General features: G+C 72.1%; 50 protein-coding genes and 2 pseudogenes (2 of these 52 cut by a window edge). 25 read left to right on the top strand and 27 right to left on the bottom strand.

The window, feature by feature from the left end; genetic code table 11:
* The 5 genes and pseudogenes from ACGFZN_RS17585 to ACGFZN_RS17565 all read right to left on the bottom strand — a co-directional run.
* A pseudogene (locus ACGFZN_RS17585) lies at positions 1-658 on the bottom strand (globin domain-containing protein); it reaches 547 nt to the left of the window's first position.
* A gap of 267 nt (positions 659-925) precedes the next feature.
* Entirely contained in the window at positions 926-1,798 is an 873-nt protein-coding gene (locus tag ACGFZN_RS17580) for a universal stress protein (protein WP_393859350.1), read from the bottom strand.
* Positions 1,799-1,803: 5 nt separating this feature from the next.
* Complete coding sequence (adhP, locus tag ACGFZN_RS17575) at positions 1,804-2,826, bottom strand: alcohol dehydrogenase AdhP (protein ID WP_393859349.1); 1,023 nt, start codon at positions 2,824-2,826, stop codon at positions 1,804-1,806.
* Positions 2,827-2,852: 26 nt separating this feature from the next.
* Positions 2,853-3,758, bottom strand: coding sequence for a universal stress protein (locus tag ACGFZN_RS17570; protein ID WP_393859348.1), 906 nt, complete (start codon positions 3,756-3,758; stop codon positions 2,853-2,855).
* A 167-nt stretch (positions 3,759-3,925) separates the two neighbouring features.
* Positions 3,926-4,552, bottom strand: a complete 627-nt coding sequence (locus tag ACGFZN_RS17565) for a hypothetical protein (RefSeq protein WP_393859347.1) — start codon at positions 4,550-4,552, stop codon at positions 3,926-3,928.
* A gap of 859 nt (positions 4,553-5,411) precedes the next feature.
* Here ACGFZN_RS17565 and ACGFZN_RS17560 point away from each other — a divergent pair.
* Together ACGFZN_RS17560 and ACGFZN_RS17555 are read left to right on the top strand one after the other, a co-directional pair.
* On the top strand, positions 5,412-5,867 hold the full coding sequence (locus tag ACGFZN_RS17560; protein WP_393859346.1) for a cyclic nucleotide-binding domain-containing protein: 456 nt from the start codon (positions 5,412-5,414) through the stop codon (positions 5,865-5,867).
* A 30-nt stretch (positions 5,868-5,897) separates the two neighbouring features.
* Entirely contained in the window at positions 5,898-6,602 is a 705-nt protein-coding gene (locus ACGFZN_RS17555) for a CBS domain-containing protein (protein WP_393859345.1), read from the top strand.
* A gap of 62 nt (positions 6,603-6,664) precedes the next feature.
* Here the strand turns inward: ACGFZN_RS17555 and ACGFZN_RS17550 are convergent, their stop codons facing one another.
* On the bottom strand, positions 6,665-7,357 hold the full coding sequence (locus ACGFZN_RS17550; RefSeq protein WP_393859344.1) for a response regulator: 693 nt from the start codon (positions 7,355-7,357) through the stop codon (positions 6,665-6,667).
* A gap of 584 nt (positions 7,358-7,941) precedes the next feature.
* Between ACGFZN_RS17550 and ACGFZN_RS17545 the strand changes: the two genes are divergently transcribed.
* Positions 7,942-8,406, top strand: coding sequence for a pyridoxamine 5'-phosphate oxidase family protein (locus tag ACGFZN_RS17545; RefSeq protein ID WP_393859343.1), 465 nt, complete (start codon positions 7,942-7,944; stop codon positions 8,404-8,406).
* Between the two features lie 405 nt (positions 8,407-8,811).
* On the opposite strand, the gene ACGFZN_RS17540 is transcribed toward ACGFZN_RS17545, so the two are convergent.
* On the bottom strand, positions 8,812-9,252 hold the full coding sequence (locus tag ACGFZN_RS17540; RefSeq protein ID WP_393859342.1) for a pyridoxamine 5'-phosphate oxidase family protein: 441 nt from the start codon (positions 9,250-9,252) through the stop codon (positions 8,812-8,814).
* Positions 9,253-9,428: 176 nt separating this feature from the next.
* Here ACGFZN_RS17540 and ACGFZN_RS17535 point away from each other — a divergent pair, with 176 nt between their 5' ends.
* Positions 9,429-9,818, top strand: coding sequence for an STAS domain-containing protein (locus tag ACGFZN_RS17535; protein ID WP_393859341.1), 390 nt, complete (start codon positions 9,429-9,431; stop codon positions 9,816-9,818).
* 248 nt (positions 9,819-10,066) lie between these two features.
* Positions 10,067-10,666: a hypothetical protein gene (locus tag ACGFZN_RS17530; RefSeq protein WP_393859340.1), complete on the top strand. Its 600-nt coding sequence runs from the start codon at positions 10,067-10,069 to the stop codon at positions 10,664-10,666.
* Positions 10,667-10,715: 49 nt separating this feature from the next.
* Here ACGFZN_RS17530 and ACGFZN_RS17525 read toward each other — a convergent pair whose 3' ends face one another.
* Positions 10,716-10,976, bottom strand: a complete 261-nt coding sequence (locus ACGFZN_RS17525; protein ID WP_393859339.1) for a hypothetical protein — start codon at positions 10,974-10,976, stop codon at positions 10,716-10,718.
* A 404-nt stretch (positions 10,977-11,380) separates the two neighbouring features.
* On the bottom strand, positions 11,381-11,812 hold the full coding sequence (locus ACGFZN_RS17520) for a MarR family winged helix-turn-helix transcriptional regulator (RefSeq protein ID WP_393859338.1): 432 nt from the start codon (positions 11,810-11,812) through the stop codon (positions 11,381-11,383).
* 116 nt (positions 11,813-11,928) lie between these two features.
* Here ACGFZN_RS17520 and ACGFZN_RS17515 point away from each other — a divergent pair, with 116 nt between their 5' ends.
* Positions 11,929-13,410, top strand: a complete 1,482-nt coding sequence (locus tag ACGFZN_RS17515; RefSeq protein ID WP_393859337.1) for a DHA2 family efflux MFS transporter permease subunit — start codon at positions 11,929-11,931, stop codon at positions 13,408-13,410.
* Positions 13,411-13,516: 106 nt separating this feature from the next.
* On the opposite strand, the gene ACGFZN_RS17510 is transcribed toward ACGFZN_RS17515, so the two are convergent.
* Positions 13,517-14,578, bottom strand: a complete 1,062-nt coding sequence (locus ACGFZN_RS17510) for a LacI family DNA-binding transcriptional regulator (RefSeq protein ID WP_393859336.1) — start codon at positions 14,576-14,578, stop codon at positions 13,517-13,519.
* Between the two features lie 275 nt (positions 14,579-14,853).
* Between ACGFZN_RS17510 and ACGFZN_RS17505 the strand changes: the two genes are divergently transcribed.
* The 6 genes from ACGFZN_RS17505 to ACGFZN_RS17480 all read left to right on the top strand — a co-directional run bounded on the left by ACGFZN_RS17505 (position 14,854) and on the right by ACGFZN_RS17480 (position 22,048).
* The gene (locus ACGFZN_RS17505; RefSeq protein ID WP_393859335.1) at positions 14,854-16,149 is read left to right on the top strand and encodes an ABC transporter substrate-binding protein; all 1,296 of its coding nucleotides are present in this window, start codon (positions 14,854-14,856) and stop codon (positions 16,147-16,149) included.
* A gap of 11 nt (positions 16,150-16,160) precedes the next feature.
* Complete coding sequence (locus tag ACGFZN_RS17500; RefSeq protein WP_393859334.1) at positions 16,161-17,195, top strand: carbohydrate ABC transporter permease; 1,035 nt, start codon at positions 16,161-16,163, stop codon at positions 17,193-17,195.
* Positions 17,192-18,025 (top strand): carbohydrate ABC transporter permease, encoded by an 834-nt coding sequence (locus ACGFZN_RS17495; protein WP_393859333.1) that lies wholly within the window; start codon positions 17,192-17,194, stop codon positions 18,023-18,025. The genes ACGFZN_RS17500 and ACGFZN_RS17495 overlap by 4 nt, the downstream gene beginning before the upstream one ends.
* A 28-nt stretch (positions 18,026-18,053) precedes the next feature.
* Complete coding sequence (locus tag ACGFZN_RS17490) at positions 18,054-19,691, top strand: glycoside hydrolase family 13 protein (protein WP_393859332.1); 1,638 nt, start codon at positions 18,054-18,056, stop codon at positions 19,689-19,691.
* A gap of 411 nt (positions 19,692-20,102) precedes the next feature.
* Positions 20,103-20,867, top strand: a complete 765-nt coding sequence (locus tag ACGFZN_RS17485; protein ID WP_393859331.1) for a hypothetical protein — start codon at positions 20,103-20,105, stop codon at positions 20,865-20,867.
* The gene (locus tag ACGFZN_RS17480) at positions 20,864-22,048 is read left to right on the top strand and encodes a hypothetical protein (protein ID WP_393859330.1); all 1,185 of its coding nucleotides are present in this window, start codon (positions 20,864-20,866) and stop codon (positions 22,046-22,048) included. The genes ACGFZN_RS17485 and ACGFZN_RS17480 overlap by 4 nt, the downstream gene beginning before the upstream one ends.
* A 55-nt stretch (positions 22,049-22,103) precedes the next feature.
* Here ACGFZN_RS17480 and ACGFZN_RS17475 read toward each other — a convergent pair whose 3' ends face one another.
* From ACGFZN_RS17475 to ACGFZN_RS17465, 3 genes are all read right to left on the bottom strand, one after another.
* Positions 22,104-23,138 carry a DNA topoisomerase IB gene (locus tag ACGFZN_RS17475; RefSeq protein WP_393859329.1) on the bottom strand — a complete coding sequence of 345 codons (1,035 nt, stop codon included), beginning with the start codon at positions 23,136-23,138 and terminating at the stop codon, positions 22,104-22,106.
* 155 nt (positions 23,139-23,293) lie between these two features.
* Complete coding sequence (locus tag ACGFZN_RS17470) at positions 23,294-23,869, bottom strand: hemerythrin domain-containing protein (protein ID WP_393859328.1); 576 nt, start codon at positions 23,867-23,869, stop codon at positions 23,294-23,296.
* Positions 23,870-23,871: 2 nt separating this feature from the next.
* The gene (locus ACGFZN_RS17465; RefSeq protein WP_393859327.1) at positions 23,872-24,537 is read right to left on the bottom strand and encodes a hemerythrin domain-containing protein; all 666 of its coding nucleotides are present in this window, start codon (positions 24,535-24,537) and stop codon (positions 23,872-23,874) included.
* 257 nt (positions 24,538-24,794) lie between these two features.
* On the opposite strand from ACGFZN_RS17465, the gene ACGFZN_RS17460 reads away from it, so the two are divergent.
* Both ACGFZN_RS17460 and ACGFZN_RS17455 read left to right on the top strand, forming a co-directional pair.
* Positions 24,795-25,184, top strand: a complete 390-nt coding sequence (locus ACGFZN_RS17460) for a hypothetical protein (RefSeq protein ID WP_393859447.1) — start codon at positions 24,795-24,797, stop codon at positions 25,182-25,184.
* On the top strand, positions 25,181-26,203 hold the full coding sequence (locus tag ACGFZN_RS17455) for a YihY/virulence factor BrkB family protein (protein ID WP_393859326.1): 1,023 nt from the start codon (positions 25,181-25,183) through the stop codon (positions 26,201-26,203). Before ACGFZN_RS17460 ends, ACGFZN_RS17455 begins: the two co-directional genes overlap by 4 nt.
* 27 nt (positions 26,204-26,230) lie before the next feature.
* On the opposite strand, the gene ACGFZN_RS17450 is transcribed toward ACGFZN_RS17455, so the two are convergent.
* On the bottom strand, positions 26,231-26,536 hold the full coding sequence (locus ACGFZN_RS17450) for a hypothetical protein (RefSeq protein WP_393859325.1): 306 nt from the start codon (positions 26,534-26,536) through the stop codon (positions 26,231-26,233).
* A gap of 162 nt (positions 26,537-26,698) precedes the next feature.
* Here ACGFZN_RS17450 and ACGFZN_RS17445 point away from each other — a divergent pair, with 162 nt between their 5' ends.
* On the top strand, positions 26,699-27,538 hold the full coding sequence (locus tag ACGFZN_RS17445) for an MBL fold metallo-hydrolase (protein ID WP_393859324.1): 840 nt from the start codon (positions 26,699-26,701) through the stop codon (positions 27,536-27,538).
* Between the two features lie 66 nt (positions 27,539-27,604).
* Here ACGFZN_RS17445 and ACGFZN_RS17440 read toward each other — a convergent pair whose 3' ends face one another.
* Positions 27,605-29,206 carry a purine-cytosine permease family protein gene (locus ACGFZN_RS17440; protein ID WP_393859323.1) on the bottom strand — a complete coding sequence of 534 codons (1,602 nt, stop codon included), beginning with the start codon at positions 29,204-29,206 and terminating at the stop codon, positions 27,605-27,607.
* A gap of 204 nt (positions 29,207-29,410) precedes the next feature.
* Positions 29,411-30,346 (bottom strand): LysR family transcriptional regulator, encoded by a 936-nt coding sequence (locus tag ACGFZN_RS17435; protein ID WP_393859322.1) that lies wholly within the window; start codon positions 30,344-30,346, stop codon positions 29,411-29,413.
* Between the two features lie 94 nt (positions 30,347-30,440).
* On the opposite strand from ACGFZN_RS17435, the gene mdlC reads away from it, so the two are divergent.
* The 3 genes from mdlC to ACGFZN_RS17420 are packed head-to-tail and all read left to right on the top strand — an operon-like array spanning position 30,441 to position 34,857.
* Positions 30,441-32,021, top strand: coding sequence for a benzoylformate decarboxylase (mdlC, locus tag ACGFZN_RS17430; RefSeq protein WP_393859321.1), 1,581 nt, complete (start codon positions 30,441-30,443; stop codon positions 32,019-32,021).
* Between the two features lie 55 nt (positions 32,022-32,076).
* Complete coding sequence (locus ACGFZN_RS17425) at positions 32,077-33,531, top strand: benzaldehyde dehydrogenase (RefSeq protein ID WP_393859320.1); 1,455 nt, start codon at positions 32,077-32,079, stop codon at positions 33,529-33,531.
* A 57-nt stretch (positions 33,532-33,588) separates the two neighbouring features.
* Entirely contained in the window at positions 33,589-34,857 is a 1,269-nt protein-coding gene (locus tag ACGFZN_RS17420) for an MFS transporter (protein ID WP_393859319.1), read from the top strand.
* A gap of 58 nt (positions 34,858-34,915) precedes the next feature.
* On the opposite strand, the gene folE is transcribed toward ACGFZN_RS17420, so the two are convergent.
* From folE to ACGFZN_RS17405, 3 genes are all read right to left on the bottom strand, one after another.
* Entirely contained in the window at positions 34,916-35,539 is a 624-nt protein-coding gene (gene folE / locus ACGFZN_RS17415) for a GTP cyclohydrolase I FolE (protein ID WP_393859446.1), read from the bottom strand.
* Between the two features lie 34 nt (positions 35,540-35,573).
* Complete coding sequence (locus tag ACGFZN_RS17410) at positions 35,574-36,029, bottom strand: hypothetical protein (protein ID WP_393859318.1); 456 nt, start codon at positions 36,027-36,029, stop codon at positions 35,574-35,576.
* A gap of 67 nt (positions 36,030-36,096) precedes the next feature.
* The gene (locus ACGFZN_RS17405; RefSeq protein ID WP_393859317.1) at positions 36,097-36,645 is read right to left on the bottom strand and encodes a DUF2231 domain-containing protein; all 549 of its coding nucleotides are present in this window, start codon (positions 36,643-36,645) and stop codon (positions 36,097-36,099) included.
* Positions 36,646-36,785: 140 nt separating this feature from the next.
* On the opposite strand from ACGFZN_RS17405, the gene ACGFZN_RS17400 reads away from it, so the two are divergent.
* The gene (locus tag ACGFZN_RS17400) at positions 36,786-37,565 is read left to right on the top strand and encodes a helix-turn-helix transcriptional regulator (protein ID WP_393859316.1); all 780 of its coding nucleotides are present in this window, start codon (positions 36,786-36,788) and stop codon (positions 37,563-37,565) included.
* Positions 37,566-37,683: 118 nt separating this feature from the next.
* On the opposite strand, the gene ACGFZN_RS17395 is transcribed toward ACGFZN_RS17400, so the two are convergent.
* A complete protein-coding gene (locus ACGFZN_RS17395) occupies positions 37,684-38,160 on the bottom strand; it encodes a hypothetical protein (RefSeq protein ID WP_393859315.1) in 477 nt (158 codons plus the stop codon).
* 373 nt (positions 38,161-38,533) lie between these two features.
* Between ACGFZN_RS17395 and ACGFZN_RS17390 the strand changes: the two genes are divergently transcribed.
* Entirely contained in the window at positions 38,534-42,286 is a 3,753-nt protein-coding gene (locus ACGFZN_RS17390) for a family 78 glycoside hydrolase catalytic domain (protein ID WP_393859314.1), read from the top strand.
* A 334-nt stretch (positions 42,287-42,620) separates the two neighbouring features.
* Here ACGFZN_RS17390 and ACGFZN_RS17385 read toward each other — a convergent pair whose 3' ends face one another.
* Positions 42,621-44,078 carry an MFS transporter gene (locus tag ACGFZN_RS17385; protein WP_393859313.1) on the bottom strand — a complete coding sequence of 486 codons (1,458 nt, stop codon included), beginning with the start codon at positions 44,076-44,078 and terminating at the stop codon, positions 42,621-42,623.
* A gap of 248 nt (positions 44,079-44,326) precedes the next feature.
* Between ACGFZN_RS17385 and ACGFZN_RS17380 the strand changes: the two genes are divergently transcribed.
* Complete coding sequence (locus tag ACGFZN_RS17380) at positions 44,327-45,226, top strand: helix-turn-helix transcriptional regulator (protein ID WP_393859312.1); 900 nt, start codon at positions 44,327-44,329, stop codon at positions 45,224-45,226.
* A 143-nt stretch (positions 45,227-45,369) separates the two neighbouring features.
* Here the strand turns inward: ACGFZN_RS17380 and ACGFZN_RS17375 are convergent, their stop codons facing one another.
* Positions 45,370-45,921: a GNAT family N-acetyltransferase gene (locus ACGFZN_RS17375; protein ID WP_393859311.1), complete on the bottom strand. Its 552-nt coding sequence runs from the start codon at positions 45,919-45,921 to the stop codon at positions 45,370-45,372.
* A gap of 48 nt (positions 45,922-45,969) precedes the next feature.
* Here ACGFZN_RS17375 and ACGFZN_RS17370 point away from each other — a divergent pair, with 48 nt between their 5' ends.
* The 3 genes from ACGFZN_RS17370 to ACGFZN_RS17360 all read left to right on the top strand — a co-directional run bounded on the left by ACGFZN_RS17370 (position 45,970) and on the right by ACGFZN_RS17360 (position 50,020).
* Positions 45,970-46,629, top strand: a complete 660-nt coding sequence (locus tag ACGFZN_RS17370) for a TetR/AcrR family transcriptional regulator (protein WP_393859310.1) — start codon at positions 45,970-45,972, stop codon at positions 46,627-46,629.
* A 392-nt stretch (positions 46,630-47,021) separates the two neighbouring features.
* Positions 47,022-48,638, top strand: coding sequence for an SDR family oxidoreductase (locus tag ACGFZN_RS17365; protein ID WP_393859309.1), 1,617 nt, complete (start codon positions 47,022-47,024; stop codon positions 48,636-48,638).
* Between the two features lie 5 nt (positions 48,639-48,643).
* Entirely contained in the window at positions 48,644-50,020 is a 1,377-nt protein-coding gene (locus ACGFZN_RS17360; protein ID WP_393859308.1) for a cryptochrome/photolyase family protein, read from the top strand.
* 835 nt (positions 50,021-50,855) lie between these two features.
* On the opposite strand, the gene ACGFZN_RS17355 is transcribed toward ACGFZN_RS17360, so the two are convergent.
* The 4 genes from ACGFZN_RS17355 to ACGFZN_RS17340 form a co-directional block, all read right to left on the bottom strand.
* A complete protein-coding gene (locus ACGFZN_RS17355) occupies positions 50,856-51,011 on the bottom strand; it encodes a DUF6131 family protein (protein ID WP_330342097.1) in 156 nt (51 codons plus the stop codon).
* A gap of 113 nt (positions 51,012-51,124) precedes the next feature.
* Entirely contained in the window at positions 51,125-53,050 is a 1,926-nt protein-coding gene (locus ACGFZN_RS17350; RefSeq protein WP_393859307.1) for a lamin tail domain-containing protein, read from the bottom strand.
* A gap of 167 nt (positions 53,051-53,217) precedes the next feature.
* Entirely contained in the window at positions 53,218-53,592 is a 375-nt protein-coding gene (locus tag ACGFZN_RS17345) for a VOC family protein (RefSeq protein ID WP_393859306.1), read from the bottom strand.
* Between the two features lie 52 nt (positions 53,593-53,644).
* Entirely contained in the window at positions 53,645-54,619 is a 975-nt protein-coding gene (locus ACGFZN_RS17340; RefSeq protein ID WP_393859305.1) for a GlxA family transcriptional regulator, read from the bottom strand.
* 138 nt (positions 54,620-54,757) lie between these two features.
* Between ACGFZN_RS17340 and ACGFZN_RS17335 the strand changes: the two genes are divergently transcribed.
* Entirely contained in the window at positions 54,758-55,396 is a 639-nt protein-coding gene (locus tag ACGFZN_RS17335; protein WP_393859304.1) for an HD domain-containing protein, read from the top strand.
* 4 nt (positions 55,397-55,400) lie between these two features.
* Here ACGFZN_RS17335 and ACGFZN_RS17330 read toward each other — a convergent pair.
* A pseudogene (locus ACGFZN_RS17330) lies at positions 55,401-55,646 on the bottom strand (alpha/beta fold hydrolase) (it continues 520 nt past the right edge of the window).

Genomic DNA, 55,646 nt, shown 5'->3' with positions numbered 1-55,646 from the left:
GCCGCAGCCGGTCACCGGGAGCGCTGGACAGGCTGTACTGGCGGGTCTGGTGGATACCGTCGGGCATGAGCGCCCGCACGCTGACGTACTGGCCGGCGCGCGCCTTCGGCATGGGGCCGTCGTCGGCCGGGCGCAGCAGGAAGGACACCCCGTCCGGGGTCTCCTCACGCCGCTCCGCCACGGTCCACTGCCGCCACGGCTCGCGCGGGTCGACCCCGGCTTCCTGGTAGAGGCGGTCCTCCTGGGCTATGAGGGCGCCTGCCATCAGCCAGTACACCTCGTCCGAGGCGGCGGCCGCCTCCGGGGTGACCGCGTCACCGAGTACGTCGCCGATGGCGCGGAAGAGGTACTTGTGGACGATCGTGTACTGGTCCTCCGTGACGCCCAGCGCGGCGTGCCTGTGGGCGATCCGGGCGAGGAGGGCGTCCGGCCGGGCGTCGGGGCCGGCCAGCAGGGCCTCGGCGAAGCCCGCGATGGACCCGGCCAGCGCCCGGCGCTGCTCGCCGCTGGCCTGGTTGCCGCGGTTGAACAGGCCGTCCGGCAGTTCCGGCTGGTCGGCGAACATGGTGCCGTAGAAACGGGCGGTGATGTCGTCCAGGGCGCCGCCGACGGCGGGCAGGGTGGCGCGAACGACAGCGGCCGACTCGGGCGAAAGCATGGAACTCCCCTGAGATGCAATTGGGTTGAGGGACGCCGTTCACCGCACAGCCGGGATCCGTCGTGCGGGTCCGAACGGCACGTCGATCATCGGGTGCAGCCGTCACCCGGAACAGGGCCGAACCGCCCTGGAGGGCCGAGCTGCCGGGGTCCATCGCGGGCTTCGCCCAGGCCCTGTTGGCCGGTGGCCTGGGTGGCGGGCGGCGCGACGTCGTTGATCGCGACGACATGGACGTCCCGGGTGCCCGAGTCCGCGCGGTCGAGGGCGTCACGCCCGGTGCGGTACTACGGCGACGGGGCAGACGGCGTGGTGCAGCACCGCGTGGGCGACGCGACCCAGCTGCAGGCCGTAGTGGCCCTCGCGACGCCGGGCCCCGACGACGAGCAGGCCGGCGTCGGCCGAGGCGCCGAGCAGGACCTGGCGGGCGTGCCCCTCGGCGGTACGGCCGTGCACCTCGACGTCGGCCGGGATGTCCCGCAGGGCCGCTTGCAGCACCTCCGCGGCCTGCTCCGCGTACAGCCGGGCCGGTTCGCCCGCCGGCGCACGGTGGCCGGTCGTCCCGTGCGCCGGGCAGCGCCAGGCCCGTACGGCCTCCAGCGGCACGCCTCGGCGCCGTGCCTCCTCTAGGGCGAAGCGCACCGCCGCCGCGTCCGCCGGCTCCTCGCCGACGCCCACGACGATGCGGCCGTGCCTGCCGGGTTCGGCCGCATCGTCGTGGCTGCCGCGCAGCACGATCACCGGGCAGTGCGCGTGGCCGGCCACCGTGACGCTGACGGAGCCGAGCAGCGCCTCGGCCAGGCTGCCGCGGCCGCGTGAGCCGAGGACCACGGCAGCGGCTGTGCGGCTTTCCCGTTCCAGTGCGTACTCGGGTTCCTCGGGCAGCACGTCGGTGGTGAGCTTCACGTCGGGTCGTCGGGTGCGGACCCGGCGTGCGGCGGTCTCGACGATGTCCTCGGCCATGACCTGGTCCGAGGGCTTGCCGAGATCGTCCGCGAGTGCGGCGCCTTCGTACCGTTCCCACAGCGAGGCGTACACCAGCCGCAGCGGCAGCCCGCGCAGGGCGGCCTCGTCGGCCGCCCAGTCGACGGCGCGCAGGCTCGGCTCGGAACCGTCGGCGCCGACGACCAGCGGCATGTCCATGGTGTTCACCTCTCCGCGTCCAGGTCGAAGACGATGCGGGCCTTGATGTCGCCGCGCAGCACGGCGTCGATCGACTCGTTGACGGAGGCGAGCGGGCGGGTCTCGTAGATGACCTCGGTGCGGCCGGCGGCGTGGAGTTGGAAGACCTCGGCGAGGTCCTGCCGCGTGCCAACGATCGAGCCGATCACCGAGGTGCCGCCCAGGACGGTGTCGAAGATCGGCACCTGGATCGTGCCGTGCGCGGGCAGGGCCACCATGACGAGCTTGCCGCTGCGTCGGAGGCCGGAGCCCGCGGCCTCGAACGCGGCGGGGCTGACCGCGAGGGCGATCGCGGCGTGGGCGCCGCCGTGCTTCTTCAGTTCCTTGCCGACGTCCTGCTTGCGGGCGTCGATGACGAGGTCGGCGCCGAGTTCCGCGGCGAGTTCCAGCTTGTCGTCAGTGACGTCGATGGCCGCGACGGAGGCCCCGGCGATCTTGGCGTACTGCAGGGCGAGGTGGCCGAGGCCGCCGACGCCGGAGATCGCGACGAGCTGGGCGGGCCGGACGCCGGCGATCTTGACGGCCTTGTACGTGGTGACGCCGGCGCAGGTCAGGGGGGCCGCGTCGAACGGGGTGACGCCGTCGGGGACTGGCTGGGCGAAGTCGGCCCAGGCCAGCATCTTCTCGGCGTACCCGCCGTCGCAGCCGTAACCGGTATTGACCTGCTGCTCGCACAGCGTCTCCCAGCCGGACATGCAGTGCTCGCAGCGCCCGCAGGCCTTTCCGAGCCAGGGCACGGCGACCCGTTGGCCGACGGACAGGTGGGTGACGCCGTCGCCGAGCTTCTCGACCAGGCCTACGCCCTCGTGGCCGGGTACGAAGGGCGGGGTGGGCTTGACGGGCCAGTCGCCGTGGGCGGCGTGGATGTCGGTGTGGCACAGCCCGCAGGCCTCGACGCGGACGCGGACCTGGCCGGGGCCGGGTTCGGGGTCGGGGCGCTCCTCGATGACCAGGGGCTCGCCGAAGGCTCGGACGACCGCTGCCTTCATGATCTGTTCTCTCCTGTTCGGTGAGGTCAGTCGTGGGCGACCACGGCGACGGGGGCGGTGGAGTGGTGCAGCACGGCGTGGGTGACGGTGCCGATGTGCGCGCCGGCGGCGGAGCGGCGGATGCGGCGGCCGACGACGACCAGGGAGGCCTCGCGGGAGGCGTCGACCAGGAGGAGGGAGGGGCTGCCGTAGCGCGACTGCTCGACGACCTCCACGTCGGGGTACTTCTGCCGCCAGGGGCGCAGCACCTCGCTCAGGACCACGGCGTCGCCCCTCGCCATCTCCCGCTCGACCGCGGGCTCCAGAGCCATGCCGTAGGCGTAGTAGGGCGGCGGGTTCCAGGCGTGCACGACCCGCAGCGGCACCGCGCGGCGCGCCGCGGCCTCGAAGGCGAAGCCGATCAGCGTGTCGTCGGGGCCGGCGGCGTCGAGCCCGAGGACGACGGGACGAAAGGCTGCGGCGGTGGAAGGGATTCCTGCCGGATCCATCTCGTGCTCGTCCGCGGCCTGCTCGCCGGCGCGGACCAGGACGACGGGCCGCCGGGTGTGCGCCAGGACCGCGTGGCCGACCGAGCCGACCAGGAAGCCGCCGATCCCGCCCAGACCCCGTGAGCCGAGGACGAGCAGTTCGGCGTCCTCGGCCGCGTCGACCAGGGCTTCGGCGGGTCGTCCGGTGAGCTGCTCGGTGGTCACCTCGACTCCGGGGTGGCGCAGTCGCAGGCCTTCGGCGGACTCGCGGGGGATCCTCTCGGTCCAGTGCTGGTGCGTCTCGGCACCGAGGAGCGGGGCCTGGGCCGTGGGCTCCGGGAGGGGCTCCCAGACCTGGACGAGCTTCACCGGCAGTCCGCGCAGTTCGGCCTCGCGGGCCGCCCATTCCGCGGCGGCGCGGCTCTCGGATGAGCCGTCGAGGCCGACGGTGATGGTGCGGGGCATGTTCTCCACCTCCTGATCGGGGCCCTGAGGGGGCCCGATTCCAGCGTCGTGTTCGGGGGTCCTTCGGGGCAGGGGCCGCTGGTCCTCACCGCGGGGACGATGGGCCCCGGCACGGCCCGGTGGGACGGCTGCCGGCCACGAGGTCCGCCGTCCCCCGGCCTGCGGGGTCAGCGCAGCCAGGTGTGGTCCCGGACGATGGGCAGCCGCGCCCACTGCCGCCCCAGGCCCCAGGTGGCGCCCGCGCCCGCTGCCGCCACGGCGATCAGGGCGACGGCGTAGATCACGTGGTAGTCGGCGAACGGGTTCGTCGACATGCTCGGCGCACCGTCCGACAGGCGCTTGGCCGGCGGCCACTCGGCGAACCACATCAGCGCCATCATCGCCGTGCCCGCCACCGCGGCCGGCCGCAGCGCCGCACCGGTCGTCACGGCCAGACCGATGCCGAGCAATCCCAGCATGAACAGCCAGTCCGCCCAGGCGTCACCCGCCCACGAGTGGAACGCCGACTCCATCGGCCCGGCGGCGACGGAGCTGAGGAATCCCTTCGTCGGGGACCCTCCGTCGATCCAGCCCTTGCCGGAGGCGGTCGCGTAGCCCAGGCCGAAGGTCTTGTCCAGGAACGCCCAGAGGAAGACGAATCCGGTCAGGATGCGCAGGGAAGCCAGGGCATAGGCCTGCGCGGTGCGGGTGTCGAGACGTTCCGCCACTGCGGAGCCGGAGCCGCTCCGGTGCCGACGGAACGCGGCCGGCAGGTGGAAACCCGGGTCGCGGTGAGAGTGCTCGTGCACGGCCATGATGGTGATCCTTTCGGGGATGCGCGAATCGTCGTCTCGTTGACGTGCCTCACTCTGGTCCGATGCCTGACGCCACGCCGGATGCCGAAGGTCTGCATCCGCCGGGCCGAACGTCCCTGCGTGCGTGGCCTGTTGGGCTGGACGCGGCGAACCGGGCAGATGGCCGAGCCATCAACTCGGCTGTGGGGGCGTGACGTTGGTCCTCGCCGCGGGCCAAGCCGGGCCTCCTGCACGCACCGGAGGCGTAAACCTGGACTCTCGACGCGGAACGGGACGGGCCCGGCAGGGGCGGGGTCCCCGTCTGGTCGACGGAGGAAGGGGCCTGTACGCCGTCGTGTGTGCCGTCCCCTCTCCGCCTCTTCAGCCGCGCACGGTCAGCGGCCGCCCGGTCCAGGCGCGACCCCCATGGTCCCGCTGTCCCGGGCCTGGACAGCCCGACTCGTCCGTTTTCCGGTGCCTCTGGCCATGGGACATGGGCCGTTCGGTCCACGAGATGGCCCGCCCAGCCCCATCACCAGCACCGTGCCGAGCCCGACAATCGAGGGCAGGAGCTACGGCCGGGCTCGCGACACGGTCTCGACCGGCCGACGGTGCCATGTCTCGCGGCTCGTTCGAGATGGGGCGGTTCTCCCGCAGACCCCATGAACCGCGAGGGCCTCCGCGCGGGTCCCGTGTTGGGGAGGCACGGTGCTCGCGCCCCGGCCGCCGCCCCCGCCGACGCGGGGGCGGCGGCCGTCTGCGCTGCCATCTGTTCGGGGCCGGACGGCCCTGCTCCGGCCCCACATGGCCCCTCGCCACCTCCGAGTCGGCGCCACACGCTGGAGGTGTCAGCCCGTACACCCCGACCTGGAGGCCGGCCATGAACACCCCGAGCATGCTGCGCGCTCTGCCCATCCAGCACCGGCAACGGCTCATGCCCCTCGCCCGGGAGGTGTCCTTCCCGCAGGGCACGCGCATCTTCAACCAAGGGGCGCGTGCGGATCGGTTCTGGATCATCCGTACCGGCTCCATCGACCTCGACACACACGTCCCCGGCCGGCGCCGCGCCGTCATCGAGACGCTCGGCCACAACGAACTCGTCGGACTCTCCTGGCTGTTCGCGCCGCACGTGTGGCATCTGGGCGCCACGGCGGCGACACCGGTACGCGCCTACGAGTTCGACGCCACGGCCGTCCGATCCCTGTGCCAGGACGACCCGGCACTCGGCCATGCCGTCACCCGGTGGGCCGGCGACGTACTGGCCCACCGCCTCCGCACCACCAGGACCCGGCTACTGGACCTCTACGCCCCCTACGGCGCCGGAAGCGCCGTGTGAGCGAACCGCCCGACACCTTACGGAGTCACCGTGTACAGCTCCCCGCACATCGTCAGCGATGTCATGTCCCACACCGTCGCGGCCGTCGGCCGGCGGGCCGCCTTCAAGGAGATCGTGCAGCTCATGCAGGACTGGAAGGTCAGCGCCCTGCCCGTCCTGGAGGGCGACGGCCGTGTGGCCGGCGTCGTCTCCGAGGCCGATCTGCTGCCGAAGGAGGAGTTCCGCGACAGCGACCCCGACCGGGCCACCCAGCTGCGCCGTCTCGACGATCTGGCCAAGGCCGGCGGCCTCACCGCCGAGGATGTCATGACCTCTCCGGCCCTCACCGTCCACGCGAACGCGACACTCGCCCAGGCCGCACGGACCATGGCGCACGCCAAGGTCAAGCGCCTTCCCGTCGTCGACGACGTGGGCATGCTGCAGGGCATCGTCAGCCGCGCGGACCTGCTCAAGGTGTTCCTGCGGGGCGATGCGGAGATCGCCGAAGAGGTCCGGCAGGAGGTCGTGGCGTATCTCTTCCCCGCACCGGTGTCAGCCGTGCGGGTGGAGGTGCGGAACGGCGTCGTGAGACTCGTCGGCCACACCCGGGACACATCCCTGGTCCCGGTGGCCGCGCGCCTGGTCCGGGCCGTCGAGGGCGTGGTCGACGTGGAGTTCGAGCTGACCCGCTCCAAAGGCGCCGCAGAGGCGACCGCCGCGCCCGCGGACGGAGGCGAAAACGTGCCCCCGGCCTGACCGGCGCCTCACCATGCGGGCTCCGGCACGTGCTGGTACCCCGTCGGCCCCTGATGAGGTTCTCAGTGCCCGTCCTGCCGCTGCCGGTCCTGGACCTGGGTGGCGATGACGGCGGCCTGGATACGGCGTTCGACGCCGAGCTTGGCCAGCAGGCGGGAGATGTGGTTCTTCACCGTCTTCTCGGCCAGGTAGAGCCGCTGGCCGATCTGGCGGTTGGTCAGGCCCTCGCCGATCAGCGCCAGGATCTCCCGCTCCCGCTCGGTCAGGCCCTGCAGTCCGTCGGGCTGCTGCTCCTCCTGCGGGCCGCCGCGCAGCCGGGCCATCAGCTTGGTGGTGGCACTGGCGTCGAGCAGGGACTGGCCTCCGGCCACGGTGCGCACGGCGGACACCAGGTCCGAGCCCTGGATCTGCTTCAGGACATATCCGGAGGCGCCCGCCATGATCGAGTCGAGCAGCGCCTCCTCGTCGTCGAAGGAGGTCAGCATCAGGCAGGCCAGCTCCGGCATGCGCGAGCGCAGCTCCCGGCACACGGTCACGCCGTCGCCGTCCGGCAGACGGACGTCCAGCACGGCCACCTGCGGGCGCAACGCGGGGACACGCACCAGTGCCTGCTCCACGGTGCCGGCCTCGCCGATCACCTCGATGTCCGGTTCGTCGTTCAGCAGGTCGCGCACCCCCCGCCGCACCACCTCGTGGTCGTCCAGCAGAAAGACCCGGATCGGGTTGCCGGTGCCGGGCTGTTCGCCGTCCGCCATGAAACTGCTCCCTGGTTGCACGTTCCGCGCCGATGTCCGCTCGTTCGCGATCGGCCCTCCGTGCAGAATCCTTTCCCACACCCGGGTCGAAGGGCCAGGGCCGGTCGGCCCTGTTGTCCACTCATGGTGTCGCGTGGCCAGGAGACAGGGACCAGGAGGACCGCCAGGTCGGCCACGCCGCCACCGTGGCGCGGCGGCCGTGCCGGGGGCGGCCGGGAGTAGAGCCTTCCTGCCTCGGCGAGGGAACTGCCCGGCCGGGCTGGAACAGTGCCGGTCGGCGACGGCATGCAGGAGATCTTGCGTCCGGCCTCCTGCGGGCGTGCCCAGGGCCGGCCGAACGCCGACAAGGGCCGAACGGCCCTGGCGTGCGGCGCTTCGGTGCCGTTCCAATGACCTGATCAGCCTGACCACGGCTCCGAGCCGGATGCCGCGGGCAGGTAGCCGGCCACGCTTGAAGGGACGACGCACATGCCGTACCGGCGCACCGGCCGCGACCACGGCGCAAGGCCGTGCAGCCGCCTGGCCGCCCCCGTCGAAGAAACTGAAACGCAGCAGTGAACAACGACACCGTACGGAAGCCCTCCATGACCACCGACACCGCTCAGGATCTCCCTGCCGGGCCGCGCCGGAGCATCGAGCTGGACAGCGACGAAGCCCTGCGTCTGTTGGGCAGCGTGTCCTTCGGACGGATCGTCTTCACCCGCCAGGCGCTGCCGACCGTCCGCCCGGTCAACCACGTCCTGGACAACGGAGACATCGTCATCCGCACCCACGAGGGCGCGGCCCTGACCGCGCACGCCGGACAGGCCGGCGGTCAGGGCGTCGTGGTGGCCTACGAGGCCGACGCCATCGACCCCGACACATACCTCGGCTGGAGCGTGGTGGTCACCGGCTACGCGCACCTGGTGACGGACCCCGAGGAGCGTGCCCACTACCAGGCACTGCTCACCCCCTGGGTACAGCGGACCATGGACTATGCGGTGCGCATCCGCCCGCACCTGGTGACCGGCGTCCGGCTCGTGGCCGACGACGACTCCGACGGCACCTGACCGCGATCCGGCATCGCGGTCGTCCGGGACCCACCGCGACCGGGGCGGTGACGTAGTACGGCACCGCGTGGGCGACGGGGCGGATGGCCACGGGTCGCCGTACCGCGCCGGCCGGCGATTCTGATCGTCCGGGAGCAGGGACGGCAGGGGTTGTGGGCGCCGAGTTTGTGGAAGGGCAGGACGTCCACCTGGTTGACGTTGCCCAGCCAGCGCCCCGTGCGAAGCTGCGGCTGATCACGTCGAGCTGCTGCTCACGCGTGAGGCGGACGAAGTCGAGGGCAGCCCCGGACATCCGGATCATCAACTCCGAATAGTCATCGGGGTGTTGCAACCCGTCGCCGCGCCGTCCGGCCCGCGCCGTTGGGCCCTGCGGTCCGGGTCGCGGGCGCGGCTGATGCCGAGCGGTCAGGCGGAGGGGTGCAGGCCGTACAGCGTGCGGCCTGCGGCGAGTTCACGCCCGGTGACCAGTTCGGGCTCGATGCGCACGAACACCTCCTGGGGCGAGGGAGCCCACGAGCGCGGGCCGATCCGCTCCAGGCGTGCCGCCTCGGCCCGATCCGTGACGATCTCGGCCCGGCCGGTGACGACGACACTCCAGCCGGAGTGCGTCTCCACATCGGCCGCGTCCGCCTCGAAGGCGACGACCGCGCCGTCGACTGCGCGGGCCGTCCCGGAGGTGGCCGAGGTGCGCACCAGCACCCCTCCGTCGACGTCCAGGCTGAAAGCGACCGGCACGACGGCGGGCAGCGCCTGGCGCGTGAAGACGATGCGGCCGATGGGTGCCGTCGCCAGCAGGCGCAGGCACTCGTCACGACCGAGTTCGCGGAAACCATCGTTCGGGTACATGAGTCCGTCCGTCTTTCACCCGGTGGGAGGATCACACTCCATGCTGAGCCCGCCCGCGGCCGCGGCAGAGGGCCACGGGTCCCGCCCCGACCGGAGAGCGGTCCGGGGAAACGCGGCGGCGAAGGGGGGCCGGACGGCCCTTCCGGCACGCCCGTCGGCCCCGATTTCCTCAGCCCATGGCCGAAACCCTCATCACGTCCGCCTCGCGCCACACCGAGCATGCCGTCGGCGGGACGACCGTCGTGGAGCTGCGCGGTGAGATCGACATCCTCACGGCAGCGCCCGTCGGGGTGCGCCTGGACGATCTGACGGCGGCCGTCGTCCCCGACCTCGTGGTGGACCTGCGCGCCGTGACCTTCATCGACTGCGCCGGACTGGGGATGCTGGCCCGGGTGCGGAACAGGGCCGTGGAACGGCACGGCCGGCTGCGCCTCGTCACCGACAGCAGTCGGTTGCGGCGCATACTGAGCGGCGCGGGGCTGGGTGGTGTGTTCGAGATCTACGGCCCCATGCCCGAAGCTCTGGCCGCTGTGCCCAGCGGGGTCCGCACCACCACGTCGGGCTGACGGGACCGTGGGCGAGCAGTCCGCGAACCGCACACGCCGCCGCGGGGCCGCGGACCAGGACCACAGGCACTCGAGCGCTCGTGCACTCCGGCATCGGTCCCTCGGGCACTCGGGTGCAGGCACGGCTCGGCGCCGGATCCGGCTCCGGCTGGGCCCGGTCGGCCCTCCGCTTCCGTCTGATCGGCCCAAGCGACGGAAGCGCTGCGACTGTCACCTTCGTGTGTGTGACGACGAGGAGGTGCGGAGAGATGCGCGAGGACAGGCCCGCGAACACGAAGCGCGGGCGAACGAGGGTGCCGCTGTGGCGATGGCGGAGCAACCCGGTCCGGCGACGCGACGACGTCCTCGAGGCATGGCTCGTGCTGGTCATGTGGGTGCTCGTCGCGGCGGGCGGCACGGCGGCCGGTGTGGTGACGGCCCATGCGGCCGACCAGGTCTTCGCCCGGCAGCGGGCCGACCGGGTCCCCGTCCGCGCCGTCCTCCTCGACGACGTACCGCGTCCCGCGACCTCCGGCCTGGGCGGCGACCTCGGCTCGGCAAGGGTCCGCTGGACGAACTCCGACGGCTCCACGCACAGCGGCACGACGCTGGTGCCCACCGGGACGAAGGCCGGCTCCGCGGTCAGGATCTGGATCGACGGCCGGGGAAGGCCCAGCACCCAGCCGACGCCCCCCGCCGAGGCAGCCGTCGAAGCGGCGCTCTTCGGAGGCTCGGCCGCCCTCGCGCTGAGCGGCGTGGTGTTCGGTGCCGGCAGCGCCGGGCGGTGGTGGCTCGACCGGCGGCGCATCGCCCGATGGGACAGGGAGTGGACCCTGGTCGGTCCGGAATGGAGCCACAAGACCGGTTGATCCGCTCCCCGGCCCCGGCCCCGGGCGCGGTCCCCGGCCCGGGTGCGGGTCACCTGCCGGAGCTGAGCCAGTGGTGCAGGGCTTCGTGCACGCTGTCGGGCAGCGCGCTGAGCATCTCGATCGCTTCGCGGTCTCCCGGCCAGGGAGCGATGCCGGCCGAGGTCAGCAGTGCGTAAAGGTTCAGGCGCCGCAGGTCGCGGGGGTCGACGCGGCAGGCGATGCGGTCGCCGGGGTTCGGCGGCGCCAGCAGGAAATCGTCCGCCGGGGCATGGTCCCACGGTCGATCGGTGGATGCGGTGGTGGTCTGCATGACATGGCTCCGTTCTGCGTGTGCTCCGTTCGCACGCCTCACGCCCGAGGGCCGGGGCCGCCGTGTGCCCGGTGCGGTGCCGGCGCCCGGCAGCTCAGCCCGCGGCCGCAGGCGTGAGCAGGGCTGACGGAAGGTGGTGCACGACCGGATGGCCGCGCACCACACCCTCCCCCACGCCGCGCCGCGTGCCCGTCCTACACGGGCGGTGTTACACATCGCCCATGAATCTGCGACTCTCGCCTGCATGCTTCATCCATGTGCGGAATGCACCGTTTGACGGCTGATCAGCCGCGCCACCATCACGAACGCGGTCCGCGTCCCCGTCCCGCCATCCGGCCGGCACCCGGAAGTGAGTAACAGTCACTGGCGCCGACGGCGGTGGTGCAGCAGCACCGGTGTCGCGGTCAGACGGTGTGGGCGCGAATGCGTGCCAGCAGGGTGCGCAGGTGTTCGCGGTCGGCCTCGTCCAGGGCCGCGGTCGCCTCGGCGAGGGCGAGGCGGTCGATCTCCTCGGCCTCGCGGTGGCAGCGCAGTCCCTCGTCGGTGAGCCTGACCAGCAGCGCCCGCCGGTCCTGCGGGTGGGGTATCCGCTCCACCAGGCCGTCGCGTTCCAGGCTGTCCACGATCGTGGTGGCGGTACGGGCCGCGATGCCCGCCATCTCACTCAGTTCCCGCATCCGCAGCGGCTGCCCGGCCCGGGCCAGCATGCGCAGGGCGCGCAGCCGGGCCACCGAGGCGCCCTTCTCCCGCAGCCGGGCCTCCACGAACTGCCGTAGCCGGTGCGTCGTCTCGTACAGCTCGTCGACCAGGACGTCGCTGCTGCCTTGCACTGCCATGGTGCCCAGTCTCCCGTGTCCCGCGCCGCCCTCGCACCCGGCCCGTGTCGCCGGGCCGCTGCCACACCGTGGAAAAGCGATGTCCTGAGCAAGCACATAGTGAGTATGCTCAGCATATGCGACGCCGTCCTTCCGTGCCCTCCGCCGCCTGGTCGTTCCGGATCAGCCAGCGTCTGGTCGTCCCCGTCGTGTGCGTCAGCGTGACCTTCGTCGCGATCGTCGACGGCGCGATCACCACCGTGGCACTGCCCTCGATCGCCCGTCAGTTCCGGCTGACCACCGCCGCCCTGGACGGCGTGGTCGTCGTCTACCCGGTCTGTCTGGCCATGGCCATCCCGGCGTCGGCGTGGCTGGCCGAGCGGTTCGGCGGCAAACGCGTCCTGCTCACCGCCCTGGCCGGTTTCCTCGGCTCGTCGCTGCTGTGCGGGGCGGCGCTCGGGGTCGGTCAGCTCGTCGCCTACCGGGCGGTGCAGGGGCTGTCGGCCGGCGTGCTCTTCCCGGCCTCCGCCGCGCTGCTGTTCGGCGCCTTCACCTCGGCCGAGCAGATACGCCTCTCCCGGTACATGATCATTCCGCAGCAGATCGCCCCGGCCGCCGCCCCTGTCCTGGGCGGGCTGCTCGTGGACGATCTGTCCTGGCGGTGGGTCTTCTACGTCAATCTGCCGGTGGGCCTGCCCGCGCTGCTGTTCGGCGCGCTGTTCCTGACCGGCGGCCGCGGCAGCCGGCCGGGCCGCTTCGATCTGCCCGGTCTGCTGCTGAGCGCGGGCGGTCTGGGCACCGTGATGTTCGGCCTGTGCGAGGGGCCCAACCGCGGCTGGTCCTCCCCCGCCGTCCTCGCCTCCATCGCGTCCGGCGCGGCCCTTCTGGCCTGCGCCGTCGCGGTCGAACTGCGCACGGCCGAGCCCCTGCTGCGGCTGCGCCTGTTCGCCGACCGGCTGTTCCGGGACACCAACCTGATCAACCTGGTCGGCCTGATCCCCATCATGGGCGCGCTGTACCTGGGTCCGCTCTTCCTCCAGCAGGCCCAGGGCCGCAGCGCGCTGGAGTCGGGCCTGACCACCTTCCCCGAGGCGTTCGGCGTGCTGCTGACCGTCCAGCTCACCGGCGCCCTGTACGCCAGGATCGGTCCGCGCGTGATCGTCGGCTGCGGCCTGGTCGGCACCGGCACGGTGCTGCTGCTCTTCGCCGCCTGCGACACCGGCACCGGGCTGTGGACCTTCCGCGGCCTGATGTTCCTCTTCGGCGCCACGATCGGCTGCTTCTTCATCCCCACCACGGTCGCCTCGCTGGCCACCGTAGACCGGGCCGATCTGCCCCAGGCCACGATGCTGAACACCGTCGTACGCCAGACCGGCGGCGCACTCGCGCCCGCGGCGGTGACCACGGCACTCGTGCTCGGCACACCGCCGGACGCCGCCGCCCAACCGCTGCCCGCCTACCAGCACGCCTACCTCACCCTGGCCGCGATCGCGGCGGCGACCGCGGTCTTCGCCTTCACCGTCCCCGACGGTCCCGCCCGCGCCGCCGCCCGCGGCCCCGCCGGCGTAACCGGCCGGTCCGCCCTCCTGCGCCACCGCCGGGACCGGGTCGGTTCCTGAATCCCCCGCCGCCGCTGCCCCAGTGAAGCTTCGCGCAGGGCTCCCTGGCGTGCCACGGCCAGCCGGCGTCCCGCTCCACCGAGGGCAGGCCCTCGGCCAAGTGGGCTCAGCCGCGCGGGAGTTCCCCGTCGTCGGCGCGCTCCGCCGGAAGGAGGGGCGCGGTGGTGGCGCGTGGGATCAGGTGGGTGGGCAGGACGATGTGCCGCTGGTGGTCGGCGTCGGGATCGTCGATGAGCTGCAGGGCCAGCCGGCCGGCCTCGCGGCCGATGTCCGAGGGTGACTGCGCGATGGTGGACAGGTCGAACCAGTCCGCCACCGGCTGGTCGTCGAAGCCGAGGACGGAGATGTGCGCCGGCACCTCGATCCGCGTCGTGCGCAGGGTGCGTATGACGGTGACCGCGACCTCGTCCTGCTCGGCGAAGAGGGCGGTGGGCGGCTCGCGCAGGCTCAGCAGGTGCCCGAGCGCTTCGGTCATGGCGCGCCGGTCGCCGACCTGGATGGCGACCACCAGGCCGTCGTCGTGCGGGAGGCCCGCCTCGGTGAGCGCCTTCCGGTAGCCGACCAGCCGCTCGTTGGAGCTGAAGGAGAAGCCGCTGGCACCCACCGTCTTGATGAACGCGATGCGGCGGTGGCCGAGGTTGAGCAGGTGCCGGGTGCCGTGCAGGGCGCCGGCCACGTCGTCGACGTACACGCTGGGGCGGCCGTCGACGTGCTGGCTGACGTACACGACCGGCATGCCCAGGGTGTCCAGCCGGTCCGTCTCCTCCTCGGTGAGGTCGAAGGAGAAGACCAGCAGCGCGTCGGCGTTGCGGCGGGCGGGCAGCCGGTCGAAGAACGCGGCGCGCTCGGCGAGGTCGGGGATCACATAGACGGTCAGCTCCATGCCCGCCTCCCGCAGCACCGGTGCCAGGCTGGACAGGGCCGAGCCCATGAACCACGCGTCGAGGGTGGGGACCAGCACCGCCACGGTCCCGGTCTTGCCCGTGACCAGGCTCGCGGCCTGCCGGGAGACGGCGAAGTTCAGCTCGCGGGCGGCCTGTTCGACCCGGGCGCGGACCTCCGGGGAGACGGTGGTCAGGCCGCGCAGGGTCCGCGAGACGGTGGAGGTCGAGACCCCGGCCCGTTCGGCGACGTCAGCCATCGTCGGGTGTCGCTGAGCTGGTGGCATGTCACGGACGGTAGCACAGCCGGGCGCCCTGGCTGGGGCCCGTCATGACAGCGCTTTCACGACATCGGCCCCACAGCTTCCGGCGGTTACCGAGAAGTAACGCATTGACTTCCGCTTACCTCACTCCTAGCGTGCAAGCGTTGTCTCAGCCGGGGCAAATCAGTCCCCCTTTTGCCCGCCATATAGGCTGTGACCTGCGTATTTAATCAATCAATTGCCATGACAACGCAGTCTCGGCAATGGACTCGCCAGGTTCCGCACGACCAGGAGAGACAGTGAAGACCACAACCGCCAGAGCCCTTCGGTGCTCGGCCGCGCTCGCCGCCGCCGGGCTCCTCCTCACCGCGTGCGGCTCGTCCGACGACGGCTCCACGGCGCAGTCCGGGACCACGTCGTTCACCGGCCGCGGCCCCATCACCTTCGTCGCCGGGAAGGACACCACCGGCGCCGTCCAGCCCGTCCTGGACCAGTGGAACAAGCTGCACCCGAAGGAGAAGGTCACCTTCATCCAGCTGCCCACGGACGCGGACGCGCAGCGCCAGCAGATGATCCAGAACGCGGAGACGAAGTCCGACGCCTACACGGTGCTCTCCCTGGACGTCGTGTGGACCTCGGAGTTCGCCGCCCACCAGTGGATCGACCGGCTGCCCGCGCAGAGCTTCCCGCTGGACCGGATGCTGAAGCCGGTGGTGGAGACGGCCAGGTACCGCGGCGGCCTCTACGCCGCCCCGTCCAGCTCGGACGGCGGACTGCTGTACTACCGCACCGACCTGCTCAAGCAGGCCGGAATCAGCAAGGCCCCCGTCACTTGGGCCGAGTTGAAGGCCGACTGCGCCAAGGTGAGGAAGCTGCCCGCGGCCAAGGGGATGTCCTGCTACGCCGGGCAGTTCCAGAAGTACGAGGGCCTGACGGTCAACTTCTCCGAGGCCGTCGACTCGGCGGGCGGCATCGTCACCGACGCCGACGGCAGGCCCGACGTCGACACCCCCCGGGCGAGGAAGGGACTGGACTTCCTCGCCGGGTCCTTCCGGGACGGCACGATCCCCAAGGAGGCCATCACCTACCAGGAGGAGGACGGCCGCCAGGCCTTCCAGGCCGGCAAGCTCGTCTTCCTGCGTAACTGGCCGTACATGTACGCCCTCGCCGGCAAGAGCAAGGTGGCCGGCAAGTACGCCGTCGCCCCGCTGCCCGGCCTGACCGGGCCCGGATCCTCCAGCCTCGGCGGCCACAACCTGGCCCTGTCGTCCTTCGCCAGGAACAAGGCCACCGCCCTGGACTTCATGAAGTTCTACAGCAGCGAGACCACGGCGAAGACCTTCCTGGAGAAGGCCTCGCTCGCCCCGCCGTACGCGGCCCTGTACGACGACCCCGCACTGGCCCGGCAGTACCCGTACCTCCCGGTCCTCAAGCAGTCGATCCTGCGCGCCGTGCCGCGCCCGCGGGTCGTGGGATACGGCGATGTCACCTCGGCCGTCCAGCAGGAGGCGTACGCCGCGCTGACCGGCGCCAAGAGCAGCGCCCAGGCGCTGAAGGACCTGCAGAGCAGGCTGCAGAAGTCCACGGCGCAGTGAGGACCGGGCCCATGACCGACATCGAGATCCCGCCCGGATCCGCCGTGCCCGAGTCCCCCCGCGCGCTGCCCACCACGGTGAAGGCCCGGCGCACCCGGTCCCGCACCACCGCCGGCACCGGACGGATGGCGGCCCTGCTGGTGTCCCCTACGCTGCTGGTGCTGACGGTCGTCGTGCTCTACCCGACGGTCATGGCGCTCAGGGAGTCGCTGTACGGGCCGAAGGGCCTGGACCCCAGGACCGGCTTCATCCGCAGCACCGAGCCGTTCGTCGGGCTGAAGAACTACGCCGACATCCTCGGCGCCACCGGGGACCGGTTCTGGAACGCCTTCTGGAACACCACCTTCTTCACGGTCGTGACCGTCGGTCTGGAGACGGTGACCGGCGTGGCCATGGCACTGATCATGCACCGGGCGTTCAGCGGCCGGGCCCTGGTCCGGGCGAGCATCCTCGTGCCCTGGGCGGTGCCCACGGCCATCTCCGGCCTGCTGTGGCGGTGGATCTTCAACAGCGACGGCATCGCCAACGCCCTGCTCGGCCGGCAGATCCTGTGGACCACCGAGGGCTTCCACGCCAAGGTCGCGGTCATCGTCGCCGAGGTGTGGAAGACCGCCCCGTTCATCGGCCTGCTGGTGCTGGCCGGCCTGCAGGTGATCCCGAAGGAGGTCTACGAGGCCTCCCGTATCGACGGGGCGAGCGCGCTGCGCCGGTTCTGGCACATCACCCTGCCGCTGGTGAAGCCCGCCCTGCTGGTGGCGATGCTGTTCCGCTGCATGGACGCGCTGCGGATGTTCGACCTGCCGTACATCCTGATCGGCGCGCAGAAGAACTCGGTGGAGACCCTGTCCATGCTGGCGCAGAACGAGGCCTCCAACGTCCGCTTCGGGCCCGCCTCCGCCTACGCGGTCCTGCTCTTCCTCTACGTCTTCCTCATCGCGCTCGCCTTCGTCCGGCTGCTGGGCGCCGATCTCGTCGGCGACAGCGGTGGCGGCCGCCGCACGAGGACCAGGCCCGGCTTCGCGCGTCGCAGGGAGGTGACGGCATGACGACCGCGGTGAAGTGGCGCGGCAGGCTGCTGTACGCGGGCGTCGCCGCCGTGGTGGCCTACTGTCTGGCGCCGTTCTACTGGATGCTGGTCTCCAGCCTGCGCCGCACCTCCGACATCTTCGACACCTCGCTCGTGCCGTCCCCGGTGTCGTTCGAGAACTACCGCTCCCTGTTCGGCGCCTCCCAGGGCTTCACCCGGGCGCTGCTCAACAGCCTGGTCGTGGCCGGGATCACGACCGTGCTGGCGCTGCTGCTGGCCACGTTCACCGCCTACGCCATGGCCCGGCTGGAGTTCCGCTTCAAGCGGCTGATCCTGACGCTGATCATCGCCACCTCGATGTTCCCGGTGGTGTCCATCGTGGTCCCGCTGCTGAAGCTGTTCACGGACATCGGCTGGATCAACACCTACCAGTCCATGATCGTGCCCAGCATGTCCTTCGCGCTGCCGCTCGCGGTGTGGAATCTGACGACCTTCTTCCGGCAGATGCCCGACGAACTGGAGCACGCCGCCATGGTCGACGGCTGCACCCGCGGCCAGGCCTTCCGCAGGATCATCATCCCGCTCGCCGCACCCGGCATCTTCACCACCGCGATCATCACGTTCATCGCCGCGTGGAACGAGTTCCTCATCGCCCTGTCGATGACCAACCGGCCGGACATGCAGACCGCCCCGGTCGCCATCTCCAAGTTCACCGGCGCCACGACGTACGAGACCCCGTTCGGCAGCCAGATGGCCGCCGGCGTCCTCGTCACGATCCCGCTGGTGGTCATGGTGCTGCTCTTCCAGCGCCGTATCGTCGCCGGCCTGACCGCCGGTGCCGCGAAGTAAGCCCCCTTCCCTCTGGACAAGGAACAGCATGCCCGGTACCGCACCCTGGTGGCGCAGCGCCGTCATCTACCAGGTCTACATCCGCAGTTTCGCCGACGGCAACGGTGACGGCGTGGGCGACATCGCCGGCGTCCGCTCCCGGTTGCCGTACCTGAAGTCGCTGGGCGTGGACGCCGTGTGGATCAACCCGTGGTACAAGTCGCCGCAGGCGGACCACGGTTACGACGTCGCCGACTACCGCGCGATCGACCCGCTGTTCGGCACCCTCGAAGAGGCGGAGCAGCTGATCGAGGAGGCCCACCGGCTCGGGATCCGCGTCATCCCCGACATGGTGCCCAACCACACCTCCGACCAGCACGCCTGGTTCCAGGCGGCGCTGGCGGCCGGACCGGGCAGCCCGGAACGCGACCGCTACGTCTTCCGCCCCGGCCGCGGCCCCGACGGCGCCGAACCCCCCAACGACTGGGTGTCCTCCTTCGGCGGCCCCGCCTGGACCCGGCTGCCGGACGGCGACTGGTACCTGCACCTCTTCGCCCCGCAGCAGCCCGATCTGAACTGGCGGCACCCGGAAGTGCGAGCCGAGTTCGAGTCCATCCTGCGGTTCTGGTTCGCCCGGGGCGTGGACGGCTTCCGCATCGACGTCGCCCACGGCCTGATCAAGCACCCCGAACTGCCCGACCTGCCGCCGCCTCCGGCCGGCACCGGCCGGCGCAGCGAGCACCTCGACCACCCGCACTGGGACCGCGACGAGGTCCACGACATCTACCGGGGCTGGCGGAAGGTGGCCGACGAGTTCCCCGGCGACCGGTGCTTCGTCGCCGAGGCCTGGGCCGACACCCCCGAGCGGCTGGCGGCCTACGTCCGCCCGGACGGCCTGCACACCGCGTTCAACTTCGACTTCCTGATGGCCGGCTGGGACCCCAAGGACCTGCGCACGGTCATCGACGACTCCCTCGCCATGCTCGGCGCGGTCGGCGCGCCCGCCACCTGGGTGCTCTCCAACCACGACGTCATGCGCCACGCCAGCCGGTACGGCCGCCGGGCGGCCAGGCGCTGGGTGGCCAACGAGCGGTACGCACCGCAAGGCCCCCTCGACCTCGAACTCGGCACCCGCCGTGCGCGCGCGGCCGCCCTGCTGATGCTCGCCCTGCCCGGCGGCGCCTACATCTACCAGGGCGAGGAACTCGGCCTGCCCGAGGTCGAGGACCTCCCGGACTCCGCCCTGCAGGACCCGGTCTGGGAACGCTCCGGCCACACCGACCGCGGCCGCGACGGCTGCCGCGTACCCCTTCCCTGGTCCGGCCAGGGAGCCCCCTACGGCTTCAGCCCCGAGGGTTCCCCGGCCGCCCCCTGGCTGCCGCAGCCCGCCGACTGGGCGCCGCTCACCGCCGAGGCCCAGACCGGCGACGACACCTCCATGCTGGAGCTCTACCGCACCGCCCTGCGCCGACGCCGCGAGCATCCCGCCCTCGGTGACGGCTCCCTCACCTGGCTGGACACCCCCGCCGACGTCCTCGCCTTCCGCCGCGACCCCGGCTTCCTGTGCGTGGTCAACCTCTCCGCCGAGCCGTACGAACTGCCCGCCCACAGCGCGGTCCTGCTGACCGGCGGGCCCGTCGAGCACGGCCGGCTGGCCCCGGACCAGGCGGCCTGGCTGGCGGAGTAGGAGCCCGCGTTCGCAGACCCACCGACGCAGCGAAGGGGCCCGCCGGAACACTCGGCCGGGCCCCTTCCGACGGGCGGGTTCCCTGGGGCCGCCGGAAGGTGTGCAGGACGCCGGGGTGATCTGGGAGCATGTGACCGCGCATCAGAAGAACAACGCGGAGGTGGTCGAGTGACGGCTGGATTGCCGGCTGCCGCGGGCCAGGACGGCACGTCAGGCGAGAACGGGACGCGGGGCGCGGACGGAGGCGACGGCTCTCCTGGCCCGGACGCCGCGCCACGACCCGATGACGGCGCCGTGTCACCCGGTTCCGGCGGGAGCGACGCCGACGGCAGCACCCAGACACCGGATCAGGGGCCCGGCCGGAGCGCACCCGATGACGAGGGGACACCGCCGGCGACGGCGCGCGCCCGCATGACGGGCTGGTTGCGCACGGTACCGGGACTGGCCGCCTCGACCGCCGTCACCACCATTGCCGCCGCGGCGGCCACGGCCCTGTTCACGGGAGCGGTGCACCTGTGGCCCGCGTCGCCGGAGTCGAAGGTGTCCCTGTCCGTGGAGACCGACCCCATGCGCCTCGACGCCGAGGGTGATCTCGTCCAGCTGGTTCCGGCCTCGCGGTTCGACCACAGCCGGCCGCAGAACGGCTGCGCGGGGTTCTGGAGTTGGGCGCGCTCCAGGGGCGGCGTGGACGAGGAGCAGACGACGATGCAGCTGACGGTCACCAACAGCGGCTCGAGCACCGTGCTGATCACCGGCATGCGCGCTCAGGTGACCTCGCGTGCGCCCGTCGCCCACGTGGTCGAGACCCAGTGCCGTACCCAGGGCGAGGCGAAGGTGTACGCGGTGCACATCGACCTCGACAAGCCGCAGCCCTACGGCCTGTACGACAAGGACGGCAAGAGCCTTCCGCCCGACTTCACCGTGGCCGCCGGAGACCTGGAGACCTTCCTCGTCACGGCCCGCATCGGCCACGGCGCGGCGCACTGGAAACTGGCCGTCGACCTGGTGGAGGACGGCCACAAACGCTCGGTCGTCGTCGACGACGGCGGCAGGCCCTTCACCACGGCGTCCCGCCCCGCCCACCCGACGGTCTGGGAGCTGGATCCGCACGGCGGGGGCTGGCTCAGGCCCGCCGGCGAGGACGTCCCGGCGGGGCAGGCGAGCGGGTCGTCATGACGGCTCGCAGTCCTCGGCGCGCCGTGAGCGGCCGGGTCATCGCTCTGGTGCTGGCCGCGGCGGTGGCAGCCGGTGTGCTCCTGAGCATGGTCGTGCTCCCGCTGGTCCGGGACACACCAGCGGACGGTCGCGGTTCGGACGGGGCGCCGCGACGGACGGTCGCTCCGCGGCCGCGTCCGCTGCCCGCGACGGTGGCCGGCGAACGGGTCACCGCGGTCGCGGCCGGCAACGGCAGCGTGGTCTACGGCACGGAGCCCGGCAACGTCTACGTCACGTCCGGGAGTTCCGGGCTCCGGCGGCTGACGCGTCTCACCGGCCGCGTGGCGCGGCTCGCCCTCGACCCCGGCGGACGCTGGCTCGCCGCCGTCAGCGCCCGCGACGAACTCGCCGTCGTCGACACCGCGCACCCCTCCGCCCCGGCCGTCCGGCGCACGATCGTGTCCGACAGCTCCCTGGGCGGCGGGATCGTGCCCGACCAGCTCGCCATCGACCGCACCGGCCGCCTGGTCGCCGCGCAGACGGACGGGATCGGCGTCTACGACCTGCGCGGCAGCGGCCCGCCGCACTGGCTGCAGGGCACCTACGACTGCTCCGGAGCCCGCGGCCTGGCCTTCACCGGCTCCGAGCTGATCGCCACCTTCGACTCGTGCGCGAACATCTGGAACGCCTCGACCCTGCGGATGGAACGCCAGGTGTACTTCCCCGGCACCGGCAACGCCCTGCTCGGCCACGACCGCATCCTGTACGGCTCGTTCCGGCACGCCATGCTGCTGGACTACCACCACACCAGCCCGCTGCCCAGCGCGGAGGCCGCCCCGGGGCAACCGCATCCGACACGGAGCGGCGTCATCGCCGACAAGACCGTGGGCACCCGGCGCAGCCCGATCCAGCCGGTGGCCGACGACGGCCGTGTCGCCGCGGTGCTGCAGGACGCGCGGCTGTACTTCTGGGAGCCGGCCGCCGGCCGGATCCTGGCCGTCGTGCCGCTGCCCTTCCCGGCCGTCTGCCCGTCGGTGTGGAAGCCCAGGCCGCCCGCCGACTTCACCACGTCCTTCTCCCCGGACCACCGGACCCTGCTCGTCTCCGGTTACTGCCCGCCACGCGACATGGACGGGAGCACGGAAGAGGGACAGCGCCACGCGACGTACCGGCGCTGGCTGCTGAACTACCCGTCGCCCTGAACCGAGCCTCCGCCGGGCTCCGGCGCCCCGGCACGCGCGCAGGGTTCCCCTCGCGTCACTCGGCGTCCGGTGCGCGGCCGGTCCTGAGCATGCGCAGCACGGCCCGTTCGGCAGGTCCCTGCGTGGCGGGCGTGCCGTAGGGGCCTTCGCCGCCGAGCTGGGGCAGCGCGGCGGCGACCGTCACGCCTTCCTCGTACAGTTCGACCACCCGCGGGTTGATGTAGGAGGCTCGGCACACCGCGGGGGTGTTGCCGAGGTACCCGGCCACCTCACGGGCCGCCCGGGCGATGGCCCGGCGCCGGGCGGTCTCGCTGCGCGCGACGGACTGCGACACGGCCAGGGCCACGGCGGCCATGACGGTGGCGTGCCAGGTGCGGAAGTCCTTTGCGGTGATGTCCAGGCCGGCCAGTTCCCTGAGGTACGCGTTGATGTCGTCGCCGCTCAGCTCGTGCCAGGTGTGCTGCTGCCGGTAGGCCAGGAGCCGTTCGCCGCCGCCCCGGCGCCGGCGCAACGCGACCAGGCTGCGGCAGGTGGCGGGGTCCGCGACCGTCTTCATGATCTCCTTGCCGTGCTTGCCGGTGAAGCTGAACAGCACGGCGCCGTCCTTGCAGCGGGAGTGCTCGCGCAGCAGCGTGGTCAGGCCGTAGCTGTTGTTCAGTTCGGTGTAGCGGTCGCTGCCGATGCGGAAGAAGCCGAGGTCGAGCAGGCGTACCGCCGTGGCCAGGACCCGCTGCCGGGTCAGGCCCCGATCGCCGAGGTGCCCCTCGACCGCCTCCCTCACCGCGGGCAGGGCCTCGGCGACATCGAGCACGTGCTCGTGTTTGGCCTGCTCCTGCTCGGCACGGAACTGGGGGTGGTACAGGTACTGGCGGCGGCCGGCGGCGTCGGTGCCCACCGCCTGAAGGTGCCCGTTGGCCCGGGTGCAGATCCACACGTCACGCCAGGCCGGCGGTATGACCAGCCCCTTGATCCTGGACAGCTCCGCCGGATCGCGCAGCGGCTCACCACGGGCGTCCAGGTAGCGGAAACCCCGCCCGTGCCGTAGGCGGCGGTACCCGGGGTCAGTGGGACGACTGTGACGAAGACGCATCCGACCTCCTGGGACTCGCCAGAAGACCGGTCTCCCGTCTCGTCGCCGCGCCGCATGCCGGTCATCTGGTTCATCTTTCGACTACCCACTTCGATGACCCGCATGGTTTCCTCCGGCAACAAGCAGTGCCCCCTACCGACCGGGTCCGGAAACATTCATGTGCCGCCGAGCCTGTCACGGGCGCGGTCCAGCATCGATGCGAACGGACCCGTCAGCCGTTGCAGCGTCGGCGAGCCGGCCGCCATCGGATGCGGATGGGTCGGAGCCGTCTCCTCCGCCTCCCGCAGCCGGTGCGCCATGGCCCGCAGCTCGTCCTCGCTCCGCCCTGCCCGCAAGGCGGGGAACTCCTCCCGCTCCTCGCGCTCGGCATGCTCCAGGACCATGCGCTCGAGCTTGGCGAAGAGGAGGTCGAACTCCGGCAGGTCGACGTCCCGTTTCTCCAGCTCCTCCAGGACCCGGGCGGCTTCCGCCTCCTCCTGGTCGCGGGCATCGGCCTCCGCCTTGCCCGCGGCGTCCCGGGCGGCCGGCCGGACGATCACCTCTTCCGCGGCCTCGTGGACCGCCAGGGCTTCCCGCAGGACGTCGAACGCCCGCTGCTTCACCTCGCCCTGCCTGCTCTTCACCTCGGCGAGCAGATCCTTGATCACGCCGTGCTGGGCCACCAGCACGGAGACGACGTCGTCGTCGGCGCGGTCCGCGGCCTCCTCCAGGCCCGTGTGAACCCTGCTCATCGTCACGTGGTGGCGCGACGGTGAACGGCGTCGAGCATCCGGTCCACGGGGCCGAGGATCGGCGCAGCGAGCTTGTTCGCGGCCTCGTTGTTGATCAACCGGTGGGGCCGGGTCGGTGCGTAGGCCTGGGTGAGCTTGACCTCGGCGCCCAGCATGCGCAGCCGGGGCAGGCTGACGGCCTTCCGGAGGGCCTGGAACTCTTCGCGCTCCTCACGCGCGGCGTGCTGTGTGACCGCGCGCCTGACGTCGTTCAGGCGCCGCAGATAGCCGGCGCCGTCGGGGCCTGTGCGCCACAGGGCGATGAGCAGCTCCTTCGCCTGCTTCTCCTCCTCGCGGCGGCGGGCGGCCAGCTCACGGCCGTGCTGGAGCGCCTTGCGCGCGACAGGGTGGACGTGCGCCTCTTCGGCGGCCTCGTGCACGGCGAGCAGGCGCATCAGCCGGTCGAAGTTCCGGCGGCGCCACGGGCCCGGCAGCGCGGCCTGCAGGAAACCGCGCTTGATCTGCCGGTGCTGGCGGGTGAGCACGTCGACGACGTTCTCGCCGCCCAGAGCCCGCATCACCCGCACAGACCGAGCGGGAGCGGCCGTGGCCGCCTTGGCCGTCGCCTTCCCGGCGAGCAACGGCTTGGTTGCCGCCTTCAGCGCTGCCTGTTTCGTCAGAGTCACCATGATCCGTTCCTCCTCACTCCCGCTCAGCGGTCCTGGGTACCCCTGCCTGCACGGCTCACTCTCGTGCGTCAGGACACGGCGGACGGGTTCCTTGGGGTGACGATCCGGCCTGCCCGTTTTCGATGCGGGTCGAGGGGAGAACCCGGGCACTGTACAGAGTGTGCGCTCGGCGGTCAGGGCACTGCCCCCGGGACGCACGTGGCGACGGCACCTCCACGCGGCGCCTTTCCCAGCACATGTGGCGAGGGTCGATGAAGATGTGGAAGAGGAAGAGCGGAAAGACGGAGCAGTCCCGTCTGGAGCTGTGCGACCTGTGCGGGGCCGCCTTCGCCGAGAGTGAGGCGGTGCGCGCGTACGTGCCCGACTCGTCGTCGGTGAACTGCGACAACGACTGGTTCGACGGCCTGCGGCTCGTCACGGCGTGCAGCGATCCGCACCTCGCTGTCGTGCGGGACATCTACCGGCACCGCCCGTTCAGGGACGAGGAACTGTGGGCGGCGAAGATCACCCGGGCGCTGACCACCGGCCCGCCCGTCCTCACGCTCGAGGAGCTGGGATGCCGGACCGGGCTGCACGAACCGGAGATCAGACGCGCCATCGCCTGGCACAACGAACACCTCGGTGCTCGGGGCAGGCGGGAGCCATGAGACTCCACGAGCGTCTGGACCGCTATCAAAGAGATCACCGCTGGGTGGGTCTGCCGCTCGCCGTGCTCTACAAGTTCTACGACGACCAGGCGCTGTACCTCGCCGCCCTGCTGACCTACTACGGTTTCCTCTCCCTCTTCCCGCTGCTGCTCATCCTCGTCGCCGTCCTGAGCACCTTCCTCAGCAACGACCCGGCCCTGCGGGAGCGGATCCTCGACTCGGCCCTGAGCAAGTTCCCCGTCATCGGTGACCAGATCGCCCGCAACATCCACTCCTTCCACGGCAGTGGAGCCGCGCTCGCCGTGGGCATCGCGGGCAGCCTCTACGGCTCGCTCGGCGTCGCCCAGGCCGCCCAGTACGCCCTGAACAAGATCTGGGCCGTGCCCCGGCACGCCCGGCCGGACCCGCTCCGTTCGCGGCTGAAGGGCGTGCTGTTCCTGCTGATCCTGGCACTGGGCCTCGGTGCGTTCACCCTGCTGTCCGTGGCGGCCTCGCAGACGTTCCTGTTCGGCGCGCGGCTGCGGGGCGGGGCCTGGATCGCCGCCACCGTGGCGTCCGTGTGCCTCAACACCGGCCTGCTCCTTCTGAGTTACCGCTTGCTGACGCAGCGGGCGCTGCCGCTGCGCGGGCTCGTCGTCGTGGCGCTCGGCGCTGCCTGCGCCTGGCAGGGACTCCAGTGGATGGGCACCTATTACGTCAGCCATGTGCTGCGCGGGGCCACCGCCACCTACGGCTTGTTCGGCATCGTCCTGGGGCTGCTCGCCTGGCTCTATGTGGGGGCGCTCATCTTCCTCACGGCCGCCGAGGTCGGGGCCGTACGGCTCCTGCGGCTGTGGCCGCGCAGCCTGCTGACGCCGTTCACGGACCGGGTCGACCTGACCACGGCCGACCGGCGTGCGTACCGGTCCTACGCCACCACCGAGGCGTTCAAGGGCTTCCAGAAGATCGACGTGCACTTCGGGCAGCCGCCGAACCCGCGCCGCGAGCCGCCCCGTGACGGCGACGCCCCGGGTCGGTGACCCGGGCGCGGTTGCCCGCGGCGCCCGTCAAGGCCGGGGATCGGTCCGCCGCCACCTGCGGCCGGCGTGCTGATGCCGGTCCCCCGCGGCGGAGGCGCAGCGGGGGCACACCCGCCGCACCGCGTCGGCCGCGCCGCCCGACTCCGGAAGGACGTCGGTCCACGTGAAGGCCGGGAACCGTGCCAGCCTGGACCGGTGCAGTGAGAGCCCGCACGCGGTCTCGTTCCTGCCCTGCTCCCAGGCGTGCACTTCCCCGCCGGGCAGCCAGCGCCCGTCCTCGCCGTCCCACCAGCGGCTGGAGGCGGCCACCGCATAGCGCTGCGTCCCGGGCATGCGCCACGAGTGCCCACCGCACCCGCCCGCATGCCGGCGGCAGAGATCCCGCGCCGTGCGAGCGGGTGCCGGGCAGGCGTACGTACCCTCGCGCGGGGTACTCCGCGGTGGTGTCCCTTCCCCGGCGACAGACGGGCCACGGCCCGTCGGGCAAGGACCGCCATGGCTGTCTCCGACGACACCCTGGACCTGCAGTTCATCGGCACCGCGACAGTCCTGCTGCGGTACGGCGACCTGACCCTGCTGACCGACCCGAACTTCCTGCACCGCGGCGAACGCGCCCACCTCGGGTACGGGCTGACGAGTCCGCGCAGCACCGAACCCGCCCTGGGCGTCACGGACCTGCCGCCGCTGGACGCCGTGGTGCTCTCCCACCTCCACGGGGATCACTGGGACCGCACGGCCAGGCGGCACCTGGACCGCACCCTGCCGATCGTGACCACCCCGCACGCCGCCCGCCGGCTGAGCACCTGGCAGGGTTTCCACCGCGCCGGCGGGCTGCGGACCTGGGAGAGCTGCACGTTCCAGCGGGGCGGCTCACAGGTCCGGATCACCGCACTGCCCGGCCGGCACTCCCTGCATCCCGTGCTGCGCCGGCTGCTGCCGCCCGTCATGGGCAGCCTGCTGGAGTTCGGCTCCCGCGGCGGGACGGTCGGCATACGGCTGTACGTGTCCGGCGACACGCTCCTCTACGACGGGCTCGACGAGATCGCCCGCCGCTTCCCCGGCACCGACCTGGCCGTCCTCCACCTCGGCGGCACCCGGCTGCCCGGCGGCTTCGTCGTCACCATGGACGGCGCGCAGGGCGCCGAACTGGCCCGCCGCCTCGGCTTTCCCCGGATCATGCCGGTCCACTACGACGACTATCCCGTCTTCCGCTCACCGCTCGCCGACTTCCGCGCCGACGCCGAACGGCTGGGCCTCGGCGACCGGCTGGTCCACTGCCCCCGCGGCCGGCACGCGCTCCTCACGCCCGGCAGCAGTCGGCCCGCGGTACGGTGAGGCAGGCCGGCCTGGAGCTGGAACCCGCCGTGGTGCGCCGCCGGCACCTCACGCTCCCCGCGCCCGTCAGGACCCCGCTGCCTCCTCGGCCGGCACCGCCACGGCGGCGGCCGTCGTGCCGGGCCCGGTGATGGGCGGCACCGGCACGTCGACGGTACGGGCCAGCCGGGCGCCCTCGGGGCCGTACGCCGCGCGGGGTTCGGGGAACAGCCGCAGCAGCGCCAGGAAGAGCACGGCGGCCACCGCCAGGGACAGCGGCAGGCTGATGTCGACGCCGCCCGCCAGATCGCCCAGCGGGCCGACGAACTGCCCGGGGATGTCCGTGAACAGCACCCCGATCACCGCCGACACCCACCAGGCGGTCATGCCGCGCCAGTTCCAACCGTGCGTGAACCAGTAACGGCCGCCGCGCTGGCGGCGGTTGAAGACCTGCAAGGCGTCCGGGTCGTACCAGCCGCGCCGGGTGTAGAAGCCCAGCATCATCACGACCATCCACGGCGTGGTGCAGGTGATGATCATCGTGGCGAACGTGGAGATCGACTGCACGAGGTCCAGGCCGAACCGGCCGATGAAGATGAACGCGGTGGACAGGACTCCGACCAGGACCGTCGCCTGGACCCGGGACAGCCTGGGGAAGACGGAGGAGAAGTCCAGTCCCGTGCCGTACAGGGAGGTCGTGCCCGTCGACATGCCGCCGATCAGCGCCAGCAGGCACACCGGCAGGAAGAACCAGCTGGGCGAGATCGCGAGCAGCCCGCCGACGAAGTCCGGTGCGGCCGGGTCGACGTACTTCGGGGCCTTGGCGGCGATGATGCTCGCCGTGCCGAGACCGAAGACGAACGGCAGCAGCGTGGCGATCTGCGACAGGAACGCGGCGCCGACCACCTTGCGGCGCGGGGTGCCGGCCGGGATGTAGCGCGACCAGTCGCCGAGGAACGCGCCGAACGACACCGGGTTGGACAGCACGATCAGGGCCGCACCGATGAACGAGGGCCAGAACATCGCCCGCGTGGCCGCGTCCGCGGAGGCGGTGAACACGCCGGCGTACGAGGGGTCGAAGTCGCCGGCGAAGGCGAGGAGACCGAGCAGGAACAGCACGCTGGCCGACGTCACCGCGATCTTGTTGACGAAGAGCATGAACCGGAAGCCGTACACGCACACCGCGAGGACGAGCCCGGCGAACAGCGCGTAGGCGACCGCGTACGAGGGGGTGCTGCGCTCCAGGCCGAACAGCCGGTGCGCGCCGCCGACGAGCGCGTCGCCCGAGCTCCACACGGAGATCGAGAAGAACGCGACCGCCGTGAGCAGGGACAGGAACGAGCCGACGACCCGGCCGTGCACACCCAGGTGGGCCGATGAGGAGACGGCGTTGTTGGCGCCGTTGACCGGGCCGAACACGGCCATCGGGCACAGGATCAGCGCGCCCGCGACGACGCCCAGGACGGTGGCGGCCAGGCCCTGCCAGAAGGACAGGCCGAACAGGATCGGGAAGGCGCCGAGGACGCAGGTGGAGAAGGTGTTCGCGCCGCCGAAGGCGACCCGGAACAGGTCCAGCGGCGTCGCGCTGCGGTCGGCGTCGGGAATCCGCTCGACGCCGTAGGGCTCGACCTCGGTCAGCGCGGGCGCTGCCGCGGCGGTCGGCGTGGACTGCGGGGACGGACAGGACAAGGGGGCTCCAGCGGAGGTCGGCGGTGGAGCGCGGGGTTGCGCGGCGGGGGGACGGCTGCTCCCGGCCGCGGGGGTGTGCGGCGGGGAGAGACGTGGCCGTCCCGGGGGTTGTGCGCCGACGGTACGGCGGTCCGCAGACCGCGAACCAGAGGATGTTCCGTCCAAATCTCCGCCCACGGGTGGACAGTTCATCCACTCGGCTGTCTAGGGTGTGGGACTAGGCGGGAGTTGTGCGGGGCTGACCAGTTCGCCGAGGACGTCGGCCATGAACTGGACGAGCCAGCGCTGGGAGGGGCTGCGGGACGCCTCGTGCCGGGCGTAGAGGGCGACCTCGATGGGCTCGGTCTCGAACGGCAGCCGTACCAGCCGCAGGCGGTGTGAGGCGGTGAAGACCTCGCCGACGTACTCGGGGACGATCGCGACCAGATCGGTCCGCTCGAGCAGGTAGGGCAGCATCGAGAAACGGGTGGCCTCCACGGCCACGCGGTCCAGGAGTCCGTAGGTGGCCAGCAGGGACCGGGGGGCGACGTGGCCGCTCGGCCCGTACACCGTCGCATGGTGCTCGGCCGCGAGCTCCTCCAGGGTGAGGGAGGCGCCGCGGATGCGGGGGTGGTCGGCGGCCGTCATCGCGACGTAGCGCTCGTGGAAGAGCGGGATGCGCACGGTGCGGTGGGAGGTGAGCACCGGGGTGGCGACGAAGGCGTCGAGTTCGCCGCGGCGCAGCTGGCTCTCGGCCTCGTCCACGTCCAGCGCGCGGACGGTGAACGCCACCCGGGGCGCGCGCTCCCGGGCCGCGGCCAGCAGGCGCGGCAGGAGGGTGGCCTCGCCGAGGTCGGAGAGGGCCAGCGTGAACCGGCCGGCCATGGCGGTGGGGTCGAAGGCGTCGCCCTGGCGGATGGCGCCTTCGATCTCGGCCAGGGCGCGCTGCAGCGGCTCGTAGAGGCGGCGGGCGCCCGCGGTCGGGGCGAGGCCGCGGCCGGTGCGGTGGAAGAGCTCGTCGTCGAAGTGCCGGCGCAGCTTGGCCAGGCTGTAGCTCACCGTGGGCTGGGTGACGTGGAGGGTCTCGGCGGTGGCCGTGACGCTGCCGGTCTCGTAGAGCAGCACGAAGACGCGGGCCAGGTTGAGATCGAAGCTGCTCATATCGATGCAGTCTATGTCGTGGCCCGACAACATTTATTGGTGGCCAGGTCGTGCGGTGCCTAGCGTGTCCCGCGTCACCGCGAAAGGAACGTCTGTGCCATCCGTGCGTCGTATCTCCCACGAGTTCCTCGAGCGCCAGGGACTCACCACGATCTTCGGCAACCCCGGCTCGAACGAGCTGCCCTTCCTCGCCCGCCTGCCGGACGCCTTCCGGTACGTCCTCGGTCTGCACGAGGGCGCGGTCGTGGGCATGGCCGACGGGTACGCGCAGGCCAGCGGCCGTCCGGTGCTGGTCAACCTGCACGCCGCGTCGGGCTCGGGCAACGCCATGGGCGCGCTGACGAACGCCGTCGCCTCGCGCACTCCGCTGGTGGTCGTGGCGGGACAGCAGGTGCGGTCGGCCATCGGTCCGGAGGCCAACCTCTCCAACGTCGACGCCCCGGCCCTGATGAAGCCGCTCGTCGGCTGGGCCGCCGAGCCGGCGTGCGCGCAGGACGTGCCGCGCGCGCTCGCCCAGGCCGTCTTCGAGGCGCAGCTCCAGCGCCGGCCGACCTACCTCTCCGTGCCCTACGACGACTGGGCTGCCGACGCGGGCGAGAACGCGCCGGCCGTGCTGGACCGGCGGGTCGGGCGCGCGGGGGTGCCGGGCGGGGAGCAGGGGCGCCGGCTGGCCGAGGCGGTGGCCGCCGCCCGCCGGCCCACGCTCGTCCTGGGCGGCGACATCGACGCGGCCGGGCTCTTCGACGACGCGGTGCGGCTGGCCGAGCGGCTGGGCGGACCGGTGTGGGCGGCGCCGTCGCAGTTCCGGCTGCCCTTCCCCAACCGTCATCCGCTGTTCCGGGGTGTGCTCCCGGCCGGGATCGAGCCCGTCTCCCGGGCGTTCGAGGGCCACGATCTGGTGCTGGTGCTCGGCGCTCCGGTGTTCCGCTACCACGAGTACCTGCCCGGGCGGTACCTGCCGCAGGGCACCCGGCTGATCCAGGTGACGGAGGACGCCTCCGCCGCCGCGCGGGCCCCGATGGGCGAGGCGCTGGTCGCGGACCCCGCGGCGGTGATCGAGCTGCTTCTGAAGGCGCTCGACGCGCCCGGGGAGCCGGTCGGCGACTACCGGCCGGTGCCCGCGCCGCCGTCCGTCGAGGGGCCGCGCCTGCACCCGGAGGAGGTGTTCGCCGCCCTGCGCGACGTACTGCCCGGCGACACCGCGTACGTGGTGGAGTCCACCTCGACGAACGCGGCCTGGTGGCGCCAGATGGACCTGCGCGGGCCCGGCTCCTACTACTTCCCGGCGGCCGGCGGCCTCGGTTTCGGGCTGCCCGGCGCGGTCGGCGTCGCGCTGGCCCAGCCCGACCGGACGGTCGTGGGAGTGATCGGGGACGGCTCGGCCAACTACGGCATCACCGCCCTGTGGACGGCGGCCCAGCACCGCGTGCCGCTCACCGTGGTGCTGCTGCGCAACGGAACGTACGGCGCGCTGCGCTGGTTCGGCGGCCTCCTCGGTGTGCCCGACGCACCTGGACTGGACATCCCGGGGCTGGACTTCACCCGCATCGCGCAGGGCTACGGGGTGCCCGCCCAGCACGTCACCGGCGTGGACGAGCTGCGGGCCGTTCTGTCCGAACGCCCGGACGGGCCCCGCCTGGTCCAGGTCGACACGGCGCTCACCACGCCGTCCTGAGCACGCACGCCTCGCCAAAGAGCCCAGCACCCTTCGGGCGACGGAAGGAAAACACATGTCACTCCTCGACAGCGACGTCTGGAGCAAGAAGTTCCTCAGCGACGGCTGGAAGGACGCCGCCCACGAGCATCCGGTGACCGAACCGGCGACCGGCGACCGGCTCGGCACCGTCGGCCTGGCCGCACCCGACGACGTGGCCCGCGCCGCCGCGCGTGCCGCCGAGGCGCAGCGGACCTGGGCGGCCACTCCCCCGCAGGAACGGGCGGCCGTACTGCGCCGCGCGGGCGACCTGTTCACCGAGCACGCCGACGAGATCGAGGACTGGCTGGTGCGCGAGGCCGGCTCGGTGCGGGCCAAGGCGGCCTTCGAGGTGCGGCTCGCGCTGGGCGAGTGCTTCGAGTGCGCGGCACTGCCGACGCATCCGCAGGGTGAGGTGCTGACGTCCGACGACGACCGCTGGTCGTTCGCCCGGCGCCGCCCCGCGGGCGTGGTCGGCGTCATCGCGCCGTTCAACTTCCCGCTCATCCTCGGCCTGCGCTCGGTGGCGCCCGCGCTGGCGCTGGGCAACGCGGTGCTGCTCAAGCCCGACCCGCGGACCGCGGTCAGCGGCGGCGTCGTCATCGCCCGGATCTTCGAGGAGGCCGGGCTGCCCTCCGGCGTGCTGCACCTGCTCCCCGGCGACGGCTCGGCCGGCCAGGCTCTCGTCGAGGCGCCCGAGGTCCGGGTGATCTCGTTCACCGGGTCGACGCCGGTCGGGCGGGCGATCGGCGAGCAGGCGGGCCGGCTGCTGAAGCGGGCCCACCTGGAACTCGGCGGCAACAACGCCCTGGTGGTGCTGCCCGGCGCGGACGTGCAGAAGGCTGCCTCCGCCGGCGCCTTCGGCTCGTACCTGCACCAGGGGCAGATCTGCATGACGACCGGCCGCCACATCGTGCACGAGTCGCTGCTCGACGAGTACACCGCCGCGCTCGCCGCGAAGGCCGAGGCGCTGCCCGTCGGCGACCCCGCCCGGGAGGACGTGGCGCTCGGCCCGATCATCGACCGGCGCCAGTTGGAGCGGGTGCACGGCATCGTCACCGACAGCGTCGCGGCGGGCGCGACCCTGGCCGCGGGCGGCGAGATCGTGGGCGCCGGCTACCGGGCCACCGTCCTGACCGGCCTCACCACCGACATGCCCGCCTGGCGCGAGGAGATCTTCGGGCCCGTGGCGCCCGTCATCGGCTTCGCCACCCTCGACGAGGCCGCGAAGATCGTCGACGACTGCGAGTACGGGCTGTCCGTCGGCATCCTCGGCGACGTCGGTGCGGCCATGAAGCTCGCCGACCGGATCGAATCCGGCAAGGTCCACATCAACGAACAGACCGTCGGCGACGAGCCCAATGTCCCCTTCGGCGGCGTGAAGGCGTCCGGCACCGGCTCCCGGTTCGGCGGAGCCGCCGCCAACATCGAGGCCTTCACCGAGACCCAGTGGGTCACCGTCCGCCCGGACATCGCCGACTACCCGTACTGAACCCTCCCTCCGCTCCACCCCATTCCCTCCCCGCAGCCGCTCCAAGGGGTACGCCACATGACATCAGCCGTCTCGCACAGCACCTCCGCCGCCACCGGAAGATCCGGCGCCGACGGGCGCAACGTCTGGACGGTGGTCCTGTGCTGGATCACCGTCATGCTCGAGGGGTACGACCTCGTCGTCCTCGGCGCCCTCATCCCGGTCCTGCTGAAGACCCGTCACCTCGGCATGACCGCCGGGGACGCGACCACCGTGGCCACGCTGTCGCTCGTCGGCGTCGCCATCGGCGCGGTCCTCGTCGGCCCGCTGGCGGACCGGCTCGGACGGCGCCTGCTGCTCATCGGCTCGGTCGTGCTGTTCTCGGTCTTCACCCTCCTGGTGCCGCTCGCCGGCTCCGTGACGATGTTCGCCGTGCTCCGGCTCATCGCCGGTCTGGGGCTGGGCGCCTGCATGCCGGTGTCGCTCACGATGATGTCCGAGCACATGCCGGCCCAGCGAAGGGCACGTGCCAGCACCCTGACCATGACCGGCTACCACACCGGCGCCGTGATCACCTCCCTGCTGGCCCTGCAGGTGACCTCGGACTGGCAGATCCTCTTCTACGTCCTCGGCGCCGCCGGACTCGTCATCGCGGTCGTCCAGTGGTTCCGGCTGCCGGAGTCGGAGGCGTTCGTACGGGCCAAGGAGGAACGCGCCTCCTCTCGCGTCCCGTTCACCGAACTGCTCAAGCCGGCCTACCTCCGCGCCGGCATCGGCATCTGGGTCGCCTCGTTCATGGGCCTGCTGCTGGTCTACGGCCTCAACACCTGGCTGCCCAAGCTGATGAACGACGCCGGTTACCCCGTCCCCACGGCGGTCACACAGCTCCTCGTGCTCAACGTGGGCGGCGTGGCCGGGCTGGTTCTGGGCGGCTTCGTCGCCGACCGGCGCGGCATCAAGCCGGCCGCGCTCGGCTGGTTCGCGGCGTCGGTCGCGATGCTGGCCTGCCTCAGCATCAGGATGCACAGCGACCTGCTGCTGAACGTCGTGGTCTTCTTCACCGGCGTGTTCGTCTTCTCGGCACAGGTGCTGGTGTACGCGTACGTCACCCAGTACTACCCGGCCGCCGTCCGCGGGACCGCGCTCGGCTCCGCGTCCGGCATCGGCCGCATCGGCTCCATCGTCGGGCCGTCGATCACGGGTGCGCTCGTGACCGCCGGGATCGGCCACCCCTGGGGCTTCTACTTCTTCGCCGCCGTGGCCGTCCTCGGCTTCGCGGCCGTCCTCACCCTGCCGGGCCAGCCCGGCACAGGCCGGGAGGAGGCGCTGGAGCCCGCCACCGCCTGAGACAGCGGCACGCCCACGGACGAGACCCGGCAGCCTGAGCCGCGCCGTGCGACCCCGATCATGTGGCCGCACCGGTCAGGGCGAGGAATTCGCTGCGGGAGCGGGCGTCGGAGCGCAGCAGGCCGAGCAGGGTCGAGGTCATGGTGCTGGACCCGGTCGCCTGCACACCGCGCAGCGTCATGCAGGCGTGTTCGGCCTCGATGACCACGCCCACGCCCTTGGGCTCCAGATGGCTCTGGAGCCAATCGGCGACTTGCTTGGTCAGGCGCTCCTGGACCTGCGGGCGGCAGGCGAAGTGCTCGACGACACGGGCCAGTTTGGACAGGCCCAGGATGCGGGCGCCGGGCAGGTAGCCGACGTGGGCGGTGCCGACGATGGGCAGCAGATGGTGCTCGCAGACGGTCCTGACCGGTATGCGGCGGGCCAGGACGAGTTCGTCGTAGGCCTCGTCGTTGGGGAAGGTGGTCAGGTCGAAGGGGCGCGGGCTGAACAGTTCGGCGTACGCGCGGGCCATGCGGCCGGGTGTGCCGCGCAGGCTCTCGGAGGCAGTGGAGATGCCGAGGGCGTTGAGGAACTGGCCGGCCGCGGCTTCCGCTGCGGCCAGGTCGATGCCGTCGAGTTCGTGGACCACCCGCAGGGCGGGCCGTGCCGGTGTTCCCGCTTCCTCGTCGTGGCGGTCCATGCGGGCGGTGGCGCGCTGGGGGCTGTCGGTCATGTCAGCTGCCCCCGACGCCCAGGGCGGTGAGCAGGACCAGGACGAGGGTGGCCACGGCGAGCAGGCCGTGGGCCACCACGACCGCCACCGGGAAGTGCCGTTCGGCGGGAACTGCGGCTTCTGCTCCCGGCGTTGCCGCGGCGGGTGTGGCGCCGGCGGTCGTGCGGTCGCGGTGGACGGGGATCCAGCGGGCCAGCATCACGAAGCCGAGCAGAGCCACCGGCAGCAGCAGGACGAACGCGGTCCAGGCCAGGGCGGTCGTGTCGGCCACGACGTAGATGATCCACACCACGAGCCCGACGGCGGCCAGGGCGAAGTGGCCGAAGACGACGGGAGCGGGCAGGCGGCTGGCGCCGGTCTGCTGTTGCCGGATGCCGCCGCGTTGGATCCAGGTGCCGAGCATGTAGAAGCCGCCGAGGGCGGTGACCACCCAGGCGATCAGTGCGGCGATGTCCATGGGAACTCCCGGGTGAGTGCGAGGTGAAGACGGCCGGAGGAGGCCGGCCGCCGTGGCGGGGGTGCGGTCATACCGGGGTGCGCGTGCTCCCGCGGCCGCCGTCGGACGTGTATCCCTCGGCCTGGGTGGTCTCGTCGGCGACGCGCACGCCGTAGCGGTAGGCGAGCTTGCCGCCGAGGAATCCCGAGACCGCGAGGGCCGCGATGCTGATCGCGGACAGGACGAGCCTGCCGATGCCGACACTTCCGCCGCCGGCGTAGTCGCCGTGCCGCCACAGGAAGTTGGCGATGTAGGCGGCGGTCACCAGCAGGTTCAGCGTCATGTGCACCAGGGCGGTGCGGAAGGCCGGGGTGCCGGCGGGGATGGCGAACAGGTCGAGGAAGCCGACCATGGCCGCCGGCAGCGCACCGATCACCCCGACCGCGATCAGCCATTCCGAGGACTGGGTCAGAAAGCCCGGGCGGTGCACGACGTGCGACGCGATGTCGAACACCAGGCTGGTCACCCAGGCACCGATCGGCACGGTCACCAGGATCGGGTGGAACGGGTGGCCGTACGGGCCGGCGAGCGAGGCGCTGACCGGGCGCTTCGCCTGAAGCAGTGACTCACGGGTCATCGCGACCTCCCCTCTGATTTCACCAACAGATATTGGTCTTATTCAGTGGAGGCGTCAAGCCGTGCAGCCCACCTGCGATGACGGAACTCTTGTGCCCATGCACATGGGGGTTACCGCGGACGGGGAGCTACCGTGGTCGTGTGGATCCCGACCCGACCGCGCAGGCCGACACGGCCGACAGCGCCATCGACTCCGTCAGCGTCCTCAGCGAGGACTCGCGCCGGCGCATGTTCGCCTTCATCCGCCGCGCCCGCCGCGCCGTCACCCGCGACGAGGCCGCGGCCAGCGTCGGCATCTCCCGGAAACTGGCCGCCTTCCACCTCGACAAGCTCGTCGACGCGGGCCTGCTGCGCGCGCGCTACGAGACCCCGGGCGGCATCCGCAAGGTCGGCAGACAGCCCAAGGTGTACGAGCCCACCGACGCCCAGATCACGGTGACCATCCCCGACCGGCGCCACGAACTCCTGGCCGGCCTGCTCCTGGACGCCGTGCTCACCGAGGGCGCCGACGAGAACGCCACGCAGGCAGCCCTGCGCACCGCCGAGCAGCGCGGCCGGCAGCTGGGCGAGGCCGCACGGGAGGAAACCCGCCCGGGCCGCCTGGGCCCCGAACGCGGGCTGACCGCCTGCGAACGCCTGCTGGAGCAGTACGGCTACGAACCCGTCCGGGACACCCCGACCCGGCTCCGGCTGCGCAACTGCCCCTTCCACCCCCTGGCCGCCAAGGCGCCCGACCTGGTGTGCGGCATGAACCACGCCTTCCTCTCCGGCTACCTCCACGGCCTCAAGGCCAACGCGCTCCAGGCCGTGCTGGTCCCCGAGCCCGGCGAGTGCTGCGTACGGCTGGGCCCGAGCGACCCCGGGCAGGACGACGAGACCACGGGCGCCGAATCCTCCGGGTCGTCCGGAGACCGGACCTGATCTTCCGCTCGGTCGCGACCCGATGCGCCAATTCATTCCCTGTCTCTGGCGAGGCGGTCACCACCGCCCGGATCCGGCTCCGGCTTCAGCTCCGGCTCCGCACGGGACGCTCGCTCTGCTACTCCAGCATGCGTTCCGCGTCGTCCGGAACCCACGGAAAAGGTACGTCGGGCCATCGTGCACCGGCCCACGCTGCGAGATCGACGGCGAGAACGGCATCGACGAAGACCTGCGGCGGTCGATAGCCGTGGGCGGTGACGTAGTGGGTGATCAGGAAGGGAGCCGCGTAAGCGATCCCGGGCGAGCCCGGGATGCGCAGTTCCCCGGTCCCCTCCGGGGCCCCTTCCTCAGGACACAGGTCGCACTCGTGCATCCCCAGACAGACGTTCATCCACTGGACCTCCTGAAGGGCCTTCAGCTTCTCCACGAACACCGCGGGGACCGCTCCCGTCGAGTACGGCGTGCCCGCCTCCAGCCATCCGACGTTCAGGCGGGTGTACGTGGGGCGGTACCAGAGCCCGTAGAAGCCCGACTCCCGGTCCGTGAACGAATCGTCGTCCAGGTACTCGTACTCGCTGAGATCCTCGTAGAACACCCGCACATCATCGCCCCAGCGCTTCACCGTGCGCCAGCGACCTTCCTCGCCTCCTGAACCACCTGCTCGGCCCTTCCGGCCACGGCAGCCACCTCACCCCGCGGCCGCGACAGCCGCCACGCCTGTCGTCCCGGACCGGCGATGCCGGACCCCGACGCCCGCCGGTCGAGCCCGGCTCCCCCAACAACTCCGCCTGCCACGGCCGTTGACGACTCTCACGGGCACCCCTACAGTACCCTCGACATGCCGAATTGAAACGTTTCAATCACCCTGCGTCAGGCCGGATCGGTCCGTCTCGTCGCGCCGCCGGTCCCAGCTCGCTCGCCCCCGCCCAGCCACCCCGCACGGGTGGCCAGAGAGAAGGAGTACGGCGTTGAGCAGTGACGGGAAGCACCACGAAGGTTCGGGTCAGCCCCATGAAGAGCAGCCGTCGCTCAGCAGGCGACGCTTTCTGAGCACCGGCTCGGGCGTCGCGGCCGGCGTGCTCGCCGCAGGCTCCGTGCTGTCGTCCCCCGGGGTCGCAGCGGCAGGATCTCGCACCGCCGCGGCCGGGCCCGTCGGCCTGTCGGACGCCCATTGGATCTGGTTCGCCGAGGGAAGTCCACGCGTCACCGCTCCCGCCGCCCACCGGTACTTCCGCAGGACCTTCAGCGTCCCGGCCGGCAGCGTCAGTGACGCCCAGTTCGTCGTCACCGGTGACGACACGGTGGACGTATGGCTGAACGGACAGCACCTGGCCGCGTCCGCGCGCACCGCGGACGCGTGGCGGCGCGCCCTCTACGTCGACCTGCGCCCCGCGCTCACCGGCGGGCGCAACACGATCGCGGTCGCCTGCAGGAACAACGGCGGTCCTGCCGGACTTCTGGGACGCGTCCACATCACGACGGACGGCGGCACGACCGACCTGGTCACGGACGGCAGTTGGCGCTCAGCGCAGTCGGCGCCCACCGGCTGGGAGGAGTCCTCGTTCGACGACGCGGGATGGCAGGCCGCCATGGACCTAGGCGCCTACGGAGTCTCCCCGTGGTATTCCGGCGTCGCCGCGCCGGACCTGTCGCCGGCGTCACCGCTGAGCGTCGCGGGCCTCACCGTCGAGCACCAGGTCACGCCGCTCGGGGTGGACGCGCCGAAGCCGCGGTTCGGCTGGACCCTCGACTCCGCGACGCCTCAGCAGCACCAGGCCGGCTATCAGATCCAGGTCTCCTCGACCGGTGCCGGTCGCGGGGATGTCTGGGACAGCGGCCGGATCGCCTCGGACCGGCAGGTCGACATCGCGTACGACGGCACCTCCCTGGAGAGCCTCACCCGCTACCAATGGCGGGTCCGCGTGTGGGACACCCAGGGACGGGCGAGCGCCTGGAGCGATCCGCAGTGGTTCGAGACCGGGCTGCTCGACCCGGCCGGCGAATGGCGCGGCGCCTTCATCGGCCAGGCCGCCGCACCGAACTTCGCGGGGGCGAGCTGGATCTGGTACCCCGAGGGCGATCCCGCGTCCTCGGCGCCGGCCGGCACCCGCTACTTCCGCCGTACGTTCACGCTCTCAGGTGCCCCGGCCGGCGCGGTACTGGCCGTCACCGGCGATGACACAGCCGACGTCTGGGTGAACGGCGTGCTGGTCAGCTCCTCGCCGAGAGTCGCCGACTCCTGGAAGACCGCCGCGCTCGTCGACCTCGCCCCGTACCTGACGTCAGGCGCCAACACCATCGCGGTGTCCTGCACGAACACCAGCGTCTCCCCTGCCGGGCTGCTCGCCAAGCTCGTCCTGCCCGGCGGTCAGGTCATCGACAGCGACACCTCCTGGAAGGCCTCCCAGTCGGGTCCTGCCGGTTGGCACACCGCCGGATTCGACGACAGCGACTGGTCCGCGGCGATGTCCGTCGCCGCGGCCGGCGGCGGCCCGTGGGGCGTCCAGGTGCGCGTGGTCACTCCCGCGCCCATGCTGCGCAAGCGGTTCACCGTCGCCAAGCCCGTGGCCTCCGCCCGGCTGCTGACGACCGCGCTGGGTCTGCACGAGACCCGCCTCAACGGCGCGAAGGTCGGCTCCGACGTCCTGGCCCCGGGCTGGACCGACTACGGCAAGCGCCTGCAGTACAAGGTCTTCGACGTCACCTCCCGGATCAAGCAGGGCGCCAACGCCCTCGCGGCCTGGGTCGGCAACGGCTGGTACAGCGGCAGCCTCGGCTTCGCCGGCAGCCGGCACTACGGCACCCAGCCCTGGTACTCCGCCCAGCTGGTGCTCACCTTCACCGACGGCACCTCGCAGACGATCGCCACCGACGGCAGCTGGAAGACCGGCACCGGCGCGATCAGGGCCGACGACCTGTACAACGGCGAGACGTACGACGCACGCCTGGACGTGCCCGGCTGGGACCGCGCGGACTTCGACGACTCCGCGTGGGCCGCCGTCACCGTCTCCTCGGTGTCCCCGCCCACGTTGGTGTCGCAGGTCGACGGCGGGGTCACCGTACAGGCGGAGTTCTCACCCGTGGCCGTCACGCAGCCGCAGCCCGGCGTGTGGATCCTGGACCTGGGCCAGAACTTCGCGGGCTGGAACCGGCTCTCGGTGACCGGGCCCGCCGGCACCACGATCACGATGCGGCACGGCGAGGTCCTCAACCCCGACGGCACGCTCTACACCACCAACCTGCGCACGGCCCAGGCCACCGACCGCTTCGTCCTCGCCGGCACCGGCTCCGCCGAGACCTACGAGCCCCGGTTCACCGTCCACGGCTATCGCTACGTCGAGCTCACCGGTCTGCCCTCCGGCGTGACCCCGACGAAGACCACCGTCACCGGGCGCGCCGCCTGGACCACGGCCGACCAGCTCGGCACCTTCACCACCTCGAGCGAACTGGTCAACCGGCTGCAGCACGACATCAGTTGGGGGCAGCGCAGCAACATGCTGTCCGTTCCCACGGACTGCCCGCAGCGCGACGAGCGTCTGGGCTGGACCGGGGACATCGCCGCCTTCTGCGCGACCTCCACGTTCAACCTGGACGTCCACCGGTTCCTGGCGAAGTTCGTCGACGACCTGGTCGACGACCAGCAGTCCGACGGAGCGTTCACCGACGTCGCCCCGAGCGTGATCAGCGGTTCCGGCACGGCCGGCTGGGGCGACGCGGGCGTCATCGTGCCGTACACCTTGTGGCAGCGTTTCGGTGATGTCCGGGTCGTGGACCGGCACTTCACCGCGTTCGCCGACTGGGTCGACTACCTGCGCGCCACCACCGGCAGCGACCTGATCCGCAACCAGCAGACGTACGGCGACTGGCTCAACGTGAACGACGAGACGCCCCATGACCTGATCTGCACCGCCTACTTCGCGTGGGCCGCGCGGCTGGTGGCACGGATGGCCGATGCCACGGACCGCACCGCGCAGGCCGCGTCCTACGGGCAGCTGGCCGATCAGGTCGCGACGGCCTTCGCCGGCCGGTACGTCGGGCCGGACGGTTCCGTCGGCAGCAACACCCAGACCGGATACGTACTGGCCCTGGCCTTCGGCCTGGTGCCCACCGCCCTCGTCCAGCGAGCCGCGGACAAGCTCGCCGCCAAGGTCGCGGCCGCCGGCGGGCATCTGACGGTCGGGTTCCTCGGCGTGGAGAACCTGCTGACCGTCCTTGCGGACAACGGGCACGCGGACGTCGCCTACCGGATTCTGCTGCAGACCGACTACCCCGGCTGGGGCTACATGATCAGCCGCGGCGCCACCACCGTCTGGGAGCGCTGGGACGGCATCCGCACCGACGGCTCCCTCCAGGACCCGGGCATGAACTCCTTCAACCACTACGGCCTCGGCTCCGTCGGCGACTTCCTGTACCGGCACGTCGCGGGCATCGGCCCGGCCGCTCCGGGCTACCGGACCCTGCTCGTCGCCCCGCAGCCGGGCGGGGGCCTCACCTCGGCTTCCGGCACCTACCGGACGCCGTACGGGACCGCCGGATGCAGTTGGTCCGTGTCAGCGGGCCAGTTGACGCTGGACGTCACCGTCCCCGCGAACGTCACCGCCACCGTGGTCGTGCCCACCTCCCGGCCCGGCTCCATCACGGCCCCCGCTCAGGCGGTCCCCTCCGGGACCGCCACGTACTGCCTCCCGGCGGGCAGGTACAGCTTCAGCGCAGCGGTGTGATGCCGTCGGACGGACGGCGATGAGGGCCCTCGCTCATGTGCGGCCCGCCGCTGACCGTCGCGGCGGTCCGGGCGTCCTCGCGACATGACCGACGCGCGGGTCGGGGGCCGGCGGCGGTCTGCGTTCGGCGACCATGCCGAGGGCGACGTCGAAGCTCTCGCACGTACGGTCGCCGGATGCGCGCCGCGTGGTTGGCGGTGACCCGGGTGCCGCCCGCATTGCGTCCCGGGCACCCGCGCCAGGTCCATGACCGGCTGGTGCGGTGGTCCGGCGGCCCGCCGGGCCACGGCCGTCCGGGCGGGCCTCGGCGGCCCGCCCGGTCCTCGTGCGACGCCTATCGCCGGGCGTCACTGCGGAGGAATGCGGCGCTGGTGAGCGCACCGAGGAGCACGAGGGCGGCGTTCACCGCGATCGCGGTCTTCAGCCCGCCGAGGACGGCCGAGGCGCCGGTGCCGGTCATCGCCGCGGTGGCGATGGCGCTCATGATCGGGGTGCCCATGGTGATGCCGATCTGCTGGGTCATGGTGGCGAGCCCGGTGGCCAAACCCTGTTCGCGGTCGGCGAGCCCGGAGGTGGCGGTGACCATGAAGCCGACGATGACGAGCATGTTCCCGACGCCGCCGGCGAAGGTGGCGACCAGCAGCAGCCCCATCCACCCGCGGTCGTCGCCGAGGCAGAGCAGCGCGGCCGTGAACACCGTCTGGAGCAGCCCGCCCGCGATCAGCGTGCTCTTGCTGCCGGCCTTCCCGATGACCTTCGGGGCGACGGATCCGCCGACGAGCGTGCCGAGGCCCAGCACGCCGAAGGACAGGCCCGCGGCCAGCGCCGAGAAGCCCAGGACCTCCTGGAGGTAGAGGGTGAGCAGGAAGACCAGGGAGGTCTCGGTGAGGAAGGCGATGAGACCGGCGAGGTTGCCCCAGGCCACCGACCGCTTGCCGAGCACGCCGAGCGGCACCAGGGGCGCCGCCACCTTGCGCTCGACGGCGTGGAAGACCAGGAGCAGCACGGCACCGGCGGCCAGGGGCAGCAGCGCATGGGGCGAGCCCCAGCCGTGTTCGCCGGCCTGCGTGAGGCCGAAGACGAGAGCGAGCAGGCCGAGCGTGACACTGACGGCGCCGGGCACGTCCAGCTTCGGGCGCTCGTCGGGCCGGGACTCCTCGACGACGGTCGGGGCGACGAGGAGGACGGCCAAGGCGACGGGCACGTTGATGAAGAACGCCCACCGCCACGACAGCAGGTCGGTGAGCAGACCGCCGAGGATGGCGCCGGTGGTGAATCCGGCGGACATCAGGGCGCCGTTGAGGCCGAGGGCCTTCTCCCGCAGCGGGCCCTCGGGGAAGGACGTGGTCAGCAGGGACAGGCCGGCCGGGGTCACCGCGGCGGTGGCCAGGCCCTGGAAGACGCGGGCCGTGATCAGCACCTCGGGGTTCTGCGCCAGGCCGCCCGCCAGCGAGGCCACGCCCAGCACCGCGAGGCCGCCGAGGAACAGCCGCCGGCGCCCGAACAGGTCGGCGACTCGGCCGAACAGCAGCGTGAAGCCGGCCGCGCACAGGGCGAACGCGGTGCCGATCCACTGCAGGTGCGCCAGGGAGAAGCCGAGGCCCTCGCCGATCACGGGCAGGGCGACGTTCAGGATGGAGAAGTCCACGGCCAGCGTGAACTGGGCCGCGAGCAGCAGCACCAGCACCAGCCGCAACCGGGGGGTGAGGACGGCCGGTGCCGTGCCGGCGACCGCAGCCGGCGCGCCGGCCGTACCTGCCGTGCCGGCGGTTTCCGCATCGGTGATGGACATGACGTCGGTATCCCTTTCTCTCGTGCGCGGGCGTCGTGCGCGCCGCTCGGAGAGAGACTCGTCCGCGCCGTGGAGGCCAGCCAGAACCCTGTCCGGCACAGCCCGCGCAAGGGTGGTCATCACGTGACCACCCTTGCCGCACCCAACGGCCGTGCTCCGCGGGCATCATGGACTCGGAGCCGCTCACGCGCGCGGGCACCGTCGCCCGGCGGTGGGGCGGCGGGGCACGTACGACGCGGGAGGCATCGATGGACGCTCCGTCAGAGCTGGGACACTTCCTCAGGTCCCGCCGTGCCGCACTCCGGCCCGAGGACGCCGGCATCACACCGCATCCGACCCGCCGCCGCGTCACCGGGCTGCGCAGGGAAGAGCTGGCCATGCTCGCCGGCGTCAGCATCACCCACTACACCCGTCTGGAACAGGGCCGTGCGACCGGCGCGTCGGACTCCGTGCTCGACGCGATCGCCCGCACGCTGCGGCTCACCGCGGACGAGACCGCGCACCTCAAGGACCTGGCCCGCCCCTCCGCCGGGTCCGCGTCCCGCCCGGCACCGTCACGGACGGAGCACGCGAGCGCCTCCGCACGCCAGTTGCTGGCCGCGATGACGGAGGTGCCGGCCCTGGTCCTGGACCGCCGCAACGACGTCCTCGCCTGGAACGCGCTGGGTCACGCGCTGCTCGCCGGGCACCTGCCGGCCGACAGCCCCGGCACCCCGGGCAGCCGCCCCAACCTGACGCGGATGCTCTTCCTGGACGAGCGGTACCGCGCGCTGTACCCCGACTGGAACGAGGAGGCGCAACTCGCCGTGGCCTCCTTGCGTCTGGTGGCCGGCCGCCACCCCGACGATCGCCGGCTGGCCGAGCTCGTCGGCCAACTCACCGTCCAGTGCGACGAGTTCGCGTCCCGCTGGGCCCGGCATCCGGTCCGTACCTGTACCTCGGGCGTGAAGCGGCTGCACCATCCGCTGGTGGGCGCGATGGACCTGAGCTTCGAGAACCTGGTCATCCCCGGCACGTCCGGACAGCGGCTGATCGCCTACACCGCCGAGCCCGGCTCGCCGTCCGAAGCAGCGCTGCGCCTGCTGGGCAGCGTGGCCGCCACCAAGGCCTCGACGGCCGGGAACGTCGCAGCGACCGCGCGTCACTGACGGCACGCGCCTGTGCCGCGGCCGATCCGGGCGCTCGCAGGACCGGGAGCGGCCCCGGCACCGCGTCCGGTCAGGGTCCGGCGCATGGGGTGCGAGCGGTTCGGGAGGGCCGGCGGCGGGCCGCCGGGCGGGTCACGGCCGGTTCACCGGTTCAGGGCGTGCCATTCGGGAGCGAGGACCGCCCAGAGCTGCTTGTCGTAGCGGACGCCGTCGTAGGGCCATGCCTCGCGGCGCACGCCTTCCAATCGCATGCCGAGCCGCTCGGCCACCGCCGCGCTGCGAGCGTTGTCGGCCCGGCAGTGCCACTCGGCCCGGTGCAGGCCCCGGGAGGTGAACGCCCAGTCGAGCAGGGCGCGGGACGCCTGTGTGACCAGCCCGTGTCCCTCGGCGGAGGGCTCCAGCCAGCAACCGAGCTCGCACACGCCGAGAGCGGCGTCGAAGTCGGTGAACATCACACCGCCGACCAGCACTCCGTCCCGCCGGATGCCGTACAGGCGGCCGCCGTCGTGGGCCTGCCGTTCCGCATACCGGAGCAGCGTCGCCCGCGCCCCGTCCACGTCGTCGGTGACGAACCCGGCGCCGACCCATGGACGGATGTGCTCGCGAGCCCGGTCCAGATGGCCGGCGAACTCTTCGGCGTGCCAGACCTCCAGCGGAGCCAGATGAGCACCGTGGCGCAAGGACAGCGAGAACATGACAGCCCCATTCACATAACGTTTGTTATGGCAATGTAGCGTGGTGCCATGCCACGCACCAAGGGGGATCACGAGGGCCGCCGGCGCGACGTCTCCGAAGCGGTGTGGCGGGTGATGGCCACGCGCGGCTTCGCCGGTCTCACCCTGCGCGCCGTCGCCACCGAACTCGGCGCGACCACCGGCCTGCTGACCCACTACTTCCCCACCAAGCGCGCCTTGCTGGAGCATGCCCTTGACCTGCTGGAGCAGCGCACCATGGCCCGCCCACGCCGGCAGACGGGCACGGGCCTGGCCGCCGTCAGGGACGCGCTGCTCGACATCCTGCCGCTGACCCCCGAGGCCACCGACAGCAACCGCATCTGGGTCTCCTCCTGGGACGCCGCCCTCTCCGATTCCGCCCTGAGCGCCGACTACGCCCGCAAGTACGCCCAGGGCCGCGACAGGCTGAGCCGGCGCGTGGCGGCAGCCCAGGAGCTCGGCGAGCTGCCCCCGGGCGACACCGCCGCCATCGCAGCTGCCGCACAGGCCTTCGTCCTCGGCCTGGTGGTGCAGGCACTGCTCGACCCGGCGGCGTTCCCGCCGCACCGGCAGATCGAGCTGCTGGACGCCTACCTGGCCGCACTCACCGCGCGCCCTGATCCCACCCCGACCACGGGACCCGGCCACGACGGGCCCTCCGAGTCGCGCGGCCCGCGGCAAGGGGCCTGAACCCGGGCAGGCGGTAGGGCGACGGCAAGCAGTGCCGGCAGACGGTGGCTCCCTGCCCGGGGGCGGTGCTGCGGCCGGTTCGGGGACAGGCCGCAGCACCTCCTCGGCCGGGCGGCCACCTGGAGGACGCGATGGACCCGGCACACACCTCCCGGTTGCCGGATCAGCGCGCCCCATGCTCCGCCGGGCGGGTGATCCGTCGCCGAGGCCCGGGTGCCGGCCGACCGGGTGACGGGCGGTGCCGGTACGAGGACCAGCGGTGCCGTACGAGATCGCGGCCGCGCTTGCCGGCCCAGTGCGGCTGGCATCCGGGAGCGGCGGTCGGCACCGTAGAGAGGAGTGCCGGGTGCTGTGAGCAGCCGGTGACGAGCGGGTCGTCGGCGGGAGCCACCATGAGCGACTACATCACACCGACGCGTAGCGGCCCGCCGGGCGACGGTCTGACGTGCCTGGTGACCGGTGCCACGGGCTACATCGGCGGCCGGCTGGTGCCGGAGCTGCTCGACGCCGGGCACCGGGTGCGCTGCCTGGCCCGCACCCCGGGCAAGCTGCGTGACCATCCGTGGGCCGGCCGGGTGGAGATCGTGCGGGGCGACGTCACCGATCCCGGGTCGGTGGCACGGGCGATGGACGGCGTGGACGTGGCCTACTACCTGGTGCACGCGCTCGGCACCGGCCGCGGATTCGAGGACACCGACCGCGAGGCGGCCCGGGTCTTCGGCGCACAGGCCCGCCGGGCAGGCGTCGGCCGGCTCGTCTACCTGGGCGGCCTGACGCCCCGGTCGGTCCCCGAGCGGGAGCTGTCGCCCCACCTGCGCTCGCGTTCCGAGGTCGGCCGCATCCTGCTCGCCTCGGGCGTGCCGACGGCCGTGCTCCGCGCCGCCGTGATCATCGGCTCCGGCTCGGCGAGTTTCGAGATGCTGCGCTACCTGACCGAGCGGCTGCCGGTGATGGTCACCCCGCGCTGGGTGCGCACCCGGATCCAGCCCATCGCCGTACGGGACGTGCTCCGCCTGCTGACCGGCTGCGCCCGCCTGCCCAGCGAGGTGAACCGCGCCTTCGACATCGGCGGCCCGGAGGTGCTGACGTACCTCGACATGATGCGCCGCTACGCGTCCGTGGCCGGGCTGCCCCGGCGGCTGATCATGCCCGTGCCCGTTCTCACGCCCGGCCTGTCCAGTCACTGGGTGGGTCTGGTCACCCCGGTCCCCGCCTCCATCGCCCGGCCCCTGACCGAGTCGCTGCGCCACGAGGTGGTGTGCCGGGAGAACGACATCGAACGGTATGTACCGAGCCCGCCGGGGCACCCGCTGGCGTTCGACCGCGCGGTCCGGCTGGCCCTGCAGCGGATCCGCGACGCCCAGGTGGCCACACGCTGGTCGTCGGCCTCCGTACCCGGCGCGCCCAGCGACCCGCTGCCCACCGACCCGGACTGGGCGGGCGGCAGCCTCTACACCGACGTGCGAGAACGCGACGCCGCTGTCGCGCGGGAGGCGTTGTGGGAGGTCATCGAGGGCATCGGCGGTGAGAACGGCTGGTACTCCTTCCCCCTGGCCTGGGCGGTGCGCGGCCGGCTGGACCGGCTCGTCGGCGGCGTGGGCCTGCGCAGGGGCCGCCGGGACGCCAGGCGTCTGAGGGCCGGCGACTCCCTGGACTTCTGGCGGGTGGAGGAGATCGAACACGGGCGGCTGCTGCGGCTGCGCGCCGAGATGCGGCTGCCCGGCCTGGCCTGGCTGGAGATGCGGGTGGACGACGGCGACGGCGGACCCGTCCGGTACCGGCAGCGGGCGCTGTTCCACCCGCACGGGCTGCTCGGCCACCTGTACTGGTGGAGCGTCTCGCCGTTCCACGCGGTCGTCTTCGGCGGCATGGCCCGCTCCATCGTCCGTGCCGCGGAGCGTGCGGCGCCGTCTCGGCGGGAGCGCGGTGGGAGTGCATCCGCCGGCGTGGCAGCGGCCGAAGAGCCGGGTGAACGCGCTGTTCCCCGACGCTCACCCGGAAGAAGCTGACACCCATGCACGTCTCGGTCGTCCTGTTCACCGCCGACCTGCGCCTGTACGACCACCCGCCGCTGCGCGCGGCCCTGGAGACGGCCGACGCCGTCGTTCCGCTGTTCGTGCGGGACCGTGCGATCGAGGCCGCCGGGTTCGCCGCGCCCAACCGCCGGGCCTTCCTCGACGACTGTCTGGCGGACCTGGACGCCTCGCTGCGCGAGCGGGGCGGACGGCTGGTGGTGCGCTCCGGCGATCTGGCGGAGGAGGTGTGCCGGGTGGTGACCGAGGCGGACGCCGACGAGGTGCACATGTCGGCCGGGTACAGCGGTTTCGCCGCCCGCCGGGAGGAACGGCTGCGGTCCGCTCTGGAGCCGGCCGGCCGCCGGCTGTTCGTGCACGACGCCGTCACCGCGGCCGTACCGCCCGGCACGGTGACCCCCGCCGCCTCCGACCACTTCGCCGTCTTCACCCCCTACTACCGGCGCTGGGCGCAGGTGCCGCTGCGGCCGGCCGCGGGCGCGCCGCGCCGGGTGCCCGTCCCCGGCGAGGTGGGTGGCGAGCGGCTCCCGGCACACGGCGGGACCGGCGGGACGTCCCCGGCCCTGCCGCCGGGCGGGGAGAGCCGGGCCCGCGCACAGGTGGCCGCCTACTGGCGCCGCGGTCTGGAGGCCTACGACAGTCTCCGCGACGACCTGGCCGCGGACGCCACCTCCAGGCTCTCCGCCCACCTGCACTTCGGCACCCTGTCCCCGGTGGAGCTCGTGCACCGGGCCCGCCGGCACGGCGGAGCCGGTGCCGAGGCGTTCGTACGGCAGCTCGCCTGGCGCGACTTCGACCGCCAGCTCCTCGCCGCGCGGCCGGAGAGCGCCCACCGCGACTACCGCACGCGGCACGACCGGTGGCGCACCGAGCGCACCGCCGCCGGGGACATCGACGCCTGGCGGGAGGGCCGTACCGGTTACCCGGTCGTCGACGCGGCGATGCGGCAGCTGCGGGCGGAGGGGTGGATGCACAACCGGGCCCGGCTGCTCACCGCCTGCTTTCTGACCAAGACCCTCTACGTCGACTGGCGGATCGGCGCCGCCCACTTCCTGCACTGGCTGGTCGACGGCGACCTGGCCGACAACCAGCTCAACTGGCAGTGGATGGCCGGCACCGGCACCGACACCCGCCCCAACCGGGTACTCAACCCCGTCACACAGGGCCGGAAGTACGACCCGGAAGGCGTCTACGTTCGCCGATGGCTCCCCGAACTCGCCGAAGTGGAGGGACCGTTGGCGCACGAGCCGTGGAGACTCCCCGGCCGGGAGCGGGCCGCCCTGGACTATCCCGATCCGATCGTCACCCTCGCCGAGGGGCTGGACCGCTTCCGCCGGGCGCGCGGCAGACAGCCGTGAGGCGAAGACCTCGCGGGGCCGCCCGGTGCGCTGCGGCATGCTCGCGGTCGGCCGCCGGCCGACGGGCCGGGGACGGAGCCGTCGGCGCCGGACAGGCCGCTGAGCGCCCGGACCGCCTCCCGCAGGTTCGCGCACCGCGGGAAGGCGCCGGCCGTCCGGCGGTCCCACCCCGGGCCTGCCGGCAGGACGAGGCCGCTGCCGGGCGCCCGCCGGTCCCCACCGCAGGGCCGCGACGCGCAGGGCCGGCGGCGCCGACGCCGTCGAGCGGGTCTGCGACCGCAGCACCACGGCGCCCGGGCCGATGCGCCGGCCACAGGACAGCAGCGCCTCCTCCGGCACGGCGGCCGCACCCGGCATGCGTGTCGGCAACCCCGCGTCTCTCCAGCGCCCCCAGCGGCAGCGAGCGCAGCTCACCAGGCACTCAGGCCAGCAACACCGGCGCACCGCCGACGGCGTCCTCGCGGCGCGGCACCACCAGCGGGGCACAACGCCAGGTGCTGCACCTCGCCTACTGCGAGGACCTCACACAGCGCAGATCGCCCGGCTCAACGGCTGGCCACTCGGCACAGGCAACAACCACACTCGCCGACGTCTCGACCGCCTCCGCCGATGCCTGGCGGAAGAGGGGATCTTCGCCACCTGAGACCACCCGGCGCGGGAACCTCCTACTTCTCCTAGGAGAGCGAAGCGGCAGCGTGTCCGTGCCGGCTGCGGTGGAGCCGCGAACGGGCGGCGCCCGTCGTCGGCCAGGCGCGCGGTTGCGCTTCGCGCCTGGCCGGCGACGGGTGCGTGCTCGCCGCACCGGCCCGTGCGGCTCGGGCTTCCCTTCTGGCGGTCACCAATAGTGCCGACGGCCGGCGACCGCGTGGCCGACCGAGCCCAGGATCCACAGCACGATGCCGATCACGGCGAGGATGATGCCGATGGTCCACAGGATGGAGATGCCGGTGACGAAACCGATGACGAGCAAGATGATGCCGAGGACGATCACGGCTGCCTCCCGCTGCAGGTAGTACTACCATCCCTGTGCCCCTTAAGTAGGGTTTTATCCCCATTGGTGCGTAGCGCAGGAGGCATGAGCCCGCTGTCGTCCGTGGCCCCGGGTCAGCAGGGGAAGGTGCCGCTGTAGAGGGCGTGCCCGTAGGAGGAGCTGCCGGAGCCGAGGCCGTAGATGCCGTCGTCGCTCCAGACCGCTTCCCGGTAGCCGTCGACGCAGGTCGAGGTCGGCGCGATCGCGAAGCCCTCGAGGTTGTCGGTCGGCATGACGGCCGGGTTGGTGTAGGTCACGTCCGGAACGATCGCGCCGGCGGCGTTGATCTTCATGAGGGTGTGCGTCTCACCGCAGGTGTTGTCGCAGGTGGCGATGATGCGCTGGGTTCCGGCGTCGAACGACACGTCCATCACGGAGTCCTCTCCGGTGGCGATCGTGCCGAACGTGGTGAACGTGCCGTCGGAGTTCAGGCCGTAGGCGTGCAGCGTACCGTCCCACTCCAGACCTGCGAAGAACAGGCCCGAGCCGTGCAGCGGGTAGTTCGCCGGGTTGTAGCGGCCGCCGGTCAGCGGGTCGACCCAGCCGTTCGCGGTCAGCCAGCTGTCCGGTACGTAGCCGACGCCCTCGAATCCCAGGTTGGCGTCGTCCTTGCTGCCGGTGTCGAGCTGCGGGAACTGCGCGGTCATGTCCCACTGATGGACCGGCGTCAGCGTCGATCCGGTCGCGGCCGGGTCGAACTCCATGATCGTGTCCTTGGGGACCGTGTTGTCGGTGTTGTCGCGTTCGGAGGTCACGTAGATGTGGCCGTTGCCGCCGACCGTCAGCCCCTCGGAGTCCGGCTCGCCGGAGCCGCCGGCGAAGCGGAGCTGCTTGCCGGTCGCGCTCCACGACGGGTCCGGGATCCATTTGCCGTTGCTCTTGACCAGTTTGAACAGCCAGTCCTTGTTCTTGGCGGCCCACAGCACCGACGGGTTCGCCGGGTCGAAGGCCAGGCCGCTCAGGTCACGGCCCTCGGGCCCGGTGGACGTGGTGAACGCGCAGACGTCGTCGGCGATCGTGACGTCGGGGCCGCCCGGCCACGCCAGGGTGCCCGCCGGCGCGGAGCCCGTCCCCGTGGGCGCCTCGGGGGTGCAGCCGCTGGTGAGCGAGCCGCCGCCACCCAGCAGCCGGCCGGTCTGACCACTGCCGCCGCCGCTGCCCCCGCTGCCCGAGCAGGAGTTCGCGGTGCCGAGCGTCGCGGTCGTGGCGGTCTGGAACCAGCCGGTGCCGTTGCCGCAGCGCTGGTCCGACGGCTTGGCGCCGCCGGTGGCCCAGGTCACCGAGTCGATGGTGTTGCCGTTGCCGTCGAGGACGAAGACCGAGTCGTCGTCGCCGAGGCCGAGGGATGAGTTGAACGTGACATAGCCGCCCGCGGGGATGCTGGTGGCGCTCGGCGAGGACGACGAGACGGAGGCCGGGGAGTGAGTGGCGTCGTTGTCGACGTACTTCCACGACCCGATGCTGACCGCGCTCGTTCCGCCGTTGTACAGCTCCACGGTGTCTGCGCCGTCCGAGGTGACCTCGTTGATCCGCACACGGCTCGCCGCCGGCACGGACGACGGGCAGCCCGAGGTGTTCGAGGCGCCGAACGTGGTGGCGGCGGTCGTGGTCACCCACCCCCCGGTGCCGTCGCCGCCGCACCGTGCCATCGCCGGCTTCGCCTTGTCGGTGGCCCACTCGACGCGGTCGACCACCGTGCCATCGGAGGTGTAGATCACCAGCTTGTCCGCATCGCCCAGCCCCTTGGGCGAGTTGAAGGTGACGAAGCCGCCGGCCGGGATGGTGCCGGAGGACGGGCTGAACGTCTGCGGCGAGAAGGTGTCGTCGGACATCTTCCAGCCGCTGACGCTCACCGCGGCCGAGCCGGCGTTGTACAGCTCGACCGTGTCGTTGCCCGACGACGTGACCTCGTTGATCCGGACGTTCTGGTAACCGGCCGGGGTCGTGGCAGCCGCAGGCTGCGCGGCGAGGACCCCTGTGACGACCAGCCCGGAACACATCAGTGCCGCGGCACATACGGAGGCGACACCGGTACTCAAGCGTGAGATAGGCACGACGCCGAACTTTGATCACACGACCTTGAAACCGCGTGTCCCCCGCATGAACGCCACCCGCCGCCCAGCGGAACGCCGGCAGCGCATCCCGAGAGCGAGGGCGCAGCCGGACATCAGCGCGTGCTGATGCAGAAGGGATGCCCCGCGGGGTCGGTGAGGACCCGCGCCGTGTCGCCGTGAGGCTGGTGATCCGGTTTGCCCGCGCCCAGTTCCAGCAAGCGGGCCTCTGCTTCGTCCAGGTCGTCGTCCTCGGTCTTGAAGCAGAGGTGAAGCTGCTGGGGGACGTTCTGGCCTGGCCAGCTCGGGGCCCGGTAGTCGTCGACTCGCTGGAAGCCGATGAAGAGTCCGTGTTCGCCCAGGAGGCCGGCGAACTCGGCGTCCGACCTCGGGTGCGGTTCGAGGCCGGTGACCTGCTGGTAGAACGACGCCAGGGCCGGCGGGTCCGGGCAGTCGAGCGTGATCGCAACCAACTTCATCTGCAAGGACACGGAACCTCCGGGCCGGTCGGTGGGCTTCCGGCGAACGCCGGTGCGCTGCGGTCTACCCGCCGTCGTCGCGGCGTGCCGTGGCGAAGCGGCGCTGGTAGGCCGCGGGGCTGATCGACAGCTCCCTGGCGAACACTCTGCGCAGACTCTCGTAACTCGGGAAGCCGGCGAGGGCGGCCGCCTGAGTGGCGGTGTAGCCCTGGTCGAGGAGCGCTTTCGCCATGTCGAAGCGGATGGATTCGACGAAGCGCGCCGGGGTGGTGGACAGCTCGTCGCGGAAGAGCCGGGTGAGATGGCGCGGGCTCACGTTGAGGTGCCTGGCGAGCTCGCCGAGTGAGTGGTTTCCCGAGGGATCCGCCGTCACCAGGTCGGTGATCTTCCGCAGTGCCGGCGTGCGGGGCGGCGACCCCTGCAGCGGGGCGGAGAACTGCGACTGGCCCCCCGACCGCTGCAGGTAGACGACCAGGGCGCGGGCCACGTCGCGAGTGAGGTCGGGGCCGTGGTCCTCCTCCACCAGGGCCAGTGCCAGGTCGATGCCGGCGGTGACACCCGCCGAGGTGTAGATGGCGCCGTCCCGTACATAGATCGCGTCGGGTTCCACGCGGGTGCCCGGGCAGCGCGCGGCGAGCTGATCGGCGACCTTCCAGTGGGTGGTCGCACGCCTGCCGTCCAGCAGACCGGCGGCGCCGAGAATGAAGGCTCCGGTGCAGATCGAGGCGGTCCTCGTCGCCTGGCCGGACATGGTTCGAGCGGCCTGGGCCAGATCATGGGCGACGGGGGTACTCGGGTAGACGTCCGCGCCGGCCACAAGGAACGTGTGCGTGGCGGCCTCGGACGCGGCGTCGCCGTCGACCGAGATCCGGATCCCGTTCGACGCGACGACGTCGGCCCCGCCCGGTGACACCAGCTCGACGCGGTAGTGGGCGCCGAGCCGGTTCGCCTCGGCGAACACCTCGGCGGGCCCGGCGACGTCCAGCAGTTTGACCCCGTCGTACACCAGGATCACGACCCGATGGGTGTGGGAGCTCATCGTCACCTTTCTCGCCTGTCTGGATCCGGGTGGTCCACGGCCGGACCGAGGCGGCGCGGAAGGCCCGATGACCGGCACCGTGGAGGAACGCATCCGTCCAGTGCAGTATGAAAAAAGATACCGGAAGGATCCGACCTCATGACCGAAATCGTCGCAGGCATCCAGGTCCCCGACACCCCGGCGGCCGCCGAAGCCACCCGGCACATCCGGGAGACAACAAGTCCCCTTCTTTTCCACCACTCCCGGCGCGTGTACTTCTTCGGCGCGATCCATGCTCGCGAAGCCGGCCTGGAACCCGATCCCGAGCTGCTCTACCTGGCGGCGCTGTTCCACGATTCCGGCCTCTTGACGCCGTTTTCCGACAAGGAGCAGCGGTTCGAGATCGACGGCGCCGACCACGCACGGAAGTTCCTGCTCGGCCATGGTCTGTCGACGGCGGCCGCCGACACGGTATGGATGGCGATCGCGCTGCACACGACTCCTGAGATTCCGGGCCGGCTGGGTCCGGAGATCGCGACCACGAACTACGGGGTGCTGACCGATGTGATCGGCGTGGGCCTGGACAGGCTGGATCCCGGAGAGGTCGAGGAGATCACCGCCGTCCATCCGCGGGGCGACTTCAAGAACGAGTTCCTGCAGGCTTTCGTCGAAGGACTCAAAAACCGTCCCGACACCACCTACGGAACCGTGAACCAGGACGTTCTGGAGCACTTCATCCCAGGGTTCCGGCGCACGAGCATGGTGGACCGCGTCATGGATTCACCCTGGCCCGAGTGACCGGTCAGCCGCGCGCGAATTCAAGGAGGTCGGCGTCGAACCTCTCCGCGAACTCGGGAACCATCGACAACCCGTGCGGAGCACCGGAATACGCCTTGAAGGTCGCGTCCTCGACGAGCTGGGACGACTTGTTCGCGGACGCCACGATGGGAACGATCTGGTCGTCGTCGCCGTGAATGATCAGCGTCGGAACGTCGATTTCCTTGAGGTCCTCGGTGAGGTCCGCCTCGGAGAACGCCCTTGACGCAGT

Source organism: Streptomyces sp. NPDC048192, assembly GCF_043202415.1.
Lineage (GTDB): Bacteria > Actinomycetota > Actinomycetes > Streptomycetales > Streptomycetaceae > Streptomyces.
The sequence above is the reverse complement of the archived record's forward strand: the minus strand, read 5'-3'. Positions and strand labels throughout refer to the sequence as shown.

Coding starts and splice junctions, on each gene's coding strand:
- ACGFZN_RS17340 (WP_393859305.1), bottom strand. CDS start 54,619: ATGAGCTCCCACACCCATCGGGTCGTGATCCTGGTGTACGACGGGGTC.
- ACGFZN_RS17470 (WP_393859328.1), bottom strand. CDS start 23,869: ATGAGCAGGGTTCACACGGGCCTGGAGGAGGCCGCGGACCGCGCCGAC.
- ACGFZN_RS17565 (WP_393859347.1), bottom strand. CDS start 4,552: ATGGCCGTGCACGAGCACTCTCACCGCGACCCGGGTTTCCACCTGCCG.
- ACGFZN_RS17495 (WP_393859333.1), top strand. CDS start 17,192: ATGACGACCGCGGTGAAGTGGCGCGGCAGGCTGCTGTACGCGGGCGTC.
- ACGFZN_RS17370 (WP_393859310.1), top strand. CDS start 45,970: ATGCCACGCACCAAGGGGGATCACGAGGGCCGCCGGCGCGACGTCTCC.
- ACGFZN_RS17500 (WP_393859334.1), top strand. CDS start 16,161: ATGACCGACATCGAGATCCCGCCCGGATCCGCCGTGCCCGAGTCCCCC.
- ACGFZN_RS17510 (WP_393859336.1), bottom strand. CDS start 14,578: ATGCCACCAGCTCAGCGACACCCGACGATGGCTGACGTCGCCGAACGG.
- ACGFZN_RS17570 (WP_393859348.1), bottom strand. CDS start 3,758: ATGCCCCGCACCATCACCGTCGGCCTCGACGGCTCATCCGAGAGCCGC.
- ACGFZN_RS17375 (WP_393859311.1), bottom strand. CDS start 45,921: ATGTTCTCGCTGTCCTTGCGCCACGGTGCTCATCTGGCTCCGCTGGAG.
- ACGFZN_RS17525 (WP_393859339.1), bottom strand. CDS start 10,976: ATGCAGACCACCACCGCATCCACCGATCGACCGTGGGACCATGCCCCG.
- ACGFZN_RS17540 (WP_393859342.1), bottom strand. CDS start 9,252: ATGTACCCGAACGATGGTTTCCGCGAACTCGGTCGTGACGAGTGCCTG.
- ACGFZN_RS17435 (WP_393859322.1), bottom strand. CDS start 30,346: ATGAGCAGCTTCGATCTCAACCTGGCCCGCGTCTTCGTGCTGCTCTAC.
- ACGFZN_RS17420 (WP_393859319.1), top strand. CDS start 33,589: ATGACATCAGCCGTCTCGCACAGCACCTCCGCCGCCACCGGAAGATCC.
- ACGFZN_RS17545 (WP_393859343.1), top strand. CDS start 7,942: ATGACCACCGACACCGCTCAGGATCTCCCTGCCGGGCCGCGCCGGAGC.
- ACGFZN_RS17560 (WP_393859346.1), top strand. CDS start 5,412: ATGAACACCCCGAGCATGCTGCGCGCTCTGCCCATCCAGCACCGGCAA.
- ACGFZN_RS17535 (WP_393859341.1), top strand. CDS start 9,429: ATGGCCGAAACCCTCATCACGTCCGCCTCGCGCCACACCGAGCATGCC.
- ACGFZN_RS17335 (WP_393859304.1), top strand. CDS start 54,758: ATGACCGAAATCGTCGCAGGCATCCAGGTCCCCGACACCCCGGCGGCC.
- ACGFZN_RS17550 (WP_393859344.1), bottom strand. CDS start 7,357: ATGGCGGACGGCGAACAGCCCGGCACCGGCAACCCGATCCGGGTCTTT.
- ACGFZN_RS17380 (WP_393859312.1), top strand. CDS start 44,327: ATGGACGCTCCGTCAGAGCTGGGACACTTCCTCAGGTCCCGCCGTGCC.
- ACGFZN_RS17360 (WP_393859308.1), top strand. CDS start 48,644: ATGCACGTCTCGGTCGTCCTGTTCACCGCCGACCTGCGCCTGTACGAC.
- ACGFZN_RS17530 (WP_393859340.1), top strand. CDS start 10,067: ATGCGCGAGGACAGGCCCGCGAACACGAAGCGCGGGCGAACGAGGGTG.
- ACGFZN_RS17365 (WP_393859309.1), top strand. CDS start 47,022: ATGAGCGACTACATCACACCGACGCGTAGCGGCCCGCCGGGCGACGGT.
- ACGFZN_RS17490 (WP_393859332.1), top strand. CDS start 18,054: ATGCCCGGTACCGCACCCTGGTGGCGCAGCGCCGTCATCTACCAGGTC.
- ACGFZN_RS17405 (WP_393859317.1), bottom strand. CDS start 36,645: ATGACCCGTGAGTCACTGCTTCAGGCGAAGCGCCCGGTCAGCGCCTCG.
- ACGFZN_RS17515 (WP_393859337.1), top strand. CDS start 11,929: ATGCGACGCCGTCCTTCCGTGCCCTCCGCCGCCTGGTCGTTCCGGATC.
- ACGFZN_RS17480 (WP_393859330.1), top strand. CDS start 20,864: ATGACGGCTCGCAGTCCTCGGCGCGCCGTGAGCGGCCGGGTCATCGCT.
- ACGFZN_RS17580 (WP_393859350.1), bottom strand. CDS start 1,798: ATGGACATGCCGCTGGTCGTCGGCGCCGACGGTTCCGAGCCGAGCCTG.
- ACGFZN_RS17450 (WP_393859325.1), bottom strand. CDS start 26,536: ATGCCCGGGACGCAGCGCTATGCGGTGGCCGCCTCCAGCCGCTGGTGG.
- ACGFZN_RS17485 (WP_393859331.1), top strand. CDS start 20,103: ATGACGGGCTGGTTGCGCACGGTACCGGGACTGGCCGCCTCGACCGCC.
- ACGFZN_RS17475 (WP_393859329.1), bottom strand. CDS start 23,138: ATGCGTCTTCGTCACAGTCGTCCCACTGACCCCGGGTACCGCCGCCTA.
- ACGFZN_RS17350 (WP_393859307.1), bottom strand. CDS start 53,050: ATGTGTTCCGGGCTGGTCGTCACAGGGGTCCTCGCCGCGCAGCCTGCG.
- folE (WP_393859446.1), bottom strand. CDS start 35,539: ATGGACCGCCACGACGAGGAAGCGGGAACACCGGCACGGCCCGCCCTG.
- ACGFZN_RS17385 (WP_393859313.1), bottom strand. CDS start 44,078: ATGTCCATCACCGATGCGGAAACCGCCGGCACGGCAGGTACGGCCGGC.
- ACGFZN_RS17410 (WP_393859318.1), bottom strand. CDS start 36,029: ATGGACATCGCCGCACTGATCGCCTGGGTGGTCACCGCCCTCGGCGGC.
- ACGFZN_RS17465 (WP_393859327.1), bottom strand. CDS start 24,537: ATGGTGACTCTGACGAAACAGGCAGCGCTGAAGGCGGCAACCAAGCCG.
- ACGFZN_RS17455 (WP_393859326.1), top strand. CDS start 25,181: ATGAGACTCCACGAGCGTCTGGACCGCTATCAAAGAGATCACCGCTGG.
- ACGFZN_RS17520 (WP_393859338.1), bottom strand. CDS start 11,812: ATGGCAGTGCAAGGCAGCAGCGACGTCCTGGTCGACGAGCTGTACGAG.
- ACGFZN_RS17445 (WP_393859324.1), top strand. CDS start 26,699: ATGGCTGTCTCCGACGACACCCTGGACCTGCAGTTCATCGGCACCGCG.
- ACGFZN_RS17460 (WP_393859447.1), top strand. CDS start 24,795: ATGTGGAAGAGGAAGAGCGGAAAGACGGAGCAGTCCCGTCTGGAGCTG.
- adhP (WP_393859349.1), bottom strand. CDS start 2,826: ATGAAGGCAGCGGTCGTCCGAGCCTTCGGCGAGCCCCTGGTCATCGAG.
- ACGFZN_RS17425 (WP_393859320.1), top strand. CDS start 32,077: ATGTCACTCCTCGACAGCGACGTCTGGAGCAAGAAGTTCCTCAGCGAC.